This is a genomic window from Plantactinospora sp. WMMC1484 (genome assembly GCF_049315195.1).
Lineage (GTDB): Bacteria > Actinomycetota > Actinomycetes > Mycobacteriales > Micromonosporaceae > Plantactinospora.
Genome location: NZ_CP186055.1, coordinates 3,842,004 through 3,898,712 on the forward strand (window position 1 = coordinate 3,842,004; position 56,709 = coordinate 3,898,712).

54 protein-coding genes (2 of these 54 running past the window's edge) are annotated in these 56,709 nt (G+C 72.4%); 34 read left to right on the plus strand and 20 right to left on the minus strand.

The window, feature by feature from the left end:
• Together ACN28C_RS16865 and ACN28C_RS16870 are read right to left on the minus strand one after the other, a co-directional pair.
• On the minus strand, positions 1-751 hold the 5' portion of the coding sequence (locus ACN28C_RS16865; RefSeq protein WP_422774708.1) for a PQQ-dependent sugar dehydrogenase. It extends 293 nt beyond the left edge of the window; the window shows 751 of its 1,044 coding nt (coding positions 1-751); it begins with the start codon at positions 749-751; the stop codon falls past the left edge of the window.
• Between the two features lie 78 nt (positions 752-829).
• On the minus strand, positions 830-1,114 hold the full coding sequence (locus tag ACN28C_RS16870) for a GNAT family N-acetyltransferase (protein WP_422774385.1): 285 nt from the start codon (positions 1,112-1,114) through the stop codon (positions 830-832).
• Positions 1,115-1,221: 107 nt separating this feature from the next.
• On the opposite strand from ACN28C_RS16870, the gene ACN28C_RS16875 reads away from it, so the two are divergent.
• The 7 genes from ACN28C_RS16875 to ACN28C_RS16905 all read left to right on the plus strand — a co-directional run bounded on the left by ACN28C_RS16875 (position 1,222) and on the right by ACN28C_RS16905 (position 5,490).
• Positions 1,222-1,581, plus strand: a complete 360-nt coding sequence (locus ACN28C_RS16875) for a hypothetical protein (RefSeq protein ID WP_422774386.1) — start codon at positions 1,222-1,224, stop codon at positions 1,579-1,581.
• Between the two features lie 80 nt (positions 1,582-1,661).
• Complete coding sequence (locus ACN28C_RS16880; RefSeq protein ID WP_422774387.1) at positions 1,662-2,483, plus strand: DUF1206 domain-containing protein; 822 nt, start codon at positions 1,662-1,664, stop codon at positions 2,481-2,483.
• A 133-nt stretch (positions 2,484-2,616) separates the two neighbouring features.
• Entirely contained in the window at positions 2,617-3,846 is a 1,230-nt protein-coding gene (locus tag ACN28C_RS16885; RefSeq protein WP_422774388.1) for a mechanosensitive ion channel family protein, read from the plus strand.
• 187 nt (positions 3,847-4,033) lie between these two features.
• A complete protein-coding gene (locus ACN28C_RS16890; protein ID WP_422774389.1) occupies positions 4,034-4,465 on the plus strand; it encodes a phage holin family protein in 432 nt (143 codons plus the stop codon).
• Entirely contained in the window at positions 4,462-4,773 is a 312-nt protein-coding gene (locus tag ACN28C_RS16895) for a DUF3618 domain-containing protein (protein ID WP_422774390.1), read from the plus strand. The genes ACN28C_RS16890 and ACN28C_RS16895 overlap by 4 nt, the downstream gene beginning before the upstream one ends.
• Positions 4,770-5,042: a DUF4235 domain-containing protein gene (locus ACN28C_RS16900; protein WP_422774391.1), complete on the plus strand. Its 273-nt coding sequence runs from the start codon at positions 4,770-4,772 to the stop codon at positions 5,040-5,042. The genes ACN28C_RS16895 and ACN28C_RS16900 overlap by 4 nt, the downstream gene beginning before the upstream one ends.
• A gap of 244 nt (positions 5,043-5,286) precedes the next feature.
• On the plus strand, positions 5,287-5,490 hold the full coding sequence (locus tag ACN28C_RS16905; protein ID WP_007075740.1) for a cold-shock protein: 204 nt from the start codon (positions 5,287-5,289) through the stop codon (positions 5,488-5,490).
• Positions 5,491-5,596: 106 nt separating this feature from the next.
• On the opposite strand, the gene ACN28C_RS16910 is transcribed toward ACN28C_RS16905, so the two are convergent.
• Both ACN28C_RS16910 and ACN28C_RS16915 read right to left on the minus strand, forming a co-directional pair.
• Positions 5,597-5,800 (minus strand): hypothetical protein, encoded by a 204-nt coding sequence (locus ACN28C_RS16910; protein WP_422774392.1) that lies wholly within the window; start codon positions 5,798-5,800, stop codon positions 5,597-5,599.
• A gap of 117 nt (positions 5,801-5,917) precedes the next feature.
• On the minus strand, positions 5,918-6,901 hold the full coding sequence (locus ACN28C_RS16915; protein WP_422774393.1) for an aldo/keto reductase: 984 nt from the start codon (positions 6,899-6,901) through the stop codon (positions 5,918-5,920).
• 79 nt (positions 6,902-6,980) lie between these two features.
• Between ACN28C_RS16915 and ACN28C_RS16920 the strand changes: the two genes are divergently transcribed.
• The gene (locus ACN28C_RS16920; RefSeq protein ID WP_422774394.1) at positions 6,981-7,811 is read left to right on the plus strand and encodes a trans-aconitate 2-methyltransferase; all 831 of its coding nucleotides are present in this window, start codon (positions 6,981-6,983) and stop codon (positions 7,809-7,811) included.
• Positions 7,812-7,821: 10 nt separating this feature from the next.
• Entirely contained in the window at positions 7,822-8,847 is a 1,026-nt protein-coding gene (locus tag ACN28C_RS16925) for an adenosine deaminase (RefSeq protein ID WP_422774395.1), read from the plus strand.
• A 475-nt stretch (positions 8,848-9,322) separates the two neighbouring features.
• Here ACN28C_RS16925 and ACN28C_RS16930 read toward each other — a convergent pair whose 3' ends face one another.
• The 4 genes from ACN28C_RS16930 to ACN28C_RS16945 form a co-directional block, all read right to left on the minus strand.
• Positions 9,323-10,717 carry an ATP-binding protein gene (locus tag ACN28C_RS16930; protein WP_422774709.1) on the minus strand — a complete coding sequence of 465 codons (1,395 nt, stop codon included), beginning with the start codon at positions 10,715-10,717 and terminating at the stop codon, positions 9,323-9,325.
• Positions 10,718-10,746: 29 nt separating this feature from the next.
• Entirely contained in the window at positions 10,747-11,436 is a 690-nt protein-coding gene (locus ACN28C_RS16935; RefSeq protein ID WP_422774396.1) for a response regulator transcription factor, read from the minus strand.
• Between the two features lie 178 nt (positions 11,437-11,614).
• A complete protein-coding gene (locus ACN28C_RS16940; protein WP_422774397.1) occupies positions 11,615-13,873 on the minus strand; it encodes a glycoside hydrolase family 3 N-terminal domain-containing protein in 2,259 nt (752 codons plus the stop codon).
• Between the two features lie 179 nt (positions 13,874-14,052).
• Positions 14,053-15,207: a class I SAM-dependent methyltransferase gene (locus ACN28C_RS16945; protein WP_422774398.1), complete on the minus strand. Its 1,155-nt coding sequence runs from the start codon at positions 15,205-15,207 to the stop codon at positions 14,053-14,055.
• A gap of 119 nt (positions 15,208-15,326) precedes the next feature.
• On the opposite strand from ACN28C_RS16945, the gene thrS reads away from it, so the two are divergent.
• Both thrS and ACN28C_RS16955 read left to right on the plus strand, forming a co-directional pair.
• Positions 15,327-17,375: a threonine--tRNA ligase gene (gene thrS, locus ACN28C_RS16950; protein WP_422774399.1), complete on the plus strand. Its 2,049-nt coding sequence runs from the start codon at positions 15,327-15,329 to the stop codon at positions 17,373-17,375.
• A 43-nt stretch (positions 17,376-17,418) separates the two neighbouring features.
• Positions 17,419-17,940: an HIT family protein gene (locus ACN28C_RS16955; RefSeq protein WP_422774710.1), complete on the plus strand. Its 522-nt coding sequence runs from the start codon at positions 17,419-17,421 to the stop codon at positions 17,938-17,940.
• Between the two features lie 127 nt (positions 17,941-18,067).
• Here ACN28C_RS16955 and ACN28C_RS16960 read toward each other — a convergent pair whose 3' ends face one another.
• Both ACN28C_RS16960 and ACN28C_RS16965 read right to left on the minus strand, forming a co-directional pair.
• Entirely contained in the window at positions 18,068-18,925 is an 858-nt protein-coding gene (locus tag ACN28C_RS16960) for a bifunctional DNA primase/polymerase (RefSeq protein WP_422774400.1), read from the minus strand.
• 31 nt (positions 18,926-18,956) lie between these two features.
• Positions 18,957-19,481 carry a hypothetical protein gene (locus ACN28C_RS16965; RefSeq protein ID WP_422774401.1) on the minus strand — a complete coding sequence of 175 codons (525 nt, stop codon included), beginning with the start codon at positions 19,479-19,481 and terminating at the stop codon, positions 18,957-18,959.
• Between the two features lie 88 nt (positions 19,482-19,569).
• On the opposite strand from ACN28C_RS16965, the gene ACN28C_RS16970 reads away from it, so the two are divergent.
• Complete coding sequence (locus ACN28C_RS16970; protein WP_422774402.1) at positions 19,570-20,559, plus strand: aldo/keto reductase; 990 nt, start codon at positions 19,570-19,572, stop codon at positions 20,557-20,559.
• A 53-nt stretch (positions 20,560-20,612) separates the two neighbouring features.
• On the opposite strand, the gene ACN28C_RS16975 is transcribed toward ACN28C_RS16970, so the two are convergent.
• Positions 20,613-22,766, minus strand: coding sequence for an elongation factor G-like protein EF-G2 (locus ACN28C_RS16975; protein ID WP_422774403.1), 2,154 nt, complete (start codon positions 22,764-22,766; stop codon positions 20,613-20,615).
• Positions 22,767-23,018: 252 nt separating this feature from the next.
• Between ACN28C_RS16975 and pgsA the strand changes: the two genes are divergently transcribed.
• The 7 genes from pgsA to ACN28C_RS17010 all read left to right on the plus strand — a co-directional run bounded on the left by pgsA (position 23,019) and on the right by ACN28C_RS17010 (position 29,359).
• A complete protein-coding gene (gene pgsA / locus ACN28C_RS16980) occupies positions 23,019-23,648 on the plus strand; it encodes a phosphatidylinositol phosphate synthase (RefSeq protein ID WP_422774404.1) in 630 nt (209 codons plus the stop codon).
• A gap of 114 nt (positions 23,649-23,762) precedes the next feature.
• Positions 23,763-24,728, plus strand: coding sequence for a phosphatidylinositol mannoside acyltransferase (locus ACN28C_RS16985; protein WP_422774711.1), 966 nt, complete (start codon positions 23,763-23,765; stop codon positions 24,726-24,728).
• 9 nt (positions 24,729-24,737) lie between these two features.
• Positions 24,738-25,898: a glycosyltransferase family 4 protein gene (locus ACN28C_RS16990; RefSeq protein ID WP_422774405.1), complete on the plus strand. Its 1,161-nt coding sequence runs from the start codon at positions 24,738-24,740 to the stop codon at positions 25,896-25,898.
• A 110-nt stretch (positions 25,899-26,008) separates the two neighbouring features.
• Positions 26,009-26,503 (plus strand): hypothetical protein, encoded by a 495-nt coding sequence (locus ACN28C_RS16995; protein ID WP_422774406.1) that lies wholly within the window; start codon positions 26,009-26,011, stop codon positions 26,501-26,503.
• A 229-nt stretch (positions 26,504-26,732) separates the two neighbouring features.
• Positions 26,733-27,611: a pyridoxal 5'-phosphate synthase lyase subunit PdxS gene (gene pdxS, locus ACN28C_RS17000; protein ID WP_422774712.1), complete on the plus strand. Its 879-nt coding sequence runs from the start codon at positions 26,733-26,735 to the stop codon at positions 27,609-27,611.
• Positions 27,612-27,751: 140 nt separating this feature from the next.
• Positions 27,752-28,390: a pyridoxal 5'-phosphate synthase glutaminase subunit PdxT gene (gene pdxT / locus ACN28C_RS17005; protein WP_422774407.1), complete on the plus strand. Its 639-nt coding sequence runs from the start codon at positions 27,752-27,754 to the stop codon at positions 28,388-28,390.
• Positions 28,391-28,609: 219 nt separating this feature from the next.
• Positions 28,610-29,359 carry a YebC/PmpR family DNA-binding transcriptional regulator gene (locus ACN28C_RS17010; RefSeq protein WP_422774408.1) on the plus strand — a complete coding sequence of 250 codons (750 nt, stop codon included), beginning with the start codon at positions 28,610-28,612 and terminating at the stop codon, positions 29,357-29,359.
• Here ACN28C_RS17010 and ACN28C_RS17015 read toward each other — a convergent pair.
• The gene (locus ACN28C_RS17015; protein ID WP_422774409.1) at positions 29,340-29,456 is read right to left on the minus strand and encodes a hypothetical protein; all 117 of its coding nucleotides are present in this window, start codon (positions 29,454-29,456) and stop codon (positions 29,340-29,342) included. The genes ACN28C_RS17010 and ACN28C_RS17015 overlap by 20 nt on opposite strands.
• Positions 29,457-29,936: 480 nt before the next feature.
• Here ACN28C_RS17015 and ACN28C_RS17020 point away from each other — a divergent pair, with 480 nt between their 5' ends.
• Positions 29,937-30,095 carry a hypothetical protein gene (locus tag ACN28C_RS17020; protein ID WP_422774410.1) on the plus strand — a complete coding sequence of 53 codons (159 nt, stop codon included), beginning with the start codon at positions 29,937-29,939 and terminating at the stop codon, positions 30,093-30,095.
• Here the strand turns inward: ACN28C_RS17020 and ACN28C_RS17025 are convergent, their stop codons facing one another.
• Positions 30,096-31,412, minus strand: coding sequence for an MFS transporter (locus tag ACN28C_RS17025; RefSeq protein WP_422774411.1), 1,317 nt, complete (start codon positions 31,410-31,412; stop codon positions 30,096-30,098). It abuts the gene before it with no gap.
• A 157-nt stretch (positions 31,413-31,569) separates the two neighbouring features.
• Between ACN28C_RS17025 and ACN28C_RS17030 the strand changes: the two genes are divergently transcribed.
• The 3 genes from ACN28C_RS17030 to ACN28C_RS17040 all read left to right on the plus strand — a co-directional run bounded on the left by ACN28C_RS17030 (position 31,570) and on the right by ACN28C_RS17040 (position 34,609).
• Positions 31,570-32,253, plus strand: coding sequence for an HAD family hydrolase (locus ACN28C_RS17030; RefSeq protein ID WP_422774412.1), 684 nt, complete (start codon positions 31,570-31,572; stop codon positions 32,251-32,253).
• A gap of 165 nt (positions 32,254-32,418) precedes the next feature.
• The gene (locus ACN28C_RS17035) at positions 32,419-33,987 is read left to right on the plus strand and encodes an MFS transporter (RefSeq protein WP_422774413.1); all 1,569 of its coding nucleotides are present in this window, start codon (positions 32,419-32,421) and stop codon (positions 33,985-33,987) included.
• 13 nt (positions 33,988-34,000) lie between these two features.
• Positions 34,001-34,609 carry a TetR/AcrR family transcriptional regulator gene (locus tag ACN28C_RS17040; protein ID WP_422774414.1) on the plus strand — a complete coding sequence of 203 codons (609 nt, stop codon included), beginning with the start codon at positions 34,001-34,003 and terminating at the stop codon, positions 34,607-34,609.
• Between the two features lie 54 nt (positions 34,610-34,663).
• Here the strand turns inward: ACN28C_RS17040 and ACN28C_RS17045 are convergent, their stop codons facing one another.
• Both ACN28C_RS17045 and ACN28C_RS17050 read right to left on the minus strand, forming a co-directional pair.
• The gene (locus ACN28C_RS17045) at positions 34,664-36,580 is read right to left on the minus strand and encodes a helix-turn-helix domain-containing protein (protein ID WP_422774415.1); all 1,917 of its coding nucleotides are present in this window, start codon (positions 36,578-36,580) and stop codon (positions 34,664-34,666) included.
• A gap of 117 nt (positions 36,581-36,697) precedes the next feature.
• Positions 36,698-37,516 carry a 3-hydroxybutyrate dehydrogenase gene (locus tag ACN28C_RS17050; RefSeq protein WP_422774416.1) on the minus strand — a complete coding sequence of 273 codons (819 nt, stop codon included), beginning with the start codon at positions 37,514-37,516 and terminating at the stop codon, positions 36,698-36,700.
• Between the two features lie 224 nt (positions 37,517-37,740).
• Here ACN28C_RS17050 and ruvC point away from each other — a divergent pair, with 224 nt between their 5' ends.
• From ruvC to ACN28C_RS17090, 8 genes are all read left to right on the plus strand, one after another.
• Positions 37,741-38,343, plus strand: coding sequence for a crossover junction endodeoxyribonuclease RuvC (gene ruvC, locus ACN28C_RS17055; RefSeq protein ID WP_422774417.1), 603 nt, complete (start codon positions 37,741-37,743; stop codon positions 38,341-38,343).
• Complete coding sequence (gene ruvA / locus ACN28C_RS17060; protein WP_422774418.1) at positions 38,343-38,945, plus strand: Holliday junction branch migration protein RuvA; 603 nt, start codon at positions 38,343-38,345, stop codon at positions 38,943-38,945. Before ruvC ends, ruvA begins: the two co-directional genes overlap by 1 nt.
• Positions 38,942-40,009: a Holliday junction branch migration DNA helicase RuvB gene (ruvB, locus tag ACN28C_RS17065; RefSeq protein ID WP_422774419.1), complete on the plus strand. Its 1,068-nt coding sequence runs from the start codon at positions 38,942-38,944 to the stop codon at positions 40,007-40,009. Before ruvA ends, ruvB begins: the two co-directional genes overlap by 4 nt.
• A gap of 181 nt (positions 40,010-40,190) precedes the next feature.
• Positions 40,191-40,484: a preprotein translocase subunit YajC gene (gene yajC, locus ACN28C_RS17070; protein ID WP_422774420.1), complete on the plus strand. Its 294-nt coding sequence runs from the start codon at positions 40,191-40,193 to the stop codon at positions 40,482-40,484.
• Between the two features lie 155 nt (positions 40,485-40,639).
• A complete protein-coding gene (gene secD / locus ACN28C_RS17075) occupies positions 40,640-42,550 on the plus strand; it encodes a protein translocase subunit SecD (protein WP_422774421.1) in 1,911 nt (636 codons plus the stop codon).
• 1 nt (position 42,551) lies between these two features.
• The gene (secF, locus tag ACN28C_RS17080; protein ID WP_422774422.1) at positions 42,552-43,772 is read left to right on the plus strand and encodes a protein translocase subunit SecF; all 1,221 of its coding nucleotides are present in this window, start codon (positions 42,552-42,554) and stop codon (positions 43,770-43,772) included.
• Positions 43,773-43,854: 82 nt separating this feature from the next.
• Positions 43,855-44,418 carry an adenine phosphoribosyltransferase gene (locus ACN28C_RS17085; protein WP_422774423.1) on the plus strand — a complete coding sequence of 188 codons (564 nt, stop codon included), beginning with the start codon at positions 43,855-43,857 and terminating at the stop codon, positions 44,416-44,418.
• A 465-nt stretch (positions 44,419-44,883) separates the two neighbouring features.
• The gene (locus ACN28C_RS17090; protein ID WP_422774713.1) at positions 44,884-47,343 is read left to right on the plus strand and encodes a RelA/SpoT family protein; all 2,460 of its coding nucleotides are present in this window, start codon (positions 44,884-44,886) and stop codon (positions 47,341-47,343) included.
• Between the two features lie 64 nt (positions 47,344-47,407).
• On the opposite strand, the gene ACN28C_RS17095 is transcribed toward ACN28C_RS17090, so the two are convergent.
• The gene (locus tag ACN28C_RS17095; RefSeq protein WP_422774424.1) at positions 47,408-48,235 is read right to left on the minus strand and encodes a peptidylprolyl isomerase; all 828 of its coding nucleotides are present in this window, start codon (positions 48,233-48,235) and stop codon (positions 47,408-47,410) included.
• A gap of 79 nt (positions 48,236-48,314) precedes the next feature.
• On the minus strand, positions 48,315-49,274 hold the full coding sequence (locus ACN28C_RS17100) for a peptidylprolyl isomerase (RefSeq protein ID WP_422774425.1): 960 nt from the start codon (positions 49,272-49,274) through the stop codon (positions 48,315-48,317).
• A 348-nt stretch (positions 49,275-49,622) separates the two neighbouring features.
• On the opposite strand from ACN28C_RS17100, the gene ACN28C_RS17105 reads away from it, so the two are divergent.
• Positions 49,623-50,375 (plus strand): MBL fold metallo-hydrolase, encoded by a 753-nt coding sequence (locus ACN28C_RS17105; RefSeq protein WP_422774426.1) that lies wholly within the window; start codon positions 49,623-49,625, stop codon positions 50,373-50,375.
• Positions 50,376-50,415: 40 nt separating this feature from the next.
• Positions 50,416-51,762, plus strand: coding sequence for a histidine--tRNA ligase (gene hisS, locus ACN28C_RS17110; protein ID WP_422774427.1), 1,347 nt, complete (start codon positions 50,416-50,418; stop codon positions 51,760-51,762).
• A 53-nt stretch (positions 51,763-51,815) separates the two neighbouring features.
• Here the strand turns inward: hisS and ACN28C_RS17115 are convergent, their stop codons facing one another.
• From ACN28C_RS17115 to ACN28C_RS17125, 3 genes are read right to left on the minus strand one after another with little or no spacing between them, the layout of a single operon-like run.
• Positions 51,816-54,170, minus strand: a complete 2,355-nt coding sequence (locus ACN28C_RS17115) for an FtsX-like permease family protein (protein WP_422774428.1) — start codon at positions 54,168-54,170, stop codon at positions 51,816-51,818.
• Positions 54,167-54,859, minus strand: a complete 693-nt coding sequence (locus ACN28C_RS17120; protein ID WP_422774429.1) for an ABC transporter ATP-binding protein — start codon at positions 54,857-54,859, stop codon at positions 54,167-54,169. Before ACN28C_RS17120 ends, ACN28C_RS17115 begins: the two co-directional genes overlap by 4 nt.
• Positions 54,856-55,494, minus strand: a complete 639-nt coding sequence (locus ACN28C_RS17125) for a PadR family transcriptional regulator (RefSeq protein WP_422774430.1) — start codon at positions 55,492-55,494, stop codon at positions 54,856-54,858. Before ACN28C_RS17125 ends, ACN28C_RS17120 begins: the two co-directional genes overlap by 4 nt.
• A 191-nt stretch (positions 55,495-55,685) precedes the next feature.
• Here ACN28C_RS17125 and urtA point away from each other — a divergent pair, with 191 nt between their 5' ends.
• Positions 55,686-56,709: the 5' portion of an urea ABC transporter substrate-binding protein gene (gene urtA, locus ACN28C_RS17130; protein WP_422774431.1), read on the plus strand. The gene runs 200 nt beyond the window's last position; only the first 1,024 of its 1,224 coding nucleotides appear in the window; the start codon lies at positions 55,686-55,688; its stop codon lies off the right edge, out of view.

The following is a 56,709-nucleotide window of genomic DNA, read 5'->3' on the forward strand; positions in this document are numbered from 1 at the left end:
AGTCGCCCTCCACCTCCGGCCAGCCGTAGTTGCCGCCCGGCGTGATCCGGTTGAGCTCGTCGTAGTGGTTCTGCCCGAACTCGGCGGCGTACATCGTCCCGTCGGCGTGCCAGCCGAACCCCTGCACGTTGCGGTGGCCGTAGCTGTAGACGAGGGTGTCCCGGAACGGGTTGCCCGGGGCTGGCCGGCCGTCCGGGGTCATCCGCAGGATCTTGCCGGCCAGGCTGTTCCGGTCCTGCGCCGCGTCGCGGTCGCCGGCGTCGCCGGTGCCGACGTAGAGCATGCCGTCCGGTCCGAAGGCGATCCGGCCGCCGTTGTGCGTCCGGGAGCCGCGCGGGATCCCGCTCAGCACGATCTCCGGTGCGGCGGCGTCGCCGAGGCGGAGCCGGGCGATCCGGTTGTCCTCGGCGGCCGTGTAGTAGACGTAGACCCAGCGGTCCGCGGCGTGGTCGGCGGAGACGGCGAGGCCGAGCAGGCCGCCCTCACCGGCGGGTGTCGCCTCCTCGATCCGCGCCACCTCCCGGGCCTCGCCGCCGGTGACCTGGAGGATCCGTTTGCTGTCCCGCTCGGTCACCAGCGCCGAGCCGTCCGTCAGGAAGGCCAGCCCCCAGGGCGCTTCGAGGTTGCCGACCAGCGTCTGGACCGTGCCGGGCCGGACCCGGGGCGCGTCCGAGACCGACGGGTCGGCGAACCACCCCCGCCAGAGCCCCACCCCGACGACGGCAGCGGCCAGCACGACCACCCCGACCACCGCGACCACCACTCGACCCACCCGGCCCGTCGGGCGCACTTCCGGCTCCGCCACGGGTACGACGGTAGCCCGTCGATCTCAGTCCGCCGCGACCACCGGGGCGTACTCGGGATGGCGCTCCAGGAAGGAGAGGAGGAACGGGCAGGTGACCCGGACCCGCTCACCCCGGTCGCGGAGCTGGTCGAGGGTGCCCCGGGCCAGCGCGCTGCCGACCCCCTTGCCCTCGAACCGGCTGTCGACCTCGGTGTGTGCCAACACCATCGTCCCGGACTCGACCCGGTAGCCGATGAAGCCGGCCAGGCTGTCGTCCACCAGGATCTCGAAGCGACGGCGGGCGGGATTTTCTTGCACCAGGAAGCTCACCGGAGCAATTCTCCCACCCCACCGTCCCGGCCGTGCAGCGCGGCGGCGAGACCGGCGCGTACCCGGGCCCGGCGGTTGCCTGGAGAACCCCCGTTATCCTTGGCAGGGTGACGAACCCCCCGTATCGCCGATCGACCACCGTCCGCCGTGCCGCCGGTCTGCTCACCACACTCGCCCTCGGCACCGCCGTCCTGGCCGGCTGCAGCTCCGAGGGAGCCAGCACCGACTGTGGCCTGGACGCCTGCACCGTCACCTTCGACCGGGGCGTCGATGCCCGGGCCAGCATCCTCGGCGTGGACGCCACGCTCGTCGGCGTCGACGGCGACGTGGTGACCATCGAGGTCGCCGGCGAGCAGTTGTCGCTCACCGTCGGGGAGCAGGCGACCGAGGTCGGCGGCCTCTACGCCACGGTGCAGAGCGCGGACCAGGAGCAGGTGGTGGTGCGGATCGGCCGCAACCCGGGCTGACCGACGTCGCCACTCCCCGCCTGCCGGGAAGCCCGGGCGTGGACGTTTGAGAATCGTGCCGACCGGTCATTGACTGCCCCATGTCAGCTACTCACACCGCCGGAACCACCGCGGCGCGGGCCAAGGACAGCCGGCCGCTGGAGATCCTCGCCCGGGCCGGCTTCGTCGGCTACGGCGTCGTCCACCTGCTCTTCGCCTGGCTGGCATTGCAGATCGCCTTCGGCCAGCCGGCCGCCGACGGCGACCAGTCCGGTGCGCTACGCACCCTGGCCGCCCAACCGCTCGGCGGGTTCCTGGTCGGCGCGATCGGGGTCGGTCTGGTCGCGATGGGGATCTGGCAGGCATTCGAGGCGGCGGTCGGTCATCGGGAGTACCGGGGCCGGGAGCGGATGCTGGAGCGGCTCAGCTCCGCCGGCCGTACCGTCGTCTACCTCTACTTCGCCTGGACCGCGTTCCAGGTCGTCCGGCAGGCGACGTCGTCGAGTGCGGACAAGCAGCAGGCGCTGACCGAGCAACTGATGAGTTCGGGCGGGGGCCGCCTGCTCGTCGGGCTCGCCGGCCTGGGCCTGGCCGCCCTCGGCGCCGGACTGGTCTGGTACGGCTTCGTCAAGCGCTTCGAGCGGCATCTGCGGACCGGTGAGATGAGCCCGCACACCCGGAAGATCTCGCGCCGGCTCGGCGTCGCCGGTTACGTCGCCAAGGGCGTGGCGTACGGCATCGCCGGAGTGCTCGTGGTGACGGCCGCGGTGAACTACGACCCGGACCGGGCCCGGGGGTTGGACGCCGCCCTGCACACGCTGCGTGAGCAGGCGTTCGGGTCGATCCTGCTCACACTGGTCGCCCTCGGCATCGCCGCCTTCGCCGTGTTCTGCCTGGTCCAGGCGAGGTACCGGAAGGTTTAGCCTGGACGGGATCGGGTTCTACCGGGCATTCTTCATACTTTGCCCGTAGCTCGACGATCCGACGCCCCCGGCCGGGTGCGGCCCTGGAGATCCCAGGGCCGCACCCGGCTTCGGCATGGAGGGAACAACATTGGTGGACAGCTATCTGTGGACGCTCGTGGTCACCGTCGGCGCGGCGGTGCTCGCGCTCGTCGTGGTCGAGGCGGTGCACCGGACGGTACGCCGGCTGGGCAGACGATCGGTGCTGCTCAGCGAATTGTCCGAGCACTCGCACCGGCCCTTCCAGGTGGCCGCGACCGTGCTGGCGATCCAGTTCGGGGTGCGGTTCAGCACCGGCTACGGCGTCGGCACGCCGTGGCGACAGACCGTGCTGCACCTGCTCGTGCTGGCGGTCGTCGCCACCGCCGCCTGGTTCGTCGCGTCGCTGCTGCTGGTGAGCGAGGACACCGCCCTGGCACGGTTCCGGCTCGACGTGCCCGACAACCGGCAGGCCCGGCGGATCAAGACCCAGATCGTCATGCTGCGCCGGATAACCGTCGCGGTCATCGTGGTGCTCAGCCTCGGTGTGATGCTGATGACCTTTCCCAGCGTGCGGGGTGTCGGCGCCAGCGTGCTCGCCTCGGCCGGGGTGATCGGTGTGGTCGCCGCCCTGGCCGCGCAGAGCGTGCTCGGCAACGTCTTCGCCGGGCTGCAACTGGCGTTCAGCGACGCCGTCCGGCTGGACGACGTGGTGGTGGTCGAGGGGGAGTGGGGCCGGGTCGAGGAGCTGACCCTCAGCTACGTGGTGGTGCAGATCTGGGACGACCGGCGGCTGATCCTGCCCACCTCGTACTTCACCAGCAAGCCCTTCCAGAACTGGACCCGGACCCGGGCCGCCGTCCTCGGCACGGCGGAATTCGAGGTGGACTGGTCGGTGCCGGTGCAGGCGATGCGGGAGGAACTGCGCCGGCTGGTCGAGGGGACCGAGCTGTGGGACGGACGGACCTGCGTGCTGCAGGTCACCGACGCGGTCGGCGGGATGGTCCGGCTGCGCGCCCTGGTCAGTGCCGCCGACGCGCCGAGGCTCTGGGACCTGCGCTGCCTGGTCCGGGAGCATCTGGTCGGCTGGCTGCGCGACCAGCGACCGACCGCGCTGCCCCGACTGCGGGCCGAGGTCGGCGACGGCTCCGGTCTGCTGCCATGGCAGTCGGCCGCGCCGCGACGGCCGGCCGCGGGCGCGGGTCGGCCCCGCTCGGCCGGCATCGGGCGGACGGAGCACGAGCCGCCCGACGACGCCCGGCTCTTCGGCGGCGACGACGACGGCGAGGCCCGCAGCAGCGCCTTTGTCGGGCCCGACGAGCCGGCAGAGGCGTCGAGGCGCTGACCCCCGGTCGAGCCGGCCGAGCCGGCGAGGCGCCGACGTCGCCCGGCGCGCGGTCGACCTGCCGGATCGGCCGCAAACCCGGCGCCCGGTGGCGGACACTTAACCACAGCGGGACGGTGCACGGTCATCAGGATTGAACGACCGGCGACCGGGGCATACAGCTCAGGAACCGGGAAAGGAGGACACCATGGCCGAGGTCGTACGCGAGTCCGCGCGACCGGTCGCGGAGCAGTCCACCGCTGAGCTCGTGCAGCGGGCCACCGAGCAGGTGTCCCGGCTGGTCCGTGACGAACTCGCGCTCGCCCGCATGGAGCTGGCCGAGAAGGGGCGGCACGCCGGGATCGGGATCGGCCTCTTCAGTGGCGGTGGCGTGCTGGCGCTCTTCGGGGTCGCCGTCCTGGTGACGGCCGCGGTGCTGGGGCTGGCGGTGGTCATCCCGGCCTGGGCGGCCGCGCTGGTGGTGGCCGGCGCGCTCTTCCTGCTGGCCGGCGTGCTCGCCCTGGTGGGCCGCCGGCAGGTACGCCGGGCGGTGCCGCCGATGCCGAGCGTGACCGCGGACAGCTTGCGGGCGGACGTGCGTACGGTGGCCTCGGCGGTCCGGGACAGGGGACAGGGATGACTCGCAGCAACGGCTTCGGCAACCCGGAGGCGCTCCGGGAGGACATCCGGCAGACCCGGGCGGAACTCGGCGAGACGGTCCAGGCGCTGGCCGCCAGGGCGGACGTGAAGGCCCGGCTCAAGGACTCGGCCGCGCAGACCCGGGACCGGGTGAAGCAGCGGGCCGGGCAGACCACGGCGAACGTGCGGTCGTCGGTGCACGACGCGGGTTCGCTGGCGCTGCGCCATCCGGTCTCCTGGGCCGTGGTCGCTGCCGGGGCACTGGCGCTGGCGGTCGTGGTGCTGATGGCACGAGGGAGACGTGGGTGAGTAAGGCAGTCAGCAAGTTGGCGTACCGTCCGGTCGGCATCCTGATGGGCATGGCCGCCGGTGTGGCGGCCGGCGCGGTCTTCCGGCAGGTCTGGAAGTGGACCGCCGGGGACGGCGAGGCCCCGGACGCGATCGACGAGGACCGTGGCTGGGGCGAGATCCTGGCCGCCGCCGCCCTGCAGGGGGCGATCTTCGCGGTCGTCCGGGCCGCCGTGGACCGGGGCGGCGCGATCGGCGTACGGCGTCTGACCGGCCGCTGGCCCGACTGACCGGGGTGCCGCACCGTCGATGTCTTCGCTCGCGGAGCGGCGGTCTCAGGTCACATGTCGGAGAATTTCGTCCGGTAGGCTATGCGAAGTTTTTGCGTACGTGGTTTGCTGTTCCACGCTGTTGAGAGACAGCGTGGGTCGAGGGAAGTCCTCCTTCGTGGGGGCCGACTCAAGGCGCCGCTGCTCGAAAACGGCCAACCGGCCGCACGGCGTGCTCGGCCGCCAGTTTTAGAAGGAGATACACATGGCGCAGGGAACCGTGAAGTGGTTCAACGCAGACAAGGGCTTCGGCTTCATCACCGTCGACGGCGGGGGTGCTGACGTGTTCGTCCACTTCTCGGCCATCCAGACCAGCGGCTACCGCACGCTGGAGGAGAACCAGCGGGTGGAGTTCGAGATCGCTCAGGGCCAGAAGGGGCCGCAGGCGGAGCAGGTTCGCCCCATCTGATCCGGAAGGGCCGGCCCCCGCCGGCCCCGAGTTTCGATACCTTCGGGATCCGCGTCGAGCCCCGTGACGGACGGGGCTCGACGCGTATCCATTGCCCGCCGTGCGCTCAGGAGGGTTCGCGACGATTTCGGGCGCGCAGGCCCAGGACAACCAACACCAGTCCGGCGACCACGACGACCGGTCCGACCACCGCCCAGAGCGGTTCGCCAGTCATCACGCTGCCGCCCAGCCGTCCCAGCCCCTGCAACGTCCAGACGGCGCCGACGACGACCGCCAGCAGCCCGAGGGTGAGCGGGAGCCACCCCTTCATCTCCGTACGCTCCTCTCCGGCGCGACCACCGGTCGCTCGGCCCCGGGTCGGCACAGCTCGGCCGTGGTCCAGCCAACCGCACGGCGGGCCGGAACGCACGCACGCCGCGCCCGGGCGCTACCAGCGGTCGTGCACCTGCGGGCGGACCAGTTCGTCGTAGACGGCGGCCACCGTGGCCGTCGCCTCCGCCGGCAGCGGCGCGAGTGCGGCGGCGGCGACGTTCGTGCGGGCCTGGTCGGCGGTGCGGGCGCCGGGAATCACCACCGTGACCCCCGGCTGGTCGAGGATCCAGCGGAGCGCGAACTGCGCCATCGTGGCGCCCTGCGGCACCACGGTACGCAGCCGGCGTACCGCCTCCAGGCCGGTGGCATAGTCGACCCCGGAGAAGGTCTCGCCGACGTCGAACGCCTCCCCGTGCCGGTTGTAGTTGCGGTGGTCGTCGTCGGGGAAGGTGGTCCGCTCGTGGTAGCGGCCGGAGAGCAGCCCGCTGGCGAGTGGCACCCGGGCGATGATGCCGACCCCGGCGGCGACGGCGGCGGGAAGCACCCGCTCGACCGGCTTGTGCCGCAGCGCGTTGAGGATGATCTGTACGCTGGCCACTCCGGGCCGGGCGATCGCGGCGAGGGCCTCGTCGCAGGTCTCGACGCTGACCCCGTACGCCGCGATGCGCTCCTCCGCGACCAGGGTGTCGAGGGCGTCGTAGACGGCGTCGGTGGCGAAGACCGGGGTGGGTGGGCAGTGCAGTTGCACCAGGTCGAGCACGTCCACCCCGAGGTTGCGCCGGGACCGGTCGGTCCAGGCCCGGAAGTTCTCCAGGACGTACGCGGCCGGGGTCTGCGGCACCCGGCGGCCCATCTTGGTCGCCACGGTGAGTCCGGCGTCCGGCCGCTCGCGCAGGAAGCGGCCGATCAGTTCTTCGCTGCGCCCGTCACCGTAGACGTCGGCGGTGTCCACAAAGGTGACTCCGCTCTCGACGGCGGCGGTCAGCACCGCCAGGGCCTCGGCGTCGCTGACCTGGCCCCAGTCGGCGCCGAGCTGCCAGGCGCCGAGCCCGACCACGCCGACCTCGCGGTGCAACCGCGGGAACATTCGCTTCTCCACGCCGGGGAGCCTATCTCCGCGGCAGATCCGGCGAGCAGCGGCTACAGTAAGTAAGACGTACGTACGGTTTGGAGGAGTCGTGTGGGATCCCGCCAGCTATCTCCGGTACGGCGACGAGCGCTCCCGGCCCTTCTTCGACCTGGTCGCCCGGATCGGCGCCGACCGCCCCCGGGTGGTGGTCGACCTCGGCTGCGGTCCCGGCAATCTGACCCGCAGCCTGAGCGCGCGCTGGCCTGGCGCCCGGATCGTCGGGCTGGACTCCTCCATCGAGATGATCGAGGCCGCCACGGCATCGGCGGGTTCCGGGGTGTCGACCGGTTCCGGGCGGATGCCGGCGGGCGCCGGGGTCGAGTTCGCGGTGGCCGACGCCCGTTCCTGGTCGCCCGGGCCCGAGGTCGACGTGGTGCTCTCCAACGCGATGTTGCAGTGGGTGCCCGAGCACGAGGCGCTGCTGCTGCGCTGGGCCCGGGAGCTGTCGGCCGGCTCGTGGCTGGCCGTCCAGGTGCCGGGCAACTCCGACGCCGCCTCGCACCGGGAGCTGCGGGCACTGGTGGCGCAGCCGCGCTGGCGGGACCGGGTCGGGCAGCTGTCCCGGGACTTGACGGTCTCCGACGCCACCGGTTACGCCACCCTGCTGACCGGCGCGAACTGCGCGGTCGACGCCTGGGAAACTAGCTACGTGCACCTGCTCCCGGCCTCCGAGACCGCCGACCATCCCGTGCTGACCTGGATGGAGGGGACGGCGCTGCGCCCGGTCCGGGCCGCGCTGGGCGGCGCGGGTACGGCCTGGGACGAGTTCCGGTCCGCGCTCGGTGAACGGCTGGTGGCGGCGTACCCGGTCCGGCACGGGCTGGTGCAGTTTCCGTTCCGCCGCATCTTCGTCGTCGCCCGCACGGGCGCCCGTCACTAGGGGAGTATCCGTGATCGACCTCTCGGCCTTCATCGCCGGTCTGCCCAAGGTGGAGCTGCACGTGCACCACGTCGGCTCCGCGCTGCCGCGCATCGTGGCGGAGCTGGCCGCCCGGCACGAGGGCCGGACCCGGGTGCCGGCCGATCCGGAGGCCCTGGCCAGCTACTTCGAGTTCCGGGACTTCGCGCACTTCGTCGAGATCTACCTCAGCGTGGTCGACCTGATCCGGGACGAGACCGACGTCCGGCTGCTCACCTTCGAGGTGGCCCGGGAGCTGGCCCGCCAGCAGGTCCGGTACGCGGAACTGACCGTCACCCCGTACTCGCACGTGCACCGGGGCATCCCCGCACCGGCGTTCTGCGAGGCGATCGAGGACGCCCGTCGGGGCGCCGAGGCCGAACTCGGCATCTCGCTGCGCTGGTGCTTCGACATTCCCGGCGAGGCCGGGTTGCCGGCGGCCGAACAGACCCTGCGGATCGCCCTCGCCGAGCGGCCGGACGGTCTGATCAGCTTCGGTCTCGGCGGCCCGGAGATGGGGGTGCCCCGGCCGCAGTTCAAGCCCTACTTCGACCAGGCCCGGGCGGCGGGACTGCGCTCGGTGCCGCACGCCGGTGAGACCACCGGCCCGGGGACCATCTGGGACGCCCTGCACGAGCTCGGCGCCGAGCGGATCGGGCACGGCATCTCGGCGGCCCAGGATCCGGCCCTGCTGGAACACCTGGCGCAGCGGCAGATCCCGATGGAGGTCTGCCCCACCTCCAACGTCCGGACCAGGGCGGTCGGCGCGATCGAGGAGCACCCGCTGCCCCGACTGGTCGAGGCCGGCCTGCTGGTGACGATCAACTCCGACGACCCGCCGATGTTCGGCACCACCCTCAACGACGAGTACGCGGTCGCCGCCCGGCTGCTCGACCTCGATGCTGCCGGGCTGGCCGGACTGGCCCGCAACGCGGTCACCGCCTCGTTCCTGGCACCGTCGGACCGGGACAAGCTGATCGCGGAGATCGACGCCTACCTGGCCGCCTACGGGTCGTGAGCCGGCCCGCGTCGTCCGGGGGCCCGTGTCCCGGGAGTGGCGGATTGGGAGCGGCGGGTCGGGCGCGGCCGGATTATGAGGCTGGCCCGGCGCGGGGTGCTGCGGGCGGCCGCGCCGGGCCAGCGATCATGGGGCGAGGTCGGCCGGTACGCGTGCCGCACCGGCCGTCCCTGCGCCGCTTTTCGGCGCGCGGCGGAAGACCAGTGTGGGGGACCGTGTCCCCGCCGCGCGCCAGGCTCCTCCGGACCGGGTCGGACAACATCTGTGGATAGTGATCCGGGGGAGCAGGATGGGATCGCGTTCGATGTTGCCAGCCGATCCGGGCGGTGTGACCGGCGTTAATCCAGACCTAAGGAAGATCTGCGCCGAACCAGAAACTCCTTCCGGAGCCGGCCGCCGCCGCTCCGGCTCCCCATCCGATCCCTGCGCTCAGTCGCCGTCCGGCCCTGCGCTCAGTCGCCGTCCGGCCCTGCGCTCAGTCGCCGTCCGGGCGTTGCCGTGACCAGCGGCGGCGGGTGCCCGTCTCCTTCTCCCGAGCCAGCCGGCCGACCAATCCGAAACGACTGACCTGCCGGGGCGCGGCGTCCGGGTCGGCCAGCAGCATGACCACGCTCGCGCCGCCGAGCCGGGCCCGGTCGATGCTGACCGAGCCGTTGGCCTGTTGGGCCACCCGGCGGGCAATGTCCAGGCCCAGCCCGGTGGAGCCGCGGTCGCTGGCCCCCCGGCGCAGCGCCCGGTCCGGATCCGCGATGCCGGGACCGGCGTCGTCCACCCGGACCGCGATGTAGCCGTCCCGCCGGGAGACCGCGACCTCGAAGGCGGTGCCCTGCGGGGTGTACCGGAAGACGTTTCCCAGCACCGCGTCGAGCGCGGCGGCCAGCTCGGCCCGGGGCACCGGCACCGGGATCCGGGTGTGCGCCCCGATGACCCGGTGCGACCGGTTCTGGTCACCGGCGAGCGCCGCCCAGAAGACCATCCGGTCCCGGACCACCTCGCTGACGTCACAGCTCCCCGGGGCGGCCTCCTGGGCGACCGTCTTCCGGGTCGTGTTGATCAAGACGTCGATCTCGCCTTCCAGCGTCACGATCGCCTGCCGGATCCGCCGGATCGTCCGGCGGCGGTCGAGTTCGGCCGCGCTGAACGAACCGACGCTGGTGTCGTCGGAGTCGAGCGCGTCGGCGTCCAGCCGCAGCACGGTCAGCGGTGTACGCAGCCGGTGCGACAGGTCGGCGACGAGTTCCCGCTCGTCGGTGCGGGAGGTGACCAGCCGGTCCGCCATCCGGTTGAAGGCGTACCCGGCCTCGGCCAGCTCGCGTGGCCCGCTGGGCTGGATCCGCACGTCCAGGTCGCCGTCGCCGACCGCGAGCGCCGCCTGCACCAGGCCGCGCGCGGACGCGACGGCCCTGGCAGCCAGCCGGTCCACCACGATCACCGAGGCGATCACCAGACCGGCGGCGACCAGGATCAGCATCAGCCAGGTCCCGCCGGTGCCGGCCTCCAGCGCCGCCTGGGGAACGAAGACCTCGACCACCAGGACGCGGCCCGCGACCGTGACCGGTTCCAGCCGGACCACCCCGCCGGAGACGTCGGCGACGACCGGCACGTTGGTCCGGATCGCCCGGTCGACGTCGCCGGTGGCGGCCCGGGGCTCGGCGCCGAGGTCCATGCCGTGCACCACCGGCGGTGCGGCGGCGTTGCCGGCGGCCGACTCGACGACGCGGCGCAGCGCCGACGGGTCGGCGCCGACCGCCAGGGCGCCGCTGACCACCGCACTGCGCCGGGCCGCCTCGGCGAGCGCGTCCTCGCGGGCGTCCCGTTGCAGCGCCGTACCGAGCGGGATCAGGAAGGCGAGCGCGACGATGCTGGTCATGCCGGCCCCGAGGTAGGCCAGCGCCAACCTCAGTCCGGTACCACCAACCGGAACCCGACCCCCCGCACGGTGCGCAGGTAGCGGGGCTTCGCCGCGGACTCGCCCATTTTGCGGCGGAGCCAATACAGATGTACGTCGATGGTCTGATCCTCGCCGACCGATGGCTGCCGCCATACCTCCTCCAAGAGTTCCCGGCGGGACACTACCCGGCCGGGCCGCGCCGCGAGATAGGCCAGCAGGTCGAACTCCTTGCGGGTCAGCGCCAGGGGCACCCCGTCGAGGTGTGCGCTCCGCTCGCCGACGTCGATCCGCAGCCCGCCGACGGAGTGTACGGCCGGCTCGACGCTCCGGCTCGCCCGGCCGGCTCGGCGCAGCACCGTGGTGATCCGGGCGTCCAGGTGGGCACCGGTGAACGGCTTGACCATGTAGTCGTCGGCACCGGCCCGGAGCAGCCGGACGATCGCCTGCTCGTCGTCGCGGGCGGTGGCGATGATGATCGGCACGTCGGTGATGCCGCGCAGCATCCGCAGCGCGTCGGCGCCGTCCAGGTCGGGCAGCCCGAGGTCGAGCACGACCAGGTCGGGGGTTTCGGCGGCGACCCGGCGGAGGGCATCGAGGGCCGTGCCGACCGCGTGCACCGCGTGCCCGCGGTCGGCCAGGGAGCGCAGCATCGCGCCGCGCACGACATGGTCGTCTTCGACCAGGAGCACCGTGGCCACCTGATGACCGTACTGCCCGTGGCAAGTCGGGTGAATCGACGCCCGGTACGTCCTCCGCCCGGAGCAGACACTCCAGGGACAGATCCGGACGCACCGGGCGCCGATCGGCGCACCAACCGTCCTCAGGCGCCTCCGGTGCGGAGCTCGTCCTCAGGCACCTCCGGTGCAGGGCTCGTCCTCAGGCATCTCCTGTGCAGGGTTGGCCGTTCAGGGTGAACCCGGTCGGCGCCGGGTTGCTTCCGCTGTGGCTGCCGGTGAAGCCGATCCCGACGGAGGCGCCGGGCGCCAGGTTGGCGTTCCAGCTCTCGTTGGTCGCGGTGACGGCGGTGCCGGACTGGGTCCACCGGGCCGACCAGCCCTGCGCGACCCGCTGCCCGCTGGACGGGAAGGTGAAGCCGAGCGTCCAGCCGGCAACCGCCGACGTGCCGGTGTTCCGGATCGTGATGTTCGCGGAGAACCCGCCGCTCCACTCGGTGACCGCATAGCCCACCTGGCAGGCGGCGGCCGCCGGCGTCGACGGTGGGGTCGTGGGCGGGGCCGTCGGTGGCGTGGTGGGCGGGGGAGGGGTGGCCGGCGGCGAGCCGGCGTAGCCGAGCCCGAAGCCGTACGGGAAGAGCGGCGCCTTGCCGTCGCCGTCGTTGACCGGCTGCTGGCTCGCGCTGCTCATCCAGCTCACCGGCAGCCGACCGGTGGGCGGGCGTACCCCGAAGAGCACGTCCGCCACCCCGCCGCCCTCGGTGCCGGGCAGCCAGGCGGCGAGCAGGGCACGCCAGTCCGGCAACTGTGCGGTGATCTCCAACGGCCGTCCGGAGACCAGCACCACGACCACCGGCACCCCGGAGGCGCGCAGCCGGTCCAGCGTGGCCAGGTCCGTCGGGTCCAGGCCCATCCCGCTCGGCCGGTCGCCGCGCCCCTCGGCGTACGGGGTCTCGCCGATCACCGCGATCGCGGCCCGGTAGGAGCCGTCGATGCCGCTGCCGTTGGCGCTGTAGGTGACGGTGCTGGAGGAGGCGACCGCGTTCCGGATCCCCTGCAGGATCGTGGTGCCGGGGGTGATCGCCCCGCTGCCGCCCTGCCAGGAGATGGTCCAGCCGCCGCTGGCGTACCCGATGTTGTCGGCGCTCCTGCCGGCCACGAAGATCCGGTTGTTCGCCGTGGCCAGCGGCAGGATGTTGCCGTCGTTCTTCAGCAGCACCTGGGACTGCGAGACCGCCTGCCGGGCCAACGCCCGATGCGCCGCGCTGCCCACGGTAGAGGTGTACGACCGGTCGGCCAGCGGCCGCTCGAAGAGGCCCAGCTCGAACTTTTTCGTCAGGATCCGCCGGTTGGCGTCGTCGATCCGGGCCTGGCTCACCCGGCCGGCCTGCACCTCGGCTCGCAGGTGACCGATGAACTGCCGCCAGCCGGTCGGCGCCATCACCATGTCGATGCCGGCGTTGACCGCCTGGCGTACCTCGGCCGCGGTGAACCCGGCGGCGCCGTCGAGCTGGTCGATGCCGTTCCAGTCCGAGACCACGAAGCCGTCGAAGCCGAGTTCGCTCTTGAGCACTCCGTTGATCAGGTAGTCGTGGCCGTGCAGCTTCTGCCCGTTCCAACTGCTGTACGAGATCATCACCGAGCCGACGTTCCGGCGTACCGCCTCGGCGAAGGGCGGCAGGTGTACGGCCCGCAGCTCCGCCTCGGAGAGCCGGGTGTCGCCCTGGTCGGTGCCGTTCGTGGTGCCGCCGTCGCCGAGGTAGTGCTTGGCGGTGGCGAGCACCGACGCCGGCCCGCCCAGCGACTCGCCCTGGAAGCCGTCGATAACGGTGGTCATCGAGCTGACCAGCGCCGGGACCTCGCCGAACGACTCGTAGGTCCGCCCCCACCGGTCGTTGCGGGCCACGCAGAGACAGGGGGCGAAGGTCCAGTCGACCCCGGTACCGGCGACCTCCTCGGCGGTGGCCCGGCCGATCCGCCGGACCAGTTCCGGGTCACGGGTCGCGCCGAGCCCGATGTTGTGCGGGAAGATCGTCGCGCCGACCACGTTGTTGTGCCCGTGTACCGCGTCCGAGCCGTAGATCATCGGGATGCCCAGCGGGGTGGCGAGGGCGGCGTTCTGGAAGCGGTCGTACATGTCGGCCCAGCTCGTGGCGTTGTTCGGGGTCGGCGCCGAGCCGCCGCCGGAGAGCACCGAGCCGAGCCGGTAGCTGGTGATCTCGGCCGGGGTGACCGAGGCGCGCTCGGCCTGGGTCATCTGGCCGATCTTCTCGTCCAGGCTCATCCGGCCGAGCAGGTCGTCGACCCGGGTGGCGACCGGCAGCGACGGGTCCTGGTAGGGCAGCGCGGCGGCGCCCGCGGCCGCGGCCGCGTTCACCACTGGCGGCGCGGGAATGCCGGCACCGAGCAGCGTCAGCAGCGCGACGGCGGCGAGCAGTGCGGCGGAAGATCGGGTACGCACGGCAGCAGTATCCTTCCGGCGGCAGGCCCACACGTCCCGGCGCCGCTCCCCGGCCGTACGGTACCCGCAGCCAATCGACAACTATCGCTACCGGCTCGCGCCCGACCGTAACCGGGAGCGCTCCCAGGCGCAAGGAGGGGGCCCTTCTACAACAGAAAACGATAAGCGGGGGCCCTTCCTTACCGGGCCGGCGGCAGTTGCAGGACCCAGCGGTAGGCCTGGACCATGCCGGTGTCGAAGCCGGCCGCCGAGCCCCAGAGGAAGAGCCGGAACCGGCGGTAGAGCGGCTCGCCCCACTGCTTGACGATCTCGTCCCGGGCCGCGTCCAGGCGGCGGGCCCACTCCCGGCAGGTCAGGTAGTAGTTGTGGCGGTCGTCGACCAGGTTGAGCAGCTCGAACGGCGAGTTTGCCACGTGCCGCAAGTACTGGTGCAGCAGCAGCGGGGCCGAGGCGCCGGGATAGACGTACCGCTTCATGAAGGTGGAGACGATGTGCTTGCGCCGCATCGCCAGCGCGTCCAGGTAGACCCGGCCGCCCGGCCGGAGCAGCTCGGCGTACTTGCGCAGCGTGGTGCGGTAGTCGGGGAGGTGCTCGGTGACCCCCATGTTGACGATCGCGTCGTAGCGCTCGCCGGGGGAGTAGCCGAAGATGTGCTCCCGGACCACCCGCACCGGCAGCCGCTCGCGGTCGAACAGGTCGGTGAGGAAGCGCTCCGACTCCACCGACAGCGTGGTGGTGGTGACCCTGACGCCCTTCCGGGCGGCGTACTCGGCGAACGCGCCCCAGCCGCCGCCGACCTCCAGCACGTGGTCGCCGGGGGAGACCCCGATTGCCTCCAGCGCCAGGTCCATCTTGCGGGTCATCGCGTCTTCCAGCGGCTCGTCGTCCGAGGCGAAGACCCCCTCGGTGTAGCAGCGGTGCCGGTGGTCGAGGAAGGTCAGGAAGAAGTCGGAGTCCTCGTCGTAGTGGTGCGAGATGGCGCGCCGGTCGTCCTCCCGCCGGCCGCGCAGCAGCGCCGGCACGAAGCGACCGAGGAAGGCGATCGGATGCCGGTCGGTGAAGAACGACCGCATCCGCAGCGCCGCCGCCAGGTCGCCCTCCACGTCCAGCGAGCCCTGCAGGTACGCCACCGCGACCGCGAACTGGTCCAGGTCGGCCAGCGCCTTGGCGCCGCGCTCGTCCTTGACCACGATGGTGAACTGCGGCTCGCCGGTGCCGAAGGTGCGCGCCGGGCCGCCGTCGGGCGGAGCCACCGCAAACGGTGTGCCCGGCCCGGTGCCGAAGAAGGTCTGGTATCTGCGCTGCAACGCGCTCACCGCGTCCACGACTGCCACGGCGTCAATCTAACGCCGAGGTAGCGGCGCCGGCAGGGGGAAAACGCAGGACCGATAGCATCTGAGCGAGCCGATGCCGTCGGTGCCGTCCGATTCGTCCAAGATCGTAAGGAGCCATCGTGTCCCAAGCCCGTACCCCCGCCGTGGTCGACCCCGTCGTCGTCGCGGCCGGGACGACGGCGGCCGAGGCGGTCGCCGCGGCGGGTCTGCCGCACGCCGGTCCCGGCGCGATCGTGGTGGTCCGCGATCCGGCCGGGCAGCTCCGCGACCTCGACTGGGCGCCCGAGGTGGAGACCGTGGTCGAGCCGGTCCGGCTGGACTCGCCGGACGGGCTGAACGTGCTGCGGCACTCCACCGCGCACGTACTGGCCCAGGCCGTCCAGGACACCTTCCCGGAGGCGAAGCTCGGGATCGGTCCACCGATCGACAACGGCTTCTACTACGACTTCGACGTCGACCGCCCGTTCCAGCCGGAGGACCTCGACCGGTTGGAGAAGCGGATGCAGGAGATCGTCAAGTCGGGGCAGCGGTTCCGGCGGCGCCGCTTCGACAGCCTGGACGCGGCCCGCACCGAGCTGGCCGACGAGCCCTACAAGCTCGAATTGATCGAGGTCAAGGGGGCCGGGAACGAGGGCGGCGGCGCCGGCTTGGACACGGGCGAGGTGATGGAGGTCGGTGCCGGCGACCTCACCATCTACGACAACCTGGACGCCGAGAGCGGCAAGGTCTGCTGGTCCGACCTGTGCCGGGGGCCGCACCTGCCGAGCACCCGGTTGATCGGCGCGTTCAAGCTGATGCGCTCCGCCGCCGCGTACTGGCGGGGCAACGAGCGCAACCCGCAGCTCCAGCGGGTCTACGGCACCGCCTGGCCGACCCGGGACGCGCTGAAGGCGTACCTGAAGGTGCTGGAGGAGGCGGCCCGGCGCGACCACCGCAAGCTCGGCGCGGAGCTGGACCTCTTCAGCTTCCCCGACGAGATCGGCTCCGGCCTGGCGGTCTTCCACCCCAGGGGCGGGATCATCCGGCGCGAGCTGGAGGACTACTCCCGCCGCCGGCACGAGGCGGCCGGCTACGAGTTCGTCAACTCGCCACACATCACCAAGGCCCAGCTCTTCGAGACCTCCGGCCACCTGCCGTACTACGCCGACACGATGTTTCCGCCGATGCGGCTGGAGGGCGCGGAATATTACCTCAAGGCGATGAACTGCCCGATGCACAACCTGATCTTCTCCGCGCGCGGGCGGTCCTACCGGGAGCTGCCGCTGCGGCTCTTCGAGTTCGGCACCGTCTACCGCTACGAGAAGTCCGGCGTCGTGCACGGCCTGACCCGGGTACGCGGGTTGACCCAGGACGACTCGCACATCTACTGCACCCGGGAGCAGATGCCGGGCGAGCTGACCACGCTGCTCGCCTTCGTCCTCGACCTGCTCCGCGACTACGGCCTCGACGACTTCTATCTGGAGCTGTCGACCCGGGACGACTCGCCGAAGTTCATCGGCTCGGCCGAGGACTGGGCCGAGGCGACCGAGGCGCTGCGTACCGCCGCCGAGGCGTCCGGACTCGACCTGGTGCCGGACCCGGGCGGTGCGGCCTTCTACGGCCCGAAGATCAGCGTGCAGGCCAAGGACGCCATCGGGCGTACCTGGCAGATGTCCACCATCCAGGTCGACTTCAACCAGCCCGAGCGGTTCGGCCTGGAATACCAGGCGGCGGACGGCACCCGGCAGCGCCCGGTCATGATCCACCGGGCGCTCTTCGGCTCCATCGAGCGCTTCTTCGGGGTACTGACCGAGCACTACGCCGGGGCGTTCCCGGCCTGGCTCGCCCCGGTGCAGGTGGTCGGGATCCCGATCCGGGAGGAGCACGCCACGCACCTGCACGGCTTCGTCGCCGCGCTGCGTGCCGAGGGAATCCGCGCCGAGGTGGACGCCTCGGACGACCGGATGCAGAAGAAGATCCGCACCGCCCAGCAGCAGAAGATCCCGTTCATGGCGATCGCCGGTGACGCGGACGTCGACGCCGGAGCGGTCTCCTTCCGCTACCGGGACGGGTCGCAGCGCAACGGCGTACCGCTGGCCGAGGCGGTGGCGCACGTGGTGGAGGTGGTCCGGGCCCGGGTCAACACCGGGCCGACCGCCGAACCGACCGGTGGGGAGGCCGGGTCGTAGGATCGTCGGCGTGACAGGCGCGGCGTCCCACGCGGAACTCGGCATGCCGGACGGGCTCGACCGGCTCTGGACCCCGCACCGGATGACCTACATCTCCGGTCCGGACCGGCCGGGCGAGGGCCACGAGAAGCCGCCCGGCTGCCCGTTCTGCCTGGCTCCGGAACGTGAGGGCGAGGAGAACCTCGTGGTGCACCGGGGCGAGCGGGTCTTCGTGGTGCTCAACCTCTATCCGTACAATCCCGGGCACCTGCTGGTCTGCCCCTACCGGCACGTGGCCGACTACACCGAGCTGGACGCCGGGGAGACGGTGGAGCTGGCCGACTGCACGCAGGCGGCGATGCGGGTGGTGCGGCGGGTCAGCAGCGCGCACGGCTTCAACATCGGGATGAACCAGGGCGGGGTGGCCGGTGCCGGCATCGCTGCCCACCTGCACCAGCACGTGGTGCCGAGGTGGGGCGGGGACGCCAACTTCATGCCGGTGATCGCGCGTACCAAGGTGCTGCCGCAGTTGCTCGCCGAGACCCGTACCCTGCTCGCCACCGCCTGGTCGGGCACGGGCGGCTGACCGGGCGGGCCGGCGAGCCGGGCGCCCGCAGAGTGGTCGGCCGGCGCACTGTGGAGCTGGGTGCATAAACCGGGCAGGTCGTCTGGCGAACAGACGCCCGCCGGCCGGCCGGCGGGCGGGCGCGGAGCTAGGCGGCGAGACCGAGCCGGGGATGCCGGCGGCCGGTACGCAGCCCGGAGCGGATCGTCCGGGTGATCTCGTACCGGCCGAGTCCGCTGCGCCGGGCGGCGTCGGCGAGTACGGCGGTGATGTCGCGGTCGTCGAGCAGGTCCAGCGCGGCGAGCTGCCCGAGGTGATAGGCAGCCCGGTACAGGGTGCTGTTGCGGGTGCCGACGAGCGCGGCGGCGACGGCGTCGGCCTCGGCGGCGAGCGCGGCGGAGGCGTACCGGTCGGGATGCCGGACCCGCTCGGCGCTGCCCGGCGCGGACCGGTGGGGTGGCAAGAGCAGCACGGTCAGTTCCGGCGGGCAGTCGGCGAGCGGCACGTCCGGCGGCCGGATCCAGCGGTAGTCCCGGCCGCTGGCGTGCCGGGACGGCGGGGCGACGACGTAGCCGCCGGCTCCGCGCCAGTCGACGCCGGGCAGCAGGCCGGTCCGGTTGCCGGCGCCGGTCGGGCGCAGGTAGAGGTGCCAGCCGCCGGAGCCGGTCCGGACCACAGGTCCGGTGAACCGCCGCGCCCCGACCAGGGCGCGCAGCGCGGCAACCCCGTCCGGTGGGTCGACGTCACAGACGTCGAAGCGGTCACCGGTGCGCAGGCCCAGGTTCGCCTGCGGCCACCGGGTCCACCACCGCCGGATCACCTCCGGCCGAGTGCTGGCGTCGTGCAGACCGTGCCGGAGCAGGCCGCGGTGCCAGCGTGGGTGTTTGCCGGGGCGGTCGCAGCCGGCCCGGCCGCAGCTGCAGCCGGTCGCGGTCGGGGAGTGCAGCGGCAGCACGGGCACGCCGGAAGCGGCGTGCTCCAGGGCGGCGCGCAGTAGCGGTGTCATCCCGACCTCCTCGCCGGTCGGATACCCACCATCAGGATATTCGAACACCTGTCTGATCGGTACCGCCGATCGCCGCCACCAGTTCCGGCCAGGACTCGACCCGGCGTACCGCCGCCAGGTGGGCCCGGTGGGTGTGTACCTCGTGCTCGCTGGGGCGGAACAGGTAGCGGTGCGGCACCGTCTCCAGATAGGAGAGCACCTCCAGCCGGTCGTCGACGAAGTGCGTCAGGCCCAACGCGGCGGCGATCGGCGCCTTACCCTGCCGGGTACGGCAGAAGTGCACGTTCCCCGCCCGCACCCCGGTACGGACGTAGAAGTCGTGGTGCTCCAGCCACAGCCGGGTACGGCGCTCGACCTGCTCACCGCACTTCGACACCAGGTACACGTGCTCGCCGAACACTCCCGCCACCAGGGCGGTCACCGCCTCGAACGCCCCCGGCACCGGCGGCGTACGCCGGAAGTCCGCCAGCAGCGCGGTGTCCTCGCCGCCCTCCGGCCCCGGCGGCCGCTCCATTCGCTGAACGAGGACCCCACCGATGTCTATTCCGATCTTCATATACCGATGATCGGCAACCGTCCTGGATGGAGTCCACCGGATTGTCGTCGGTGCCACCCGCCCGCCGCGATGTGGAACGCTTGCCGACATGGATACGACGACACGTGTGTTGGGGCGCAGCGGCATCGAGGTCAGCGCGCTGGGCCTCGGTTGCTGGGCGATCGGGGGTCCGTGGCACGCGGGCAGCCAGCCGCTGGGCTGGGGCGAGGTGGACGACGAGGAGTCGATCCGGGCGATCCGGCGCGGCCTCGATCTCGGCGTCACGTTCTTCGACACCGCCGACGTGTACGGCACCGGGCACAGCGAGCGGGTCCTCGCCCGCGCGCTCGCCGGACACCGCGACGAGGTGGTGATCGCGACCAAGTGGGGCAACACCTACGACGAGGCGACCCGGCAGATGACCGGCACGGACGGCTCGACCGGCTACCTGCGCCGGGCGGTGACCGCGTCGCTGCGCCGGCTGGAGACCGACCGGATCGACCTCTACCAGCTCCACCTCGGCGATTTACCCCTCGACCGGGCGGCGGAGCTGCTCGGCACCCTGGAGGAGTTGGTCGCCGAGGGCCACATCCGGGCGTACGGCTGGAGCACCGACCTCCCGGACCGCGCGGAGGCCTGGGGTGCCGGCGGAGCGCACTGCACCGCGATCCAGCACTCCTTCTCGGTGCTGCAGGACTCCGCCGAGGTGCTCGCCGTCTGCGAACGCCACGACCTGGCCAGCATCAACCGGGGGCCGCTGGCGATGGGGCTGCTCTCCGGCAAGTTCACCGAGACGTCCACGCTGGACGCGAACGACGTCCGGGGGATCGCCCCGGCCTGGCTGGACTGGTTCCGGAACGGCCGGCCGACACCGGAGTTCCTCGCCCGGGTCGCCGCCGTCCGCGAGGTGCTCACCGCTGACGGCCGTACCCTCGCGCAGGGCGCGCTGGGCTGGCTCTGGGCGCGCAGCGGCCGGACGGTGCCGATCCCCGGCTTCCGCACGGTCGCCCAGGTCGAGGAGAACGTCGGCGCGCTCGCGCACGGGCCGCTCCGCGCAGACCAGGTCGCCGAGGTGCACCGCCTGCTCGCCAGCGTGTAAGGAAGGGCCCCCGCTTATCGTTTTCTGTTGTAGCGGGGGCCCTTCCTAACGCCTCAGCTGTGCTCCTTGCGGATCTGCTCGGCGAGGTGCGTCGGCATGGGGTCGTAACGGGCGAACGAGCGCCGGAAGGTGCCGCCACCGGCGGTCATCGAGCGGAGTTCGACGGCGTACCGGATCAGTTCGGTCGCCGGCACCTCGGCCCGGACCAGGGTGTGGTCGGTGCCGGCCGGATCCGGCTCGGTGCCGAGCACCCGGCCGCGCCGGCCGGACATGTCGCTCATCACCGCGCCGACGGATGCGTCCGGCACCCGCACCACCACCTCGTCGACCGGCTCCAGCAGGACGACCTGCCCCTTCTCGGCCGCGTCCCGCAGGGCCAGCGAGCCGGCGGTCTGGAACGCGGCGTCGGACGAGTCGACGCTGTGCGCCTTGCCGTCCACCAGGGTCACCCTCAGGTCCACCACGGGACAGCCGGCGACAATTCCCCGGCCCATCTGGGTGCGTACGCCCTTCTCCACCGACGGGATGTAGTTGTGCGGCACGGCGCCGCCGACCACCCGCTCGGCGAACTCGAAGCCCTCGCCCCGGGGCAGCGGCTCCACCTCGATGTCGCAGACGGCGTACTGGCCGTGCCCGCCGGACTGCTTCACGTGCCGGCCGTGCCCCTTCGAGGCCACCGCGAAGGTCTCGCGCAGCGCGACCCGGACCGGCTCGGTCTCCAGTTCCACCCCGCCGGCCCGGAGCCGGTCCAGCACCACCTCGGCGTGCGCCTCGCCCATGCACCAGAGCACCAGCTGGTGGGTCTCCGGATTGCGTTCCAGCCGCATCGTCGGGTCACCGGCGACCAGCCGGGCCAGGTTCTTGGCGAGCGTGTCCTCGTCGGCCCGGCTCTTCGCCACGATGGCGACCGGAAGCAGCGGCTCGGGCATCTCCCAGGGCTCGATCAGCAGCGGCTCTTCCTTAGCCGAGATGGTGTCACCGGTCTCCGCCGTACCCGACTTGGTGATCGCGCAGACGTCGCCGGCCACGCAGTGCGGCACCTCGCGCAGGGCCGCGCCCAGCGGCGAGTAGACGTGCGCGATCCGCTCGTCGGCGTCGTGGTCCGGATGGCCGCGCTCGGCCATGCCGTGCCCGGAGACGTGTACGACCTGGTCGGGCCGGAGCGTGCCGGAGAAGACCCTCACCAGCGAGACCCGGCCGACGTGCCGGTCGATGGTGGTCTTGACCACCTCGGCCACCAGCGGGCCGTCCGGGTCGCAGCGCAGCGGCGGCTGGGGCGAGCCGTCGACCCCGGTCACGGTCGGCAGGTCGTGCTCCAGCGGAGTCGGGAACGCCGACGTCAGCAGCTCCAGCAGGGCGTCGATGCCGAGCCCGGTCTCGGCGCAGACCGGCACCACCGGGTAGAAGTGCCCCCGGGCGACGGCCTTCTCCAGGTCGTCGACGAGGACCGCCACCTCGATCTCCTCGCCGCCGAGGTAGCGGTCGAGCAGGGTCTCGTCCTCGCTCTCGGCGATGATGCCCTCGATGAGTTCGTTGCGGGCGTCGCCGATCGCGGGCAGGTGCTCCGGGTCGGGCTCGCGGACCGCCGCCGGCAGCCCGGCGGAGTAGTCGAAGACCCGGCGGGTGATCAGGCCCATCAGCCCGACCACGTGCACGCCGTCGTCGTCCAGCATCGGCAGGTAGAGCGGGAGGACGTTGTCGCCGAAGACCCGCCGGCAGAGCGCGACCGTCTCGTCGAGGTCGGCGCGCTGGTGGTCGAGCCGGGTGACCGCGACGGCCCTGGGCATCCCGACGGCGGCACACTCCTGCCAGAGCGCGGCGGTGGCGCCGTCCATCCCGTCCACGGACGAGACGACGAAGAGCGCGGCGTCCGCCGCCCGCAGGCCGGCCCGGAGCTCGCCGACGAAGTCGGCATAGCCGGGGGTGTCCAGCAGGTTGACCTTGACGTCGGCGTGCTCCAGAGGTGCGCAGGCCAGGCTGATCGAGCGCTGCTGGCGTACCGCCGCCGGATCGTGGTCGCAGACCGTGGTGCCGTCGGTCACCGAACCCGGGCGCGAGATGGTGCCGGTCGCCGCCAGAAGGGCGTCGACCAGGGTCGTCTTTCCCGCACCGGAATGGCCTACCAGCACCACGTTGCGAACCCTGCCGGGCTCGTCCACCACCGGCGCCGGGCCGGTGACCCCCTTCTCCTGACTCTTCTGCGCCATCGGGGCGCACCTCCCTAAGCCGGTGGTTGGTGGCGACCGCCGCGCGCGACGGGGGAGCTGCCCTGGCGACTCCGCGGCGATATCCTCGGGTGGCCTGCCGTGCTGCCGGGAACGTGCCGGGTGACAGGTGAGCGACGTCACGTCCCCTGCTCCGATCTCACACCCGTACAAGTCGTGACACAAGCCTGCGGGGCGAAACAGGCGCCACCGGGCGTACCGTCGGCTTTCTCGGCCCGTTATGGTGGGACGGCCATGGCGAAGATCTTCCAGGTGTCGGCCCGCGCCGGCATGACCCGCGTCGTCGAACCGATCGCCCGGACCCTGCTGCGGGTCGGGGTGACGCCGAACGCCGTGACCGTGGCCGGCACGCTCGGCGTGGTGGTCGGCTCGGTCGCGCTCGGCGCCCGGGGCCACCTGGTGGCCGGCGCGCTGGTGGTGACCTTCTTCGCCCTCACCGACCTGCTCGACGGCACGATGGCCCGGATGCGCGGCGGATCGAGCCGGTTCGGCGCATTCCTCGACTCGAGCATGGACCGGGTCTCCGACGGCGCGGTCTTCGGCGCGGTCGCATACTGGCTCGCCACCCAGGACGACCTTGTCGGGGTCGCCGCCGCGCTGATCTGCCTGGTCGCGGGCGGTCTCGTCTCGTACGTGAAGGCCCGCGCCGAGGGGCTCGGGATGACCTGCAACGTCGGCATCGCCGAGCGGACCGAGCGGCTGCTGATCGTCGGGGTCGGCGGGCTGCTGACCGGGCTGGGGCTGAGTTGGGCGCTGGTCACCGCGCTCTGGCTGCTCGCCGCCGTCTCGCTCTTCACCGTCGGGCAGCGGATGACGCACGTCTACCGGCAGGCACAGCGCACCGAGTTGGGCGTGGACGCGTGAGCGGCCCCCGGCGGACGCGTGCGAGCCGTCCCGGGCAGACACGCGTGAGCCGTCCCGGGCGGGCGGCAGCCCCGGCCGGGCGGGGGACCGGGTGACCGGGTGGCAGGCCGGCCGGTGACCCCGGTCGAGTTCGGCTACCTTGCCGGCTGGCGGGCCGTACGCGCCCTGCCCCGGCCGGCCGCGGCGGCGCTCTTCCGGGCCGCCGCCGACCGCGCCTGGCGCGGTCGCGGCCCGGGGATCCAGCGGCTCACCGCCAACCTGCGCCGGGTGGTCGGGCCGGAGCTGCCGCCGGCCGCGCTCGACGACCTGGTCCGCCGGGGGATGCGCTCCTACGCACGGTACTGGCTGGACGTCTTCCGGCTCCCGTCGCGCAGCCGGGCACAGCTGCGCGACGACTTTCAGCTCGACGGTGCCGACATGCTCGCCGCCACCATGGCGGCCGGCCGGGGTGGTGTGGTGGCGCTGCCGCACTCCGGCAACTGGGACGCCGCCGGTGCCTGGGTCGCCGCGAACGGCTGGCCGATCGCCACGGTCATGGAACGGCTCCGGCCGGAGGGGGTCTTCGAGCGCTTCGTCGAGTTCCGGCGCCGGCTCGGCATGGAGATCCTGCCCACCCACGGCGGTGCCCGGGCGCCCTTCGAGGTGCTCGCCGAGCGGCTCGCCGCCGGCTACCTGGTCCCGCTGCTCGCCGACCGGGACCTGTCGGCGCGCGGCATCGAGGTGCGGTTCTTCGGCGGCCGGGCGCGGATGCCGGCCGGGCCGGCGCTGCTGGCGATCCGGACCGGTGCCCCGCTCTACGCGGCACACCTCTGGTACGACCGCGCCGGGCCACGCGGCCGGCTGGTCGGGCCGCTGGAGGTGCCGGCACCGGAGAGCGGGCCGCTCGACCAGCGGGTGCGGGTGCTCACCCAGCGGATCGCCGACCGCCTGGCGGCGGGGATCGCCGAGCGCCCGGAAGACTGGCACATGCTGCAACGGGTCTGGATCGACGAGCCAGCCCGCCCCGACGCACCCGGCGCCGATGCCGGCGAGCCGGGACCGGGGGCGGCGGGCGCACCCTCGGTGTCCGGGCCGGTTTAGGGAGGCGCAGTGCGGATCGGCATCGTGTGCCCGTACTCCTTCGACGTCCCCGGCGGGGTGCAGAACCACGTGGTCGACCTCGCGGAGGCACTGATCGGGCTCGGTCACGAGGTGAGCGTGCTGGCGCCGGCCGACGAGGACTCGCCGCTGCCGCCGTACGTCGTGCCGGCCGGCCGCTCGGTGCCGCTGCCGTACAACGGGTCGGTCGCCCGGATCACCTTCGGGCCGGTCTCCACCGCCCGGGTCCGGCGCTGGCTGGCCCGGGGCCGGTTCGACGTGCTGCACGTGCACGAGCCCTTCACACTCAGCGTCTCGTTGCTCGCCGTGCTCTCCGCCCGGGGACCGGTGGTCGCCACCTTCCACACCGCGATGACCCGGTCCCGGGCGCTCGCCGCCGCCCAGGGGGTGTTGCAGTTCGCCGTGGAGCGGATCACCGCCCGGATCGCGGTGAGCGCACTGGCCCGCAAGGTCCAGGTCGAGCATCTCGACGGCGGGGCGGTCGAGATCCCCAACGGGGTGGCGGTGGCGAAGTTCGCCGACGCCGAGCCGCTGCCCGGCTGGCCCGGACCGTGCGCGCCCGGTGAGGGCGGCACCGTGGGCTTCCTCGGCCGGTTCACCGAGCCGCGCAAGGGATTCGCGGTGCTCCGGGAGGCGTTCGTCGGGCTCGCCGAGCAGCGCCCGGGGCTGCGGCTGCTGGTCGCCGGCCCCGGTGACGTGGCCGAGCTGCACGAGAGCGTACCGGAGGGGTTGCGGGACCGGATAACCTTCCTTGGCCGGGTATCGGAATCGGACAAGGCGCGGATGCTGCGCAGCGTGCACGTGTATGTGGCCCCGAACACCGGAGGCGAGTCGTTCGGCATGATCCTGACCGAGGCGATGGCCGCCGGAGCCGCGGTGGTGGCGAGCGACCTCGACGCCTTCCGCCGGGTGCTGGACGGTGGCCGGGCCGGCGAACTCTTTCCTACCTCGGACGCTGCGGCGCTGCGGCGTACCCTCGCCGGTCTGCTCGACGATCCGGTCCGCCGGGCGGAGCTCTCCGGCTGCGCCCGGGAGGTGGTGGCCGCCTTCGACTGGCCGGTCGTCGCCCGCCGGGTCCTCGAGGTCTACGCCACGGCGATCGAGGCCACCGACGGCCGGGTCTTCGACGAGGAGTGGATCGGGCCGGCCTGAGAGCGGGCCGGCCCGTGACGCGAGAGCTGGGCGGGCCCGTGACGCGAGAGCTGGGCGGGCCCGGTGACGCGCCGGGGAGCCGGATGTGAGGCCGCACTACGATGCCGAGCATGTGGTGGGTGGTGGGCGGCGTCGTGGCGGTGGTGCTGGCAACGGCGTACCTGACCTGGATCGCGGCCCGGGTCGATCGTATGCACGCGCGGGTGGAGTCGGCGGCCCGCGCGCTCGACGCGCACCTGCTCCGCCGGGCGGCGGCGGCCGCGGTGCTCGCCGAGGAGCGGTACGCGGTCGAGCTCTACGCGGCGTCACGGGTCGCGCTCGACGTCGAGGGCGACGAGCGGGAGGCCGCCGAGAACGACCTGACCCGGCAACTGCGGGCCAGCGCGCTGGACCCGGAGGAGCCGGTCGCGGCGGCGGTGATCGCGGCCAGCCGGCGGCTCGCCCTGGCCCGCCAGGTCCACACCGACCTGGTACGCGACGCTCTGTCCCTGCGGCGGCGCCCCGTCGTACGCCTGTTCCGGATGTCCCGCAAGCACGAACTTCCGCGCTACTTTGACATCGACGACCCGACGCTGAGCACCCGTCCGGAACTCTCCGTCGGGTGACGCCCCTGCTCTGTGCCCCGGCGGGGCGGCGTGAGCCGGGCCACAGGGCAGGCCACCGGGGGTCTGATTGGCTGTCGGTCCGGCGTTGCACCCCGCGTAGCATCGGTTGCGGACCATCCCCCCGCCCACACCACCGACGAGGAGCGAGAACGCCGTGTCCGAATCCACCGCCCAGTCCGGTTCCGGCCAGCCGACCGCGGCTGGAGAGCAGAGCGTCAGCAGCACCGGAGTGGTCGGCACCGCCCGGGTCAAGCGGGGCATGGCCGAGATGCTCAAGGGTGGCGTGATCATGGACGTGGTCACCCCCGATCAGGCGAAGATCGCCGAGGATGCCGGTGCGGTCGCGGTGATGGCGCTGGAGCGGGTACCGGCCGACATCCGGGCCCAGGGCGGCGTCTCCCGGATGAGCGACCCCGACATGATCGACGGCATCATCAACGCCGTCTCCATCCCGGTGATGGCCAAGGCCCGGATCGGGCACTTCGTCGAGGCGCAGGTGCTCCAGGCGCTCGGCGTCGACTACGTCGACGAGTCCGAGGTGCTGACGCCGGCCGACTACGCCAACCACATCGACAAGTGGGCCTTCACGGTGCCCTTCGTCTGCGGTGCGACCAACCTGGGCGAGGCGCTGCGCCGGATCACCGAGGGGGCGGCGATGATCCGTTCCAAGGGTGAGGCGGGCACCGGCGACGTCTCCAACGCGACCACCCACATGCGGAAGATCCGCGACGAGATCCGCCGGCTCGGCTCCCTGCCCGGCGACGAGCTCTACGTCGCCGCCAAGGAGTTGCAGGCACCGTACGAGCTGGTCCGGGAGGTGGCCGCGACCGGGAAGCTGCCGGTGGTGCTCTTCACCGCGGGCGGCATCGCCACCCCGGCCGACGCGGCGATGATGATGCAGCTCGGCGCCGAGGGGGTCTTCGTCGGTTCCGGGATCTTCAAGTCCGGCAACCCGGCACAGCGGGCCGCCGCGATCGTGAAGGCGACCACCTTCTACGACGACCCGGACGTGCTGGCAAAGGTGTCGCGCGGCCTGGGCGAGGCGATGGTCGGGATCAACGTCGACGACATCCCGGTGCCGCACCGCCTGGCCGACCGCGGTTGGTGAGCGCGAGGAGTGAGCGGGGTGTGCGAGCCCCGCAGTCGCGAGCGGACGGCGGGTTGGTGAGCGCGAGGAGTGAGCGGGGTGTGCGAGCCCCGCAGTCGCGAGCGGACGGCGGGTTGGTGAGCGCGAGGAGTGAGCGGGGTGTGCGAGCCCCGCAGTCGCAGCTGACGGTTGGGGTCCTGGCGTTGCAGGGCGACGTACGCGAACATCTGGCCGCGCTGACCGGGGTCGGCGCGACCGCCCGGTCGGTCCGCCGACCGGAGGAACTGGAGCAGGTCGACGCGCTGGTGATCCCGGGCGGCGAGTCCACCGCCATCAGCAAGCTGGCCGAGACCTTCGAGCTGGGCGACCCGATCCGAAAGCGGATCGGTGCGGGGATGCCGGTCTACGGCTCCTGCGCCGGGATGATCATGTTGGCCGCCGAGGTGCTGGACGGCCGACCCGACCAGCGCAGCTTCGGCGGCATCGAGATGACGGTCCGGCGCAACGCGTTCGGCCGGCAGGTCGATTCGTTCGAGGCGCCGGTGGAGATCGCCGGCATACCGGGGCCGAGCCTCCATGCCGTCTTCATCCGGGCGCCCTGGGTCGAGCGGGTCGCCGACGGGGTGGAGGTGCTGGGCCGGGTGACCGCGGGGCCGGCCGCCGGGCGCATCGTCGCGGTCCGGCAGGGCAACGCGGTCGCCACCGCCTTTCACCCGGAGCTGACCGGTGACCGGCGCCTGCACCGCTGGTTCGTCGATCTCGCGCGCACCTCGGCGCCGGCGGACGGACGCCGGAGCTGAATCGGGGTGCGTCCTGCGGGTGGCCGGAGCGCGGTGGATCGGCCTGCGTTCCGGGCCTGAATCGGGACGGTCGGGTGGGAAGCCGCTGATCCGACCTGTGCCGGGCGTGAGCGGGCCGCGACGCCGTCGGTAGGATTGTCGCGGGTTCGGCGGTTCTTCGTGGAATGGCGCGCGGTGCAGTCGACACACACAGACGCCGGGTAGCGATGGAGGTCAGGTATGTCCGGCCACTCCAAGTGGGCGACGACGAAGCACAAGAAGGCGGTCATCGACGCCAAGCGGGGCAAGATGTTTGCCAAGCTGATCAAGAACGTCGAGGTCGCGGCGCGTACCGGCGGCGGCGACCCGGCCGGTAACCCGACCCTCTTCGACGCCATCCAGAAGGCGAAGAAGAACTCAGTACCGAACGACAACATCGACCGGGCGGTCAAGCGCGGCTCCGGCCTGGAGGCCGGTGGAGCCGACTGGCAGACGGTGATGTACGAGGGGTACGCCCCGGGCGGCGTCGCGCTGCTGATCGAGTGCCTGACCGACAACCGCAACCGGGCGGCGACCGAGGTACGCACCGCGCTGACCCGCAACGGCGGTTCACTGGCCGACGCGGGCTCGGTGTCGTACATGTTCTCCCGCAAGGGCGTGGTGATCGTGCCGAAGGCGGGCCTCTCCGAGGACGACGTGCTGCTCGCCGTGCTCGACGCCGGGGCCGAGGAGGTCAACGACCTGGACGAGGCGTTCGAGGTGGTCTCCGAGCCTGGTGATCTCGTCGCCGTGCGGACGGCGTTGCAGGACGCCGGCATCGACTACGAGTCGGCCGAGTCCTCGCTGGTCCCCAGTGTCACCGTCCCGCTCGACGAGGAGGGTGCCCGCAAGGTCTTCAAGCTGATCGACGTCCTCGAGGACTCCGACGACGTGCAGAACGTCTACGGCAACTTCGACGTCTCCGACGAGGTCATGGCGGCGGTCGGATAGCCGGGCAGGCATCGAGCGCTGAACGTGTTGGACAGGTGTCCGCTCCCGGTCCGCCGACGAGGACGTCGTTGCCGGCACCGCCGACGATCGTCGGCACGGCCTGGTAGCAGGCATCCTGACCGGCCCGGGGTGACGATGGCCGGGGCAGGCGGACCGTCGGAAGCCGGTTCGGCGTACCCGGACGGGCCGTCGGGGACGGGGACGGTGGTCGGCAGATGGCGGTGGAGTTCGCGGTCTACGAGGATGCCTGGCGCTCCTACATCCGGTCTACCACCATCCACCCGAGATAGGTAGCGACCCGTGATCCGGAAGCGGGGAAGATGGGCGGCGACCGGGGCAGCAGCCTGGCCGGCTGTTTGGCAGCAGTTCGCCGCTCCGCCGACGATGGATGTGGAGAGCGGGGCCAACGGCGCGATCTGGGGTATGGGGGCGAACGACGGGAACGGCTGGCCCGTCTACCAGTACACCCGCAGTTCCTGGGTCGACACCGGCCGGTACGGCCACACCGTTGCGGTCTCGCCGACCGGCCAGCCGTGGTATCTCGACCTGCAGGGCGAGATCTTCCGGCTCACCGCCGGTGGCTCCGGAACAGGTGCCGGGCGCGGCGACCGCGATCGACATCGGTGCGGACGGCTCGGTCTGGGTGACCGGCACCGTGCAGATCGACGGGTACGGGTTCGGCATCTACCGGTGGAACGGCTCCGGTTGGGACCAGACGACGGTAGCGCACAGGTGATCAATGTGGACCGGTTCGGGCAGCCGTGGGTGGTGACCTCGTGGGGGCCGGGCACCGGAGACATCCACCGGTGTGTCGGTGCCGGGCGTGTAGCAGCAGGGTCCCGGCGATGAGCAGGGCCAGCCCGACCGTGCCGAGCCCGGAGGCGAGCAGCGTGCCGGCGGCCCCGAGCCCGGCCACCAGCGACCCGCCGAGCGCGGCGCCGAGCGGGGTCGCCGCCGTGGTGACCGCGCCCCTGGCGGCGAGCACCGCCGGCAGGTCGGCCGGGTCGGCAGCGTTCTGGAACAGGGCCAGGCTGAAGGCGGGGAAGGGGCCGTAGACCAGGCCGCCGACGGCGAAGCAGGCCATCGTGATCCCGACCGGCGCGTCGAGACCGAACGGCACCAGTATCAGTCCCCAGCCGGCGATGACCGCGATGGTCACCGGCCACTGCCGGGCGCGGGTCAGCATCCCGCCGAGCAGGCCACCGACGACGGACCCGATCCCGAACACCGTCCAGTAGCCGCCGAGCAGGCCGGCGGCGCCGGTCAACTCGTCGGCGACGTACAGCGGGAGGGCCACCTCGACCGGGCCGTAGAGGAAGTAGAAGACGGCGGTGACCGCGATCAACCCGACGAGTTCGGGGCGCCGGGCGAGGATCCGGAAGCCGCTGCCGGCCGCCCGGCCGCTGGCGGGGTGCGCGGCGGCGGTGTGCGAGGCGGTGGCCGGCGGGCCCGGCCGGCCGGCCTGGACCGCCAGCAGGAGGTAGCTGGCGGCGTCGAGGCCGAGCACCAGTGCCGGGTGTACGGCGGCGATCAACAGGCCGGCCAGTGCCGGGCCGGCCACGAAGGCGGCCTGCTGGCTCGTCCCGACCAGGGCGTTCGCCGGCAGTCGGCGCTCCGCCGGAAAGATCTCACTGATCAGCGTGTACGTCCCGGCGATGCCCCAGGCGGCGAGCAGCGACGAGAGCGCCAGCAGTGCGACGTACCGGCCGGCGGTGAGCTGCCCGAGCAGGTGCAGCAGGACAACTGCGCCGAGCGCACCTGCCCGGAGCAGGGAGTTCGCCACCACCAGCCGGCGGGCGGGGATCCGGCTGAGCCATCGGGCGAGCAGCAGCGCCCCGGCGGCGGCCGGCAGGGTGTAGGCCGCGACCGCCGCGCCGACGACCAGCCCGGCCCGGTCCGGCGGGGCGATCCGCAGCGCCAGCCAGGCGATGACCACCACGCTCATCCCGTCGCCGAGGTGCGAGACCACCAGCCCGGAGAGCAGCCGCCGGAACGCCGGTTCGGCGAGGCTGGTCCGGTAGGCCACCGGGACCAGTCGGGCCGCCAACGTCATCCGGGGAGTGTGGCAGTTGACGTGCGGTTGAGGTCAACTCCGCGGTCATGACAGAGCCGGATGCTCCCGGACCACTGCGCCCGGAGGACGGACCGCGCGCCGTGGGAGTCTGGAGTGCGTAGGCCGGGTGTGCCGGCGGGGCCGCGGGGGAGGACAGTTGCCGTCGATCGAGGCCGTGTTGCTGGACTGGCGGGGGACTCTCGCCTACACGCCGCCGTTGCGGAACTGGGTCGGGCGTTCGCTGCGCCGGGCCGGGGCGGACGCGCCGCCCGCGGAGATCCGCCGGGTCGAGGCGGCCCTGCTGGCGGCGTTCGAGCAGCCCGAGGTGGCTCGGGCCGAGATCGGGGCGGATCGGTCGGTCGCGCGGCACCGGGCCAGCTACGACGTCCTCTTCGCCGCCGCCGGGATCGCGGGTCCACTCGCCGAGGCACTCTACGAGGTGGAGTCCGATCCGGCGCAGAACCCGTTCGCACCGGACGTCCCGGCCACCCTGGCCGGGCTGGCCGGCGGCGGGATCAGGATCGCCGTGCTCAGCGACATTCATTTCGCCCTACGACCGGTATTCGCCTCGGCCGGACTGGACCGGTATGTGCAGAGCTTCGTGCTCTCGTACGAGCATGGCGTGCAGAAGCCCGATCCGGCGATCTTCCGGATCGCGCTGGCCGAACTCGGGGTGGAGCCGGGCGCGACGCTGATGGTCGGCGACCGCTCCGGCTACGACGGCGGCGCGGTCGCGGCGGGCATCCCCACCCTGTTGGTGCCGCCGCTCGCCGATCCGACCGAGGAGCGGCTTCACCTTGTGCTCGCGACCTGCGGCATCCACCGGCCACAGCCGGACTGAGCGGGTTTCCGTCGTCCCGCCGGGCGGGCGAGGGTGAGCCGGCTCACAATACGATACGGAACGGTATCGTTTCGGTTCTTGGCTGGTTAGGGTCGATGCATCACAAGCTTCCCCCGCTGGCCGGCCCGCGTCGGCGACGCGGGGTGTTCGGGGGGACATCAAGGCATGGAGTTAACGGAAAACACCGGGCATCCGAGGCGCTGGGCCATTCTCGGCGTGCTCGTGGTCGCCCTCCTCGTCATCGTGCTGGACAACACGGTGCTGAACGTCGCGCTGCGCACCCTGGCCGACCCGGTGCACGGGCTCGGCGCCAGCCAGGGCGAGCTGGAGTGGTCGATCAATTCGTACACCCTGGTCTTCGCCGGGCTGCTCTTCACCTTCGGCGTGCTCGGCGACAGGTACGGGCGGAAGTGGTTCCTCCAGGCCGGGCTGGCGATCTTCGGCCTCGCCTCGCTGCTCTCGGCGTACGCGCAGAGCCCCGGCCAGCTGATCGGCGCCCGTGCGCTGATGGGTTTCGGGGCCGCCGCCGTGATGCCGGTGACCCTGTCGATCATCTCCAACGTCTTCGACCCGAGGGAGCGCGGTCGCGCCATCGGGGTCTGGGCCGGTGCGATCGGCCTCGGCGTGGCGATCGGCCCGGTCCTGGGCGGCCTGCTGCTGGAGAACTACTGGTGGGGTTCCGTCTTCCTGATCAACGTGCCGGTGGTGCTGATCGGGCTGGTCGCGGTCGCCCTGCTGGTGCCGGACTCGCGGGACCCCAAGCCCGGCAGGATCGACGTGGTCGGCGTACTGCTCTCGGTGATCGGTCTGGTGGCGCTCTCCTACGGGATCATCGACGGCGGCGAGCACGGCTTCGGCCGGCCGCTGGTCTGGGCGTCGATCGTCGGCGGCCTGGCGGTGCTGGCGGTCTTCGTGGCCTGGGAGCGCCGGGTCGAGTTCCCGTCGCTGGACGTACGGCTCTTCCGGGTGCCCCGGTTCGCCGCGCCTGTCGCGGTGATCGGCCTGGTCTTCTTCGCCGCAATGGGCGTGATGTTCTTCAGCTCGTTCTACCTGCAACTCGTGCGCGGCTACAGCCCGCTGGAGACCGGCCTGCTGATGCTGCCGTTCGCGGCTGCCCAGCTAGTATTCGCCCCGCGCAGCGCCACCATGGTCAGGCGGTACGGCGGCCGGGCGGTTGCGGTGACCGGACTGGCGCTGACCTCGGCGGCGCTTGTGGCGTTCGCCTTCGCCACCGCGACGACGCCGATCTGGATCATCGCGGCGATCTTCTTCGTCCAGGGCGTCGGGATGGCCAACATCATGCCGCCGGCGACCGAGTCGATCATGTCGGCGCTGCCCCGGGAGAAGGCGGGGGTCGGTTCGGCGGTCAGCAACACGGTCCGCCAGGTGGCCGGCGCGCTCGGCGTCGCGGTGCTCGGCTCGGTGCTCTCCGGCGTCTACCGGGACCAGATCGGGCCGGCGGCAAGCGCGCTGCCCGCGCCGATCCGGGACGCGGCCTCCGAGTCGGTCTCCGGGGCGTACGCGGTCGCGGAGCGGCTCGGCCCGGCCGGTGCGGCGGTGACCGGTGCGGCCAACGACGCCTTCGTCTCGGCCATGCACTGGGCCGCCGGGCTGTCGGCGGTGATCGCCGCCCTCGGCATCCTGGTGGTGCTCCGCTGGCTGCCCGGCCGCTCGGCCGAGGAGCAGGTGCTGCCGCCGGAGCCGGCGACCGATCCCGAACTGGTCGCCGCCTGAGCGACCGGGGACAATGGTTAACGTGACGGAAACGATGGACGCTCCGCGGGCGCCGGGACGCCCGCGGAGCCTCCGCGCGGACGAGGCGATCCTGGAGGCCGCGCTCGACCTGCTCGCCGAGGACGGCAGCATCGAGACGCTCTCCATCGAGGCGATCGCCGCGCGGGCCGGTGTCGGCAAGGCGACCATCTACCGACGCTGGTCCGGCAAGGAGGCGCTGATCCAGGATGCCCTGCGCCGGCTGAAGCCGCCACCGCCGCCACCGCCCGGCCGATCGGTCCGGGAGGACCTGGTCGCGCTGGTCGGCAACACCGGGCACAACCCGGATCCCCGGGCAGGCAAGATCATGCCCTGCCTGATGCCGGCGATCAGCCGCAGTCCGGAGCAGTACCGGCTCTACCAGGAGCTGGTCGAGCCGCGGCGGCGGATGATCCGCGAGGTGCTGCGCCGGGGCATCGCGCTCGGCGAACTCCGGGCCGACCTCGACGTCGAGCTGACCCTGGCGCTACTGACCGCGCCGCTGCTGACGCAACGGTTGCTCCGCGCCCAGCCCGACCTGGACGAGCGGGACCTGCCCGCGCGCGTCGTCGACGCGGTCATCACCGGCATAGCCAAGGTGTAAGGAAGGGCCCCCGCTACAACAGAAAACGATATGCGGGGGCCCTTCCTCACACTCTTACACCCGGCCGCGCAGGCGGTGCAGGCGCAGGGCGAGTTGCACCTCCAGGGCGCGCTCTGGCCGCTGCCACTCCGGTCCGAGTAGCTGCCCCACCCGGTCCAGCCGCTGGGTCACCGTGTTCACGTGCACGTGCAGCACCTCCGCCGCCCGGGCCAAACTGCCACCGACCCCGAAGTACGCCTCCAGCGTCTTCACCAGCGCAGTGCCCCGACGGGCGTCGTAGTCGACCACCGGACCGACCGTGTCGACGAGGAACCTGGCCACCTCCCGGTCGCCACCCTCCTCCACCGCGCCGAGCAGCAGCCCGACGAAGCCGAGCTCGGCACTGCTGGCCCCCTCGCCGGCCCGGCCCAGCGCGCGCAGCGCGGTCAGGCAGCGGTCCGCCTCCCGGGCCGCCCCGGCCAGCGAGGCGGGGCCGGCTGCCGGCCCGCCCGCCCCGGCGGTGACCGGCCGGCCCAGCACCCGGGCCAGGTCCCGGACCACGGTCCGGGCCGCCGAGCCGGCGTCACCGCCGGGGAGCATCAGCACGGCCCGGCCGTCCCGGGCCGCCGCCAGACCACCCAGGGTCGAGGCGTACGTGCTGGCCCACGAGGTGACCCGCTGCCGTACCGAGGTGCTGCCGGCCATCGCGTCGTCGCCGACCGCGACCAGCACGTGCGGCGCGTCCAGGTCCACTCCGAGCCGGCGGGCCCGGGCGCGCAGCGCGGCGGCGTCGAGCACCGGCCGGGCGATAAGGTCGTCGAGCAGCTCGCCCCGTACCCGCCCCTCCGCCTCGGCGACGCTCTGCCGGAAGAGTAGTAGCAGCGCGGTCACCAGGGCCGCGCGCTCCAGGATCCGCTGGTCCGCGTCGACCAGCTCCTCGTCGGGGCGGGAGACCAGGGCGCCGAGGTTCTCGGCGCCGGCGACCACGGCGGCGTACCAGAGGCCGCCCCGGCGCACGCTGCGCCCCTCGGTGCGCGACGCCACCACCGCCTCGTCCAGCTCGCCCCGCTCCGGCTCGCCGATCTCGCCGACCCGGGCGAGCGTCCGCCCCTCGGCGTCCAGCGCCAGCAGCGCGCCGCCGAGCACCTCGGTCACCGCCGTCGCGACGTCCTCGACCCCGCCGCCGCGCAACACCAGCGAGGTCATCCGGTCGTGCGCGGCGGCGGCCCGCTCCACCGAGGCACTGTGCGCCCGGATCGTCGCGTTCGCCGCCGAGAGCTCCGCCAGCGCGGCCCGGGTCTCGGCGAGCAGCCGCGCGGTGTCGATCGCCACCGCCGCGTGCGCCGCGAGGGAGAGCAGCAGCGACACCTCCTCGCGGGCGAAGGGCCGGGCCGACCGGTTGGCCGCGTAGAGCACCCCGATCACCCGGGAGCCGAGCCGCAGCGGCACCCCGAGGATGGCGACCAGCCCCTCCTCGCCGACCCCGGCGTCGATCTCACCGGTGTGGTGGAAGCGCTCGTCCTCCGGATAGTTCGCGGTCGCGTACGGGCTGCCGGTCTGGGCGACCAGGCCGCCGAGGCCGGCACCCATCGGCAGCCGCAGCTTCTGGAACCGGGCCGAGATCGAACCGTCCGTCACCCGCATGTAGGTGTCGCCCCGCTCGTCGTCGACAAGCGTCATGTACGCCACGTCGGTGCCGAGCAGGTGCCGGGCCCGGTGCACGATCGCCCGGAGTACGGCGTCGGAGTCCCGCAGCCCGGCGAGGTCGCTGGCGCTGTCGTAGAGGCCGGAGAGTTCCGCCTCGCGGCGCCGGCGCCGCTCCAACAGGGCGCGTACCCGCAGCGCCACCACCTTCGCCGCCTCGAGCTCGGCGAGCCGGTCGGCGGGGAGTCCGGCCGCCCGGGCGGTCACCAGCGGCCCCTCGAACTCGACCGGGGCGGCCTCCCTGACCAGCAGTTCCAGGAACTCGATCGGCGACGACACGGGCTCCATTCTGCGCCGACGCCTCCCTCAGCTCGCCGTCCGGGCCTGCACTGCGCCGTCCGGCCCTGCACTGCGCCGTCCGGCCCTGCACTGCGCCGTCCGGCCCTGCACTGCGCCGTCCGGCTCTCAGTTTGCCGTCCAGCCTCCGTCGAGCGGGATGGCGGCGCCGGTGATGAAGTCTGCGGCGGGGGAGCAGAGGTAGGCGAGCAGTTCCGCCACCTCCTCCGGCTCGATCAGCCGCTTGATCGCCGCCCGGGCCAGCATGATCCGCTCGATCACCTCGCTCTCGGCGATGCCGTGCGCCGCCGCCTGCGCGGAGACCTGGTCCTCGACCAGCCGGGTACGCACGTACGCCGGGTTGACGCAGTTCGCGGTCACCCCGTGCGCCGCGCCCTCCAGCGCCACGACCTTGGAGAGCCCCTCCAGGGCGTGCTTCGCCGAGACGTACGCCGCCTTGAACGGGGAGGCACGCAGCCCGTGCACCGATGAGATGTTGACGATCCGGCCCCAGCCGTGGGCGTACATGTGTGGCAGCGCGCGCCGGACGATCAGGAAGGGGGCCGTCACCATCACCCGATGCAGGTAGTCGAAGCGCTCCGGCGGGAACTCGTCGAGCGGTGCCACGTGTTGCAGGCCGGCGTTGTTGACCACGATGTCCAGGGCCGGGTCGATCCGCTCCGCCGCGTCCGGGGCGGCCAGGTCCAGCCCGACCGCCTCACCGCCGATCTGCGCGGCGACCTCCTCGGCCCGGTCGGCGTCCCGGTCGACCACCGTCACCTTCGCCCCGGCCGCCGCCAGCCGCACCGCACAGGCCCGGCCGATCCCGCTGCCGCCCCCGGTGACCAGCGCGGTCCGTCCCGCCAGGTCGAGCCGGACGACCTGCGAGGTGGCGTTCTGCCGCGTCCGGTGGGTGGCGTGGTCGTCCCGGCCGGGTTCTACCGTCATGGCCGAAAAAGGTACGAGCCGACCGGGCGGCGGCACATGGCTGCCGACCACACACTCCGGCGACGGGCTATGTGGCGCTTCCGCGGCTCCGGGATTGACGGCCGGCGGCTGTGATGATCGCCGGCCGTGATGATCGCCGGCGGGCGTGTCGGCGTTTCCCGCGTCGGGGCAGGCCAGTAGGGTGTCGAACACACGTACGTGCTGCGGCACGGGGAGGGGGCGGCGTGCGGGTGCTGGGCGTCGACCCGGGGCTGACCCGGTGCGGGGTAGGCGTGGTCGAGGGGGTGCCGGGCCGGCCCTGCAGCCTGGTCGCCTACTACGTGATCTACACCGATCCCGCCGACGAGCTGCCGCTGCGCCTGCTGCATTTGGACACCGAGCTGACCCGGCTGGTCGCCGAGCACCGGCCGCGCAGCGTCGCGGTGGAACGGGTCTTCAGCCAGCACAACGTCCGGACGGTGATGGGCACCGCACAGGCGAGCGCGATCGCCGTGCTGGCCGGGGCCCGGGCCGGGCTGCCGGTCCAGACCTACACGCCGAGCGAGGTGAAGGCGGCGGTCACCGGTTCCGGCCAGGCCGACAAGGCACAGATGATGTCGATGGTGACCCGGCTGCTGCGGCTCGCCGAGCCCCCCCGGCCGGCGGACGCCGCCGACGCGCTCGCGCTGGCGATCTGCCACATCTGGCGCGGTGGCACCCGGGCCCGGCTGGCGGCGGCAGCGGCCGGCGCGGTCCGGCAGCGGGCGGCGGCCCGGCTGCCGGCGGCCCGCCCCGACGGCGCCCGCCGGGCGGGACGGCCGGGGTCGAAGCGACAGGGAGGCACGTGATGATCGCCAGTGTCCGGGGTGTGGTCGCCGGGCTCTCCCCGGAGAGCGCGGTGATCGAGGTGGGCGGGGTCGGGCTCGCCGTGCACTGCGCGCCGGGCACCCTGGCCGGGCTGCGGGTCGGCGCGACCGCCCGGCTCGCCACCAGCCTGGTCGTCCGGGAGGACTCGCTGACCCTCTACGGCTTCGCCGACGACGACGCCAAGCAGCTCTTCGAGCTGCTGCAGACCGCCAGCGGGGTCGGCCCGCGGCTCGCCCAGGCGGTTCTCGCCGTGCATTCGCCGGATGTGGTGCGCAAGGCGATCGCGAGTGGTGACACCGGCACCCTGACCCGGGTGCCGGGGATCGGCAAGAAGGGCGCCGAGCGCCTGGTGCTGGAGCTGCGTGACCGGATCGGTCCGGTGCCGGTCGGTCCCGACGGCGCGGCCGGGGTCACCGGTGGCGCGTGGCCGGAGCAGGTGCGGCAGGCCCTGACCGGGCTCGGCTGGACGGCGGCCCAGGCCGAGCAGGCGGTGGCGGCGGTCGCCGAGACCGTCGACGATGAGGTCCCGCCGGTGCCGGTGCTGCTCAAGCAGGCGATCCGGCTGCTGGGCAGGACCCGGTGACCGAGCACGAGGGGCTGGTCTCGGCGTACGCCAGCGACGCCGAGCGGGACGCGGAGGTGACCGTACGCCCGAAGCGGCTCGCCGACTTCATCGCCCAGCACCGGGTGCGCGACCAGCTCGACCTGCTGCTGCGCGGCGCGATGGGCCGGGGCGCCCCGCCCGACCACATCCTGCTCTCCGGCCCGCCGGGCCTCGGTAAGACGACCCTGGCGAACATCGTCGCCGCCGAGCTGGGCACCGGGATCCGGGTGACCAGCGGCCCGGCGATCGAGCGCTCCGGTGATCTCGCCGCGATCCTGACCAGCCTGGCCGAGGGCGACGTGCTCTTCATCGACGAGATCCACCGGATCGCCCGGCCGGCGGAGGAACTGCTCTACAGCGCGATGGAGGACTTCCGGGTCGACGTGGTGGTGGGGAAGGGGCCGGGCGCCACGGCCATCCCGCTGGACGTGGAGCCCTTCACCCTGGTCGGCGCGACCACCCGGTCCGGGCTGCTCACCGGCCCGATGCGGGACCGGTTCGGCTTCGTGGCGCACCTGGACTTCTACTCCCCGGCCGAGCTGGACGTGCTGTTGCAGCGCTCGGCGCGGATCCTCGGGGTGCCGATCAGCGAGGAGGGCTCGGCGGAGATCGCCGGCCGGTCCCGGGGCACGCCCCGGATCGCCAACCGGCTGCTCCGCCGGGTGCGGGACTACGCCGAGGTGCGGGCGGACGGCACGGTGACCCGGGAGACCGCCCGGGCGGCGCTGCGCGTCTACGACGTGGACGAGCTGGGCCTGGACCGACTGGACCGGGCGGTGCTGACCGCCCTGGTCGACTCGTTCCGGGGCGGGCCGGTGGGGTTGTCGACCCTGGCGGTGGCGGTGGGGGAGCAGCCGGACACGGTCGAGGAGGTCTGCGAGCCTTTCCTGGTCCGGGCCGGGCTGCTCGCCCGTACGCCCCGGGGGCGGGTGGCCACTGAGGCCGCTTGGCGACACCTGGGACGTACGCCCCCTAATGGTACATTTGGCGCGAGCGGGTCGCGGGCGCCCGACCTCTTCTCCGCGGGATCGCCGGATGTGTGACCCGTTCGTGATCCGTACCTCATTCGGTGATTCTCAGGTGCAGCGACTAGACTCGCCGCGTTTGTACAGGACGTGAGTTCCTGCCTCCGCTCCGGCGATCGCCTGCCGTGACGAGGCCGATCGGAAGGTCGTAACAGTGCCTTTGGCAGCAACGGGCGGCGGTGGCGGAGCCAGCAGCTTCATGCCGCTCCTCATGATTGTCCTGCTCTTCGCCGTCATGTACTTCATGATGATCCGGCCGCAGCAGAAGCGGCGCCGGGAGGCCGAGCAGATGCAGGCCGCCATCGGTGCGGGCGACGAGGTGGTCACCATCGGCGGGCTCTACGGCACCGTCACCGGCGTGGACGACGAGACCGTCATGCTCGAGGTGGCGCCCGGCGTGCAGACCCGGTATGCGCGGCCGGCGATCGCCCGGGTCGTCAAGACCGCGGAGCGCATCGAGTCCGTGCCGGAGGAGGCCGACGCCAAGGAGTGACCGACCCGCCCGAGGGGGCCGGGTTGGCATCGAACATAATAGATTGACGAGCCGGTGGAACCCCACCGGTGCGGTACGCATGTCGCCGGACTCCGCCGGCGCCCGACCCGCCGCCCACCACTAGCGGCCGAACCGCGCAGGGAGACAGGAAAGCCGTGGCACCACCTCAGGGACAGATGCGACCCGGGCGGCAGTTGGCCGTACTCGGGTTGATCTTCACCGTCCTCTATCTCCTGGTGTTCTTCGCCGCCGGGGCCAAGGGAAGCTGGTCCGACCGGCTCGAGCCGAAGCTCGGGCTGGATCTCATCGGCGGCACCCGGATGACCCTGGAAGCGGCGACCGAGGCGGGCGAGGTGCCACCGGCCAGTTCGCTGGAGGAGGCCCGGGAGATCATCCAGGCCCGGGTGGACGGCCGGGGTGTCGCCGAGGCCGAGGTGGTCACCGAGGGCAACCGGAACATCGTGATCTCGGTGCCGGGGCAGAACGCCGATCTCAACGATGTCGGCACCCCGGCCGAGCTGCGCTTCCGCAAGGTGCTCAAGACCGCCGACGGTGGCGGCCCGGTCAACACCCAGCCGTCGCCCGGGGCCACCCCGTCGGGCAGCCCTGCCCCGTCCGGCAGCCCCAATCCGTCCGCCAGTCCCGATCCGTCGGCCAGCGCCAACCCCTCGGCGGGGGTGACGTCGTCGCCCGGCGGCGGCCAGGGCGGTGGGGCGCCGGCTCCGACGCCGAGCGCGACCGGTGGCGCCTCCCCCGCGCCGAGCGCCACTCCCAGCGCCGCTCCTGCCGACCAGAGCCTGGAGGCTCTGCGGGCGGCGGTGGAGCAGAAGGTCGGCCCGGAGGCCTGGGCCGCCGCGAGCGCGCTCCAGGCACCGGCTGACTACAGCGCCGACCCGGCGCTGGCCGAGAAGCTCGAGCCCTTCGCCGCGCTGACTCCGCAGGAGGTCCGGGTCCTGCCGGCGAACATCCAGTTCAACGTCCCGACCATCACCTGCGAGAAGCTCGACCAGCGAGCACCCGGCTCGATCAAGGACTCGTCACAGCAGGTGGTCGCCTGCGAGGGCGGCCAGGTGAAGAACCTGCTCGACGTGGCCAAGGTGGAGGGGACCGACGTCGACGACGCCAGCGGGGTGCTCGACCAGACCACCAGCCAGTGGGTGGTCAGCCTGGACTTCACCGGCGACGGTCAGAGCAAGTGGACCAACCTGACCCGCGAGGCGTACAACAACACCGACAGCCAGTGCGACCAGGCGGCCCTGGGCGACGAGGGCCGGTGCCGGGTGGCCGTGGTGCTGGACAACCAGATCATCTCCTCGCCCGAGATCCAGGGCGTGCTGACCGGCGACTCGCAGATCACCGGCAGTTTCACCCAGGCTTCCGCCAACGAGCTGGCCAGCCAGCTCCGCTACGGTGCCCTGCCGCTGACCTTCGAGCCCCAGGAGGCGCAGAACATCACCGCCACGCTCGGCACCGAGCACCTGCGGGCCGGCCTGCTCGCCGCCGGTATCGGCATGCTGCTCGTGATCATCTACGCGTTCTTCTACTACCGGCTGCTCGGCTCGGTGATCTTCCTGAGCCTGGTCCTCTCGGCCGTGCTGGTCTTCGGCGCGCTGGTGCTGCTCGGCCGGCAGATCGGTTTCACCCTGACCCTGGCCGGGATCGCCGGCTTCATCGTGTCGTTGGGTGTCGCCGCCGACTCGTTCGTCATCTATTTCGAACGCCTGAAAGACGAGATCCGGGAGGGGCGCACCCCGCGCAGCGCGGTACCCCGTGCCTGGGCCCGGGCCCGCCGGACGATCATCTCGGCGAACGCCATCTCGATCATGGCCGCCGTGGTGCTCTATCTCGTCTCGGTCGGCACGGTGCAGGGCTTCGCCTTCGCGCTGGGCCTGGCCACCGTCCTCGACCTGGTGGTCGTCTTCCTCTTCCGGCATCCGATCATGACGATGTTCGCGCGTACCCCGGCATTCCTGTCGCCGCGGGTCAGCGGGCTTGGACGGGCGCTGGAGTCCCAGGACGAAGACGACGCGCCGACGACCGGCAAGACCCGCTTGAAGGAGGCCTGAGATGAGCAGGAGTGGTCTTGCCGGCCGCCTGTACCGCGGCGAAGCCGGTCTGCAGATCGTCCCCCGCCGGAAACTCTGGTTCCTCATCTCCGGCGGTCTGGTCCTGCTGACCGTGTTGAGCTTCGTCGTCCAGGGCTTCACCCTGGGGATCGAGTTCCGGGGCGGCAACGAGTTCCAGGTGCCGACCAGCGTCGGCACCATGCAGCGGGCCGAGGAGGCGTTGCACACCGCGCTCGCCGACGAGTCGACGCCGGAGGGGCCGGCGGAGGTGGTCTCCGCCCAGCAGGTCGGCGACGCCACCTACCTGTTCCGGACCTCGCCGCTGGAGCAGCAGCAGGCCACCGACGTCCGCACCGAGGTCGCCAACGAACTCGGCATCCAGCCCGACGAGATCAGCGACAACCGGGTCAGTGCCGCCTGGGGTGCCCAGATCACGGAGCGTGCGCTCATCGGTCTGGTGATCTTCCTGGTGCTTGTCACCGGCTACCTGGTGCTCCGGTTCGAGCTGCGGATGGCGCTCGCCGCCGTCTCCGGTCTCGCCCTCGACCTGCTGCTCACCGCCGGGATCTACTCGGCGGTCGGCTTCGAGGTGACCCCCTCGACGGTGGTCGGCTTCCTGACCATTCTCGGTTTCGCCCTCTACGACACCGTCGTGGTCTTCGACAAGATCCAGGAGAACACCCGGGGCATCACCGGCGGCAGCACCCAGACCTACGCCGAGGCGGCCAACCTGGCGCTGAACCAGACCCTGATGCGGTCGATCAACACCTCGATCGTCGCCCTGCTGCCCGTCGGCGGCCTGCTCTTCATCGGTGCCGGCCTGCTCGGTGCCGGCACCCTGAAGGACCTCGGTCTGGTGCTCTTCGTCGGTATGGGTACGGCGTTCTTCTCCTCGCTCTTCTTCGCCACCCCACTGCTGGTGACGTTCAAGGAGCGGGAGCCACGGATCCGCCAGCACACCCAGCGGGTGCTGGCCCGCCGGGCCGGTGGCCGGGACGGCACCACGGTGCGCCGCCCGGCCCGGCAGCCCGGCCAGGCCCGGCAGGCCGGCCCGACAACGGCGGAGGAGTCGGCGGCCGAGGAGACCCCGGTGCCGGCGGGCGGGGCGAGTGCCCTGGCGGGCGCCGCGCCGAAGGTCGGGTCGCGGCCGTCGGGCAAGCGCTCCGGCGGCGCCCGGGGCGGCCGTTCCGGTGGCAACCGGCCCGGTGGCAAGCGGCGCTGAGCCGGACGGAGACGGACCAGAGGCGCCCGACAAGCCGCCACGCGCGGTGCGTCGGGCGCCTCTGCGCGGGAAAGGACGCAGTGTGACGGAGACCCCGACCGAGGTACGCGGCGACAGCGGCCCGGCCACCGCCCAGCTGGTGGCCAGCCGGGTGCTGGACGTTCCCGATTTTCCGAAACCGGGCATCGTGTTCAAGGACCTGATGCCGCTCTTCGCCGACGGTGCGGTTTTCCGGTCCGTCATCGACGGGATCGTCGACTATCACGGCCGGGACTCCTTTGACGTGGTGGTCGGGATCGAGGCGCGCGGCTTCGTGGTGGCGGCCGCCATCGCGTACGCCACCGGGGCGGGGGTGGTGCCGGTCCGCAAGGCCGGCAAGCTGCCCCGTGCCGCGTACGCCGCGTCGTACGCGCTGGAGTACGGCGAGGCGACCCTGGAGGTGCACCAGGACGCCTTCACGGCCGGGCACCGCGTCCTGGTGGTCGACGACGTGCTCGCCACCGGCGGGACGGCGCAGGCCACCCTCGATCTCGTCGAGCGGGCCGGTGGCACGGTCGCCGGCTTCAGCGTGCTGCTGGAACTGAGCTTCCTGAACGGCCGCGACCGGCTCGCTCCTCGACCGGTCCATGCCCTGTTGACCGTTTAGTTCTCGCCGTCCCTGCCGAGCCTAGCCGTACCCGCGGAGGACCGGCACCGGGTCGGCGGTGCGGGTACGATTGCCCTTCGTGGCGGGCCGGGACAAGCCCGGAACTGGCGCGAGACGGGGTCGACCGGCTACGGTCGGCTAATTCCCGGCGAGGTGTTGAGGAGGCCGGTGTCTCACGATGTCGCCCCTCCGGCGGAGGGCATGGTGCATCCCAGCAGCAAGGCTGATACCCCTGCCGACGTCGCAGTCAGCGCCGGTGGTGCCCAGCCCCCGGGCGGCGGATCCGCCCGGCACGGTGCGGTCGCGGGGCCGGCGACGTCGACGGCTGCCGCAGCGGAGCGCGCTCCGGTCGCCGCTGGAGGAGACGCCGCGCCCGCCGACACCACGCCGGGCCCGCCCGGCGGCTCTGCCGCGTCCGGTTCGCCCGGCGGCCCTGCCGCCGCGTCCGCTGCCGGCGGCGGTGTCCTGCCGGCCGTTCCGGCGGGCGGCAACGGTGTCCCCTCGGCCGCTCCGGCGGGCGGCAACGGGTCGGCTCCCGGGCCGACGGGTGCGGTGCCCGGATCGGGCGCGGTGGCTGCCCCGGGTGCGGCGCGCGGACCAGGTGCCACCGCCGAGTTCGCCGGGATGGCGAGCGACGTTTCGCAGCCACCGGCGACCAGCTTCGCCCTGGCCAACGCGCCGACCGGGCGCCGGGTCCGGGCCCGGCTGGCCCGGTTCAACGCCCCCTGGCAGACCCCGCAGGTGAGCGAGGTGCTGGAGCCGCTGATCGCAACGCACCGGGCATCCCACCCCAAGGCGGATGCCCGGCTGCTGCAACGCGCCTTCGACACGGCCGCCCGGTGGCACTCCGGGCAGTACCGCAAGTCCGGCGACCCCTACATCACCCACCCGCTGGCGGTCGCCACCATCCTGGCCAACCTCGGCATGGACACCACCACGTTGGTCGCCGCGCTGCTGCACGACACCATCGAGGACACCGACTACGGCCTCGACCAGATGCGTGCCGACTTCGGCGCCGAGGTCTCCCTGCTGGTGGACGGCGTCACCAAGCTGGACAAGGTCAAGCTGGGCGACGCCGCCAAGGCGGAGACGATCCGCAAGATGGTGGTCGCCATGGCCAAGGACCCCCGGGTGCTGGTCATCAAGCTGGCCGACCGGCTGCACAACATGCGTACCCTGACCTTCCTGCCGGTACCGAAGCGGGAGCAGAAGGCCAAGGAGACGCTGGAGATCCTGGCACCGCTGGCGCACCGGCTCGGTATGAACACCATCAAGTGGGAGCTGGAGGATCTGGCCTTCGCCAACCTCTTCCCGAAGCGCTACGAGGAGATCAACCGGCTCATCGGCGAGCACCAGCCGCAGCGTGAGGCACTGCTGCGGCAGGTGACCGAGAAGGTGCAGCACGACCTGCGGGCCGCCAAGATCAAGGCGGAGACCACGGGCCGGCCCAAGCACCTCTACTCGATCTACCAGAAGATGATCGTCCGGGGGCGGGACTTCAACGACATCTACGACCTGGTCGGCGTGCGGATCCTGGTCGACACGGTACGGGACTGCTACGCGGCACTCGGTGTGATCCACGCGAACTGGCAGCCCGTGCCGGGCCGGTTCAAGGACTACATCGCGATGCCGAAGTTCAACATGTACCAGTCGCTGCACACCACGGTGATCGGACCTTCCGGCAAGCCGGTCGAGATGCAGATCCGCACCTACGCGATGCACCGTACCGCCGAGTTCGGCATCGCCGCGCACTGGAAGTACAAGGAGAAGAAGGGCGAGACGGTCGTCGGGCCGCCGGCACACATCGACGAGATGACCTGGCTGCGGCAGCTGCTGGACTGGCAGCGGGAGGCGGCCGACCCGAGCGAGTTCCTCGACGCGCTCCGCTTCGACCTCTCCAGCCAGGAGGTCTACGTCTTCACGCCCAAGGGCGACGTGATCCCGTTGCCGACCGCCTCCACGCCGGTGGACTTCGCGTACGCGGTGCACACCGAGGTCGGGCACAAGTGCATCGGCGCGCGGGTGAACGGCAAGCTGGTGCCGCTGGAGTCGACGCTCTCCAACGGCGACGTGATCGAGATCTTCACCTCCAAGTCCGACACGGCCGGGCCGACCCAGGACTGGCTGGGCTTCGTCAAGAGCCCTCGGGCGCGGACGAAGATCCGACAATACTTCAACAAGGAGCGGCGCGAGGAGGCGATCGAGGCCGGCAAGGACGCGATCGTCAAGGCGATGCGCAAGCAGGGCATGCCGTTGCAGCGGATGTTGAGCACGGACAACCTGATGACCATCGCCCGGGATCTGCACCTGGCCGACGTCGCCTCGCTCTACGCGGCGGTCGGTGACAGCCAGGTCTCCGCGCAGTCCGTGGTGCAGAAGCTGATGGCCGGCTACGGCGGTGAGGAGGGTGCCGCCGAGGATCTCGCCGAGACCGCGGTCGCCACCCGCCCGCAGCGCCGGGGCAACAGTAACGACCCGGGCGTGGTGGTCCGGGGCGTCAGCGACGTCTGGATCAAGCTCGCCCGCTGTTGCACCCCGGTGCCGCCGGACACGGTCTTCGGCTTCGTGACCCGCTCCGGCGGGGTGAGCGTGCACCGGGACGACTGCGCGAACGCCGAGGACCTCAAGGCGCAGACCGAGCGGGTCGTCGAGGTGAGCTGGCGGCTCACCTCGGCCTCCACCTTCCTGGTCGCGATCCAGGTCGAGGCGCTCGACCGGCACAAGCTGCTCGCCGACGTGACCCGGGTGCTCTCCGACGAGCGGGTCAACATCCTCTCCGCCACGGTCACCACCACCCGGGACCGGGTGGCGGTCAGCCGGTTCAGTTTCGAGATGGCCGATCCCAAGCACCTCGGGCACCTGCTCGCGGCGGTCCGCAAGGTGGACGGCGTCTTCGACGCCTACCGGGTGACCTCGGGCGCCTGACGGCGCAGCGCAAACGGCGCGCCAACCCCTCGCGGGGTGGCGCGCCGCTGCCGTCGTACGGGGCTCAGCCGACCGGTTCGCTCATGGTCAGCGACCTGATCACCACTTCCTTCTTCGGGTGGCCGCCACCGGCCTGCTGGGCGAAGGCGCCATCGTCGCCGGCCGCGCCGACCTGGGCGACCAGGTCCAGCCCGCCGGTGACGGTGCCGAGCACGGTGTAGGAGGCGGGGAGCTGCGAGTCGCCGTAGACGATGAAGAACTGGCTCCCGGTGCTGGCGGGCTGTCCGGAGTTTGCCATCGCGATCACCCCGGCCGGGTAGGGCGGCCGCTTCTCCGTCGGCAGGTTTTCCTCGGCGAAGCGGTACGCCGGCCCGCCCGTGCCGTCGGTTTCCTTCCACGTGTCGCCGGTGACGCTCGGGTCGCCGCACTGGAGCACCTGGATCCCCTCGGTGACCAGGCGGTGGCACTTGGTGTTGTCGAAGAAGTTCTTCTCAGCCAGGTGGGTGAAGCTGGCTGCGGTGCAGGGCACGTCCCCCAGGTTGACCTTGGCGGTGATCGGGCCGAGGTTGGTGTCGATCGTCATCGTCTGGCTGCCGGTGTTCTTCACCGAGGTCGGCGGCACGCCGACGTCCTTGGTCGCCTCGTTGCGCTGCTCGGCGGGGATGTCGGTCCAGGTGCAGCTGGCGGTGCCCGCCTCGGTCGAGCTGTCGTTGTCGTCGCCCAGGCTCATCACCAGCCACACCGTGCCGGCGACCACCAGCAGCAACGCCACGCCGGCGCCGATGCTCGCCTGCAGCTGCCGGCGCTTGCGGGCGGCGGCGGCGCGCTCGGCCATCTCCCGTTCCAGCTTGGCCCGCGCCGCGGCGCGCTGCCGCTCTCTGGTGGACGTCACGGTGGCTCCTCCTGGACTATGTGCAGCGCGGCCGGGTCCGCGGCTGGGCTGGTATCTCTGAGCTGGTATCTCTGCGTTGTCAGGACTGTCCGGCGACCGTCGGGCTGGCCGGCGGCGCGGTCGGGGTCGCCGGCGGCGGCAGCACCTCCGGTTCACCGACCGTGAGGCTCTGGACCACCACGTCGGTCTTCGGCTTGATTTTGACGCCGGAACCATTGTCCACGGTTTCCATGGCACCGATTTTCTCGACCACGTCGAGCCCGGCGGTCACCCGGCCCACGATGGGATAGCTGGGCTGGGCGGGGCTGAAATCCTTGAAGAAGATCAGGAACTGGCTGCCGTTGGCGCCCGGTGGGTTCCCCATCATCGCCACGGTGCCGGCGGGGTAGGCCGGTTCGGCAGGCGAGTCGGCGGACGGGCTCACGCCGGCGGAGGGGCTGGCGTCGGCCGAGGGCTCCGTGCCCGGACTGGCGCTGGCGGAGGGGTCCGGGGTCGGGCTCGCCGCCGGCGCGTCCGGGACGTTCTCGCTGAAGAAGGTGTACGTCGGCCCGCCCTGCCCGGTACCGCTCGGGTCGCCGCAGCGCAGCGCTCCCTCGGTGGTCAGCTCGTGGCATGTGGTGTTGTCGAAGAACGACTGCCCGGCGAGGTGGGCGAAGCTCGCCGCCGCGCAGGGCGCGTTCGACAGGTTCAGCTCGACGGTGATCGGGGCGCCCTGGTTCGTCGTGATCGTCATCGGCCGGGTGCCCTCGGTGGGCACGTCGTCGGTGGGCGGGGTGCCGACATCTTTCAGGTTCGTGTTCGCCTGGGCGTCCTGGCTGGTCCAAGCGCAGGTGTCCGGGGTGGCGCTGTCGTCGGCGGGATCGCGGTCGAAGCCGCCGAGCGCCCAGAACGAGCCCAGCACGATCAGCAGCAGCGCGACGGCGGAGCCGATGCCGGCCCGGATCTGCCGCTTGCGCCGGGCGGACGCCGCCCGCCGGGCCATCTGCCGGTCGAGCTTGGCCCGCGCGAGTTTGCGCTGCCGGTCCCTGCTGGAAGCCACCCGCGCTCCCCTTTCATCTGCCCCTGGTCGTCGTCCTGCCCATGCGCGCCGTGCCGGTGGGCGTCCTGGCCGACGGCACGACGGGCCGCTCCGGCGTCGAGTGCGCCACGCCACACGCCCGCCAGAGTGTACGGGTACTGGCTGGGAATGTGTTGTACGAGGTCACCCGGAAGCAATCGGAGATTATCACTGTGTCTCCCGACGCCGGTCGGGGCGGGTGCACAGCGGAGGCCGGCCGCGCGCGGCGCCCGATATGGTGGGGCCGACGTGTGATTGGCCCCGGAGTGAAAATGTGATTGGCACCAGAGGGACAACCGCTACTCAGACGGTGGACGGAAGGGAGCGGACGTGCTAATCGCCGGTTTTCCCGCGGACGCGTTCGGCACCAACTGCTATGTGCTGGCCACCGCCCCCGGGGAACAGTGTGTCGTCGTCGACCCCGGCATCGGGGTGCTGGACCGGCTCGACGCGCTGCTCGTCGAGCACCGGCTGCGGCCGGCGGCCGTGCTGCTGACCCATGGTCATCTCGACCACACCTTCTCGGTCGCGCCGGTCTGCGGCGCCCGGGGGATTCCCGCGTACGTGCACCCGGGCGACCGCGAGCTCCTCGCCGACCCGGCCAAGGCGCTCTCGATGGACCTGACCCAGCTCTTCAGAGGGCGGCTGCCCTACGCCGAGCCGGAGGACGTCGCCGAGCTGACCGACGGCGCGACCCTGGCCCTGGCCGGGTTGGAGATCACTGTCGACCACGCCCCGGGCCATACCGGCGGGTCGGTGCTGTTCCGGCTGCCGGGCGTGGGCCCGGCCGTCCGGTCCGACCTGCCCCTTCCACCCGGCGTGGAGTGGGCGGCGGAGCAGATCTGCCTGGCGGGCGACGTGCTCTTCGCCGGGTCGATCGGCCGCACCGACCTGCCGGGCGGCAGCCTGCCGACCATGGTGACGAGCCTGCGGGAGAAGGTCCTCCCGCTCGCCGACGACACCGTCGTGCTGCCCGGCCACGGCCCCGCGACCAGCATCGGCCGCGAGCGGGCGAGCAACCCGTACCTGATCGAGGTCGCCGGCCTCGACGGGCCGCGGGCCGCGCCCACCCGGGGCTGGTAATCCCCGCTCGCGCACTCGCGCGAGCTCCGACAGGAGCGTCATGAGCAAGCCAACACCGATCTCCGGCTTTCCGGAGTGGGCGCCGCCGCAGCGGATGATCGAGCAGTACGTCCTCGACCGGATCCGCCGCACCTTCGAGCTGTACGGCTTCGCGCCGCTGGAGACCCGCGCCGTCGAGCCGCTGGACCAACTCCTCCGCAAGGGTGAGACCTCCAAGGAGGTCTACCTGATCAGCCGCCTCCAGGAGGAGGGGACGGCCCCGGCCGGCGAGGGGAGCCTCGGGTTGCACTTCGACCTGACCGTGCCGTTCGCCCGCTACGTGCTGGAGAACGCCGGTCGGCTGCAGTTCCCGTTCCGGCGCTACCAGATCCAGAAGGTCTGGCGGGGGGAGCGCCCGCAGGAGGGGCGCTACCGCGAGTTCCTCCAGGCCGACATCGACATCGTGGACCGGGACACCCTGCCGCCGCACCACGAGGCCGAGATCCCGCTGGTGATCGGCGACGCCCTCGGCGGCCTGCCGCTCGGCAACGCCGACGGGCGGCTGCCGATCCGGATTCAGGTCAACAACCGCAAGCTGCTGGAGGGCTTCTACCGGGGGATCGGCCTGGCCGACCCGCTGGCGGCGCTGCGCGCGGTGGACCGGCTGGACCGGATCGGGCCGGACGGTGTCGCGGCGCTGCTGGCCGAGACCGCCGGGGCGACCGACGCGCAGGCAAAGGCGTGCCTGGCGCTGGCCGAGATCGCCGCGCCGGACCCGTCCTTCGCCGACGCGGTCCGGGCGCTCGGGGTCAGCGACCCGCTCCTCGACGAAGGGCTGGCCGAGTTGGTCGCGGTGTTGGAGAACGCCGTCGCACACGGCCCCGGGCTCTGTGTGGCCGACCTGCGGATCGCCCGGGGCCTGGACTACTACACCGGCACGGTCTACGAGACCCAACTCCGCGGCTACGAGCGGTATGGCTCGGTCAGCTCCGGCGGGCGCTACGACAACCTGGCCAGCGACGCCAACGCCCGGTTCCCCGGGGTTGGCATCTCGATCGGGGTCACCCGGCTGCTCGGGCTGCTCTTCGGCGCGGAGGCGCTGACCATCTCCCGGAGCGTGCCGACCTGCGTACTGGTGGCGCTGCCGAGCGAGGAACGCCGGCCGGAGAGCAACCGGATCGCCGACGCACTGCGCCGCCGGGGCATCCCGACCGAGGTCTCCCCGTCGGCGGCGAAGTTCGGCAAGCAGATCCGGTACGCCGAGCGGCGCGGCATCCCGTACGTCTGGTTCCCTGGCGCCGAGGGCGCGGCTGACGAGGTGAAGGACATCCGCTCCGGCGACCAGGTCGGGGCGGCGCCGGACGTCTGGCAGCCTCCGGCCGCCGACCTCTGGCCGACGGTCGGCTGACCGCGTGTGTGTGGGGTCGGGGCAGCGCACCCCGACCCCGTGCACACCGCACCTCACTCGCTGCGCAGGCCACCCGGACGCAGCAGTCGCCAGAGTGCCGGCAGGCCCGCCGCCGTCACCAGCAGCACCATCGCCGCCGCGAGCCCGGACATGATGCCGATGCTGGACCAGTCGAGGCGTACGGTCTGGCGGACCATGGTCAGCAGGATGCCGCCGAGCGCCGCGCCGAGCACGATCGCCAGGGCCAGCCCGAGCAGCACCGGCACAGCTGTCTGCCAGAGCACCGACCAGCTCAGCGTGCTGCGCCGGGTGCCGAAGGCGACCAGCACGGCGAGGCTGCGCCGACGTTCCCGCAACTGTTCGAGGATGCCGACCAGCAGGCTCGCGCCGAGCAGCAGCAGGGTGGCGACCACCCCGATGTAGAGCCCTCGGCGGATCTCGGCGAACCGGTCGACCTCCTCGGTCGCGTTGATCTCCTGGACCCGTACGCCGGGCGTGCCGAGAGGGAGCGCGGCGTTGCGGACCCGCTCGATCGTCTCCGGCCGGGCCGGGTCCAGGCCCAGGTAGATGCGGGTGCGGGCGTGCAGCCCGTCGAGCCGGCTCAGCCCCACCGCGCCGGGAGTGGCGAGGATCGCGGTCATCAGGCTGCCGCCGGGATCCGGCCGGGCCGTGACCGGGCGGATGCCGCCCGGGATCGTCCAGCGGGCCGCAGTGGCCGGGTCGTCACCGATCTCGACCTGCTGGCCGGCCCGGGGCAGCGGCGTCGGGTTCGCGGCGGCCGTCTCCTCGTCGCGGGCGGCGAAGAGGTCGCCGTCGGCGCAGCGGTCCAGGGTGGCCAGTTCGCGCAGGGCCGCGCAGTCGCCGATCCGCAGCAGGTGGGACGGGTGGTAGCCGTCCGTCTCGCGCGGCGCGTCGACCGCCGTGACCGAGGTGTCGAGGGTGGCGACGACCGTCCGGACCCCGTCGACCGAGCGGAACCGGTCGACGAACTCGCCGGCCTCGGCCGGGGCCAGCGACCGGGGCGTGACGACCATCGCCTGCGCCCGGCTCGGATCCTGTCCGGTGAGCCGGACGTAGTCGTGCTGGATCCCGGCGAAGAGCATCTGCAACGCGATCCCGCCGGCCACGGCCACCGCGACCCCGCTGACCATCCGGCCCGAGGACTCGCCGTCCAGCTGCAGCCGGCGGAGCGCGAGCTGCCACGACACGGCGCCACCGGCCAGCCGGCCGACCACCGCCTCGACCAGCCAGGGCAGCAGCGCGGTGACCCCGACGAGCACCAGCAGCACGCCGCCGACCACCTGGGTCTGGTTGAAGCTGCCGCCACCCTGGTCGATCCGGCCGAGCATCGGCAGCAACAGCACGGCACCGGCGACGGGCAGCGCCAGCCGCCACCAGAGCCGGCGCCGCCGGCTGGCCGCCCGGCGTACGACGCCGAGCGGCTCGATGACGACCCGGCGGAGCGCGAGCTGGGTGACCGCGAGCGCGGTGACCGGCACCGTCAGGGCGATGAGCGCGGCGAGCACCGGAACGGGTCGGACGTCCTCGGCGAAGACGCTGATCTGCCGGACGGTGACCAGTTCGACGAGTTGCCGGCCGGCGAGGAAGAAGATCGCGCCGGCCAGCAGCCCGAGCATCGCCCCGACAAGCGCTTCGCCGGCCGCGATCCGCCGGGTCATCGCGGTGTCCGCGCCGACCAGTCGGAGCGCGGCGAGCCGCCGGTCCCGGGCCTCCCCGCCGAACCGGACCGCCGCGGCGACGAAGACCGCGATCGGCAGCAGCAGCACCACGAAAATGATCAGGACCAGCAGCGTGAGTACCGGGTCGAGTCCTTCCCGCTCGTCACGGCTGCCGAAGTGGTCGATCCGCATCACGTCGTCGCCGGGCCGGAGCCGGTCGCTGCCGAGATAGTAGGCGTACTCGTTCGGCCCGGCGAGGCCGGCGTCGGCGATGGTCCCGACCACCGGACGGTCCAGCCGGGGGCGCAGCAGCGCGCCCTCGGGGGAGTCGAGCAGCCGGGCCAGCGCCGGGGAGACCACCAGCTCGCCCGCTCGGGGGAGCGTGGTCAGTCCCGGCGGGACCGGCGGGTTGGCGCCGTCCGGCTGGAGCAGCCGTCCCCGGACCGGCACGTCCCGGAAGACGGTGTCGACCTCCGCCACCAGCAGGGTGTCGTCGCCGGCCGGCGGTTGCGGGGCACCGAAGAACTGGTCGTCACGGGCGGAGATCCGTTCCGACCGCGCCGCCAGCATGTCCGGGATCGCGGTGGTGGCCAGCAGCAGGGCCACGCCGAGCCCCACCCCGACCGCGGTCATCAGGGTCCGGAGCAGTCCATTACGCCCGCCGGCGAAGACCAGCCGGGCACCGAGGGCCAGGTCGGCGGTCCAGCCCGGAACCCGCCGCCGGCTCATCGCGGCACCAGCACGGTCTCGCGGGTACGGCCGTCGCGCACCACCACCTCGCGATCGGCGTACGCGGCGACCCGTGGCTCGTGGGTGACCAGCACCACCGCCGCGCCCGTCTCCCGGGCGGCCTGGGTGAGCAGCGTCATCACCTGCTCGCCGTTGAGCGAGTCCAGGGCTCCGGTCGGCTCGTCGGCGAAGACCACCCGCGGTGCGGTCACCAGGGCGCGGGCGACGGCGATCCGCTGCCCCTGCCCGCCGGAGATCTCGCCGGGGCGCTGTCCGGCCACGTCGGTGACCTCCAGCCGGGCCAGCCACTCCGCCGCCCGGCGCTCGGCCTCGCGGCGGCGTACGCCGTCCAGCCGCAGCGGCAGCGCGACGTTCTCCAGGCAGGTCAGTTCGGGGACGAGCTGACCGAACTGGAAGACGAAGCCGAAGTCGCCCCGGCGCAGCGCGCTGCGCTCGGTGTCGGACATCGCGGAGAGTTCCCGGTCGCGGTAGCGGACCTGGCCGGCGTCCGGCCGGACGATCCCGGCCAGGCAGTGCAGCAGTGTCGACTTGCCGGAGCCGGAGGGCCCCATCACGGCCACCATCTCGCCGGCCTGGACCGCCAGGCTCGCCCCCTCCAGCGCCGGGGTCGCCCCGTACGCCTTGTGCAGGTCGATCGCGGCGAGCAGCGGCTGCTCCTCGGCACTCATGCCGGCACCTCCCGTCCGCTCTGCTCCCCGCCCGACGCCGGACGGGCGGACCTGCCCGGTGTAGGTCCCGCCGCGCCGCTCGATGCCGGGTCCGTGCGCCGGCCGGCCGGGACGGCGCCCAGGGTCGCGGCGAGCTGGTCGAGCCGGGCGGCGGTGAGTTCCAGCCACCGCAGGTCGGCCTCCAGGTGAAAGAGGGCGAAGTCGCAGATGAGCTGGTCGGCGAGGTCGCCGTCGGTCTTGCGCCGGGTCAGCTCGCGCATCAGCCGCAGGTGCTCGGTGCGCTGCACGTCGAGGATGTCGGCGGCGTCGCGGCCGGTGAGCAGCCCGAGCACCACCTTGGCGTAGAGGGTGTTCTGCAGGTAGGTGTCGGGCTTCTCCGGCTGCGCCAACCACCGTTGTACGTCGGTGACCCCGGCGGCCGTGATCGCGTAACGCTTGCGTTCCGGGCCGGCGCCCGGCTCGACCCCGTCGACCTCGACCAGGCCGCCGCGAAGCAGCCGGGCCAGCGTCGAGTAGACCTGCCCGTAGTGCAGCGGGCGGCCCTGGCCGAACCGTTCGTCGTAGACCCGTTTCAGCTCGTAGCCGTGCCGGGGGCTGGCCTCCAGCAGGCCCAGGAAAGTCTGTCCGATCGACATGAGGGCTACTCTACATCATGCGTATACACGTGATGTATAGCGAGGGTGGGTACTCGCTCCGTAACCTCGTTGATCCACTGCGTTGTGAGGGTTCCTTAACACGGCAGACATCGATGCACTCAGATTCATGAAATCCTTCATTCCTACGGTTCGTGGCACTACGCAGCAGCTTGGCGAAAGGGGTACGGCGGATGCCACGAGGCGTACGGAAACGGCTGGTCATGCTGGCCGCGGCGGCGACGCTGCTCGCCGCGGGCGGTTGTGCCGAAGATCCGACGACGGCGTCGGGTGCTGGCAGTGGTAGCACCATCAAGGTCGGCATCCTGCACTCGTTGAGCGGCACCATGGCGATCAGCGAGGTGACCGTACGGGATGCCGAACTGCTCGCCATCGAGGAGATCAACGCAACCGGCGGGGTGCTCGGCAAGAAGATCGAGCCCGTCGTGGAGGACGGCGCCTCGGACTGGCCCACCTTTGCCGAGAAGGCGCAGAAGCTCATCTCGCAGGACAGGGTCGCCACCGTCTTCGGCGGCTGGACCTCGGCCAGCCGCAAGGCGATGCTGCCGGTCTTCGAGCGCAACAGGGCGCTGCTCTGGTATCCGGTGCAGTACGAGGGGCTGGAGAGCTCGGAGTACATCTTCTACACCGGTGCGACCACCAACCAGCAGATCGTGCCCGGCCTGGACTACCTGAAGGAACAGGGCAAGAAGAGCATCTTCCTGGTCGGCAGCGACTACGTCTTCCCGCGTACCGCAAACAAGATCATCAAGGCGTACGCGGCGGCGAACGGGATGACGGTGCTCGGCGAGGAGTACACCCCGCTGGGACACACCGAGTACAGCACCGTGGTGAACAAGCTCCAGCAGGCCCAGCCGGACGCCGTCTTCAACACCCTCAACGGGGACAGCAACGTCGCCTTCTTCAAGCAGCTCCGCAGCAGCGGCATCACCGCCGAGGCGATGCCGACCGTCTCGGTCAGCGTCGCCGAGGAGGAGGTCGTCGGCATCGGTCCGGAGAACGTCGCCGGCCACCTGGTCGCCTGGAACTACTACCAGACCACCGCCGGCGCCCGGAATGAGAAGTTCGTGCAGGCGTTCAAGGCCAAGTACGGCGCCAACAAGGTCACCTCCGACCCGATGGAGGCCGGCTACAACGCCGTCTACCTCTGGGCCGAGGCGGTCAAGAAGGCCGGCAGCGTGGAGGTGGAGGCGGTGA

Coding starts and splice junctions, on each gene's coding strand:
- ACN28C_RS16880 (WP_422774387.1), top strand. CDS start 1,662: ATGTCAGCTACTCACACCGCCGGAACCACCGCGGCGCGGGCCAAGGAC.
- ACN28C_RS16890 (WP_422774389.1), top strand. CDS start 4,034: ATGGCCGAGGTCGTACGCGAGTCCGCGCGACCGGTCGCGGAGCAGTCC.
- ACN28C_RS16895 (WP_422774390.1), top strand. CDS start 4,462: ATGACTCGCAGCAACGGCTTCGGCAACCCGGAGGCGCTCCGGGAGGAC.
- ACN28C_RS16905 (WP_007075740.1), top strand. CDS start 5,287: ATGGCGCAGGGAACCGTGAAGTGGTTCAACGCAGACAAGGGCTTCGGC.
- ACN28C_RS16910 (WP_422774392.1), bottom strand. CDS start 5,800: ATGAAGGGGTGGCTCCCGCTCACCCTCGGGCTGCTGGCGGTCGTCGTC.
- ACN28C_RS16930 (WP_422774709.1), bottom strand. CDS start 10,717: ATGACCAGCATCGTCGCGCTCGCCTTCCTGATCCCGCTCGGTACGGCG.
- ACN28C_RS16955 (WP_422774710.1), top strand. CDS start 17,419: ATGCCGGACGGGCTCGACCGGCTCTGGACCCCGCACCGGATGACCTAC.
- ACN28C_RS16960 (WP_422774400.1), bottom strand. CDS start 18,925: ATGACACCGCTACTGCGCGCCGCCCTGGAGCACGCCGCTTCCGGCGTG.
- ACN28C_RS16965 (WP_422774401.1), bottom strand. CDS start 19,481: ATGAAGATCGGAATAGACATCGGTGGGGTCCTCGTTCAGCGAATGGAG.
- ACN28C_RS16970 (WP_422774402.1), top strand. CDS start 19,570: ATGGATACGACGACACGTGTGTTGGGGCGCAGCGGCATCGAGGTCAGC.
- ACN28C_RS16975 (WP_422774403.1), bottom strand. CDS start 22,766: ATGGCGCAGAAGAGTCAGGAGAAGGGGGTCACCGGCCCGGCGCCGGTG.
- pgsA (WP_422774404.1), top strand. CDS start 23,019: ATGGCGAAGATCTTCCAGGTGTCGGCCCGCGCCGGCATGACCCGCGTC.
- ACN28C_RS16995 (WP_422774406.1), top strand. CDS start 26,009: ATGTGGTGGGTGGTGGGCGGCGTCGTGGCGGTGGTGCTGGCAACGGCG.
- ACN28C_RS17010 (WP_422774408.1), top strand. CDS start 28,610: ATGTCCGGCCACTCCAAGTGGGCGACGACGAAGCACAAGAAGGCGGTC.
- ACN28C_RS17025 (WP_422774411.1), bottom strand. CDS start 31,412: ATGACGTTGGCGGCCCGACTGGTCCCGGTGGCCTACCGGACCAGCCTC.
- ACN28C_RS17035 (WP_422774413.1), top strand. CDS start 32,419: ATGGAGTTAACGGAAAACACCGGGCATCCGAGGCGCTGGGCCATTCTC.
- ACN28C_RS17040 (WP_422774414.1), top strand. CDS start 34,001: ATGGTTAACGTGACGGAAACGATGGACGCTCCGCGGGCGCCGGGACGC.
- ACN28C_RS17045 (WP_422774415.1), bottom strand. CDS start 36,580: ATGGAGCCCGTGTCGTCGCCGATCGAGTTCCTGGAACTGCTGGTCAGG.
- ACN28C_RS17050 (WP_422774416.1), bottom strand. CDS start 37,516: ATGACGGTAGAACCCGGCCGGGACGACCACGCCACCCACCGGACGCGG.
- ruvA (WP_422774418.1), top strand. CDS start 38,343: ATGATCGCCAGTGTCCGGGGTGTGGTCGCCGGGCTCTCCCCGGAGAGC.
- yajC (WP_422774420.1), top strand. CDS start 40,191: ATGCCGCTCCTCATGATTGTCCTGCTCTTCGCCGTCATGTACTTCATG.
- secF (WP_422774422.1), top strand. CDS start 42,552: ATGAGCAGGAGTGGTCTTGCCGGCCGCCTGTACCGCGGCGAAGCCGGT.
- hisS (WP_422774427.1), top strand. CDS start 50,416: ATGAGCAAGCCAACACCGATCTCCGGCTTTCCGGAGTGGGCGCCGCCG.
- ACN28C_RS17115 (WP_422774428.1), bottom strand. CDS start 54,170: ATGAGCCGGCGGCGGGTTCCGGGCTGGACCGCCGACCTGGCCCTCGGT.
- ACN28C_RS17120 (WP_422774429.1), bottom strand. CDS start 54,859: ATGAGTGCCGAGGAGCAGCCGCTGCTCGCCGCGATCGACCTGCACAAG.
- ACN28C_RS17125 (WP_422774430.1), bottom strand. CDS start 55,494: ATGTCGATCGGACAGACTTTCCTGGGCCTGCTGGAGGCCAGCCCCCGG.